The sequence below is a fragment of the Stenotrophomonas sp. GD03794 genome (assembly GCF_029842145.1).
Lineage (GTDB): Bacteria > Pseudomonadota > Gammaproteobacteria > Xanthomonadales > Xanthomonadaceae > Stenotrophomonas > Stenotrophomonas riyadhensis.
The window spans coordinates 1-48,488 of the sequence record NZ_JAOCFV010000034.1 but is presented as its reverse complement, the minus strand read 5'-3'; the positions used below and the strand labels follow the sequence as shown (position 1 = coordinate 48,488).

The following is a 48,488-nucleotide window of genomic DNA, read 5'->3' as shown; positions in this document are numbered from 1 at the left end:
TCACCCACCGCGCACCGTCCCGGTAGCGCCGGCCGCTGGCCGGCAACCCCGTTCACCTGCCGCGCACCCGCTCGGCCGCGGCCGCATCGATGGCTTCGGGCAGGTCGGTCTCGCGGTCGATCTGCGGGAAGTGACGGCGCTCCATGCGACGGATCGCAAAATGCATCCACGCCAGTGCAGCCGCCACCAGCACGAACAGCAGCATGAAGCAGCTGCTCCAGATGCCCACCGCATCGTTCAATGCCCCGAACACGATCGGCAGGATGAAGCCACCCAGGCCGCCGATCATGCCGACCACACCGCCCACCGCACCCACGTGCTGCGGGTAGTACACCGGAATGTGCTTGTAGACCGCGGCCTTGCCCAGCGACATGAAGAAGCCCAGCACGAACACCAGCACGGTAAACATCACCACACCGATGGCCAGATGGAAGTGGATCGGGCCATGGATGCCCTTCACCACGTACTCGGTATCCGGGTAGGCCAGCAGGAAGGTGCAGATGGCCGACACGCCGAAGGTCCAGTACATCACCCGGCGCGCCCCCATCCGGTCCGACATCCAGCCACCGACCACGCGGAACAGACTGGCCGGGATCGAGTAGCACGCCGCCAGCATGCCGGCGTGGCCCACATCCATGCCGTAGGCGCCCACCAGGTAGTGCGGCAGCCACAGCGCCAACGCCACGAAGCCACCGAACACGAAGAAGTAGTACAGCGAGAACCGCCACACCTGCAGGTTCTTCAGTGGCGCCATCTGCTCGGCGAACGGCACCGGCTTCACGCCCTCGCGACGACGCTGTTCCAGCGACGGGTCTTCCTTGCTGAAGAGGAAGAACAGCACCGCCGTGACCGCCAGCGCGACCGCCCAGACCTTGGCAACCATGGTCCAGCCCGCGGCCACCATCACCAGCGGCGCCAACAGCTTGGTCACCGCCGAGCCGATGTTGCCGGCACCGAAGATGCCCAGCGCAGTGCCCTGCTTGCTGGCCGGAAACCACTTCGACACGTAGGCCACGCCCACCGAGAAGTTGCCGCCGGCGATGCCCACGCACAGCGCGGCGATCAGGAACTGGGTGTAGGTCTGCGCGTAGGTCAGCATCCAGGTGGCCACGGCGCCACACAGCATCACCAGCACCATCACCTTGCGGCCACCGAACTGGTCGGACCAGATGCCGAGGAAGACGCGACTGACCGAGCCGGTCAGCACCGGCGTGGCGATCAACAGGCCGAACTGAGTGTCGTTCAAACCGAGCTGTTGGCTGATCTGGATGCCGATGATCGAAAAGATCATCCACACCGCGAAGCACACGGTGAAGGCGAACGTGCTCAGCCACAGCGCACGTTGCTGCTGCCCGGCACTGGCGGGGGCAAGGGCCTGGTTCATGGGGTCTCCTCGTTCAATGGGGGTCAGCCGATATCCGCTTCGGCTTCGATCTCGTCCAGCCCGCGCACGGGGTAGCGTTCCCGCAGCTGCAGCAGGTAGGCCTGCACCTCGCGCTGGCGTACCTGCAGCTCCAGGTAATCACGCAGCTGCGGCAGCACCGCCGCGAACGGCTGTGGCTGCCCTTCCTCGCGGGCATCGACGCAGACCACGTGGTAGCCCCAGCGCGATTCCACCGGGAAACCGGCCAGGCCCTCGCGCAGGCGGAACACCTGGCGGTCGAACTCCGGCGTGGTCTGCCCACGCTGCAACCAGCCCAGGTCGCCGCCCTCGCTGCTGGACGGGCAGCGCGAATGGCGCAGGGCGAAATCGGCGAACAGGTGCGGCGACTCCTTCAGCAGTCCGACCAGCCGCTCGCCTTCGCTGCGTGCGGCGAAGCGCCCGGCCACGTCGTCGGCCGGCGCAGCCAGCAGGATATGGCGCAGGCGCACGCGATCGGGCGAGCGGAAGCGCTCCGGGTTCTGCTCGAAGTAGCGGCGGCAGTCCTCGTCGGTCGGCACGCGGTCTTCGATCGCGTCTTCCAGCAGTTGCTGGATCAGCACTTCCTCGTCGCTGACCCGGTTGCCCTCCGGTGCCTGCAGACCCAGCCGCTGCGCTTCCAGCCGCAGCAGCTCGCGCACCACCAGGGCACGTGCCGCCTCGGCACGTGACTGTTCCGGGCGCATCGCACGATGGTGCTGCATCTCGCGGGCGATATCGGCCTCGCTGATCGCGGTCTCGTCCACGAACAGCCGGCACGGTGCCGGCTGCCCGAGCGAGCGCGGCCCCTGCTCTGCCGCGTCGTGGTGGTGCGAATGCGCCTCGGCAGGCACCGGTGCGGCGGAGTCGATCACGGTGATCGGCAGGAATTTCGGCAGGCTGCCCATGGCTTACTCCCGCGGACCGTAGCGCAGCGTGGCCTGGCGGCGGCGCACTACCTGGTAGGGCCGCCACAGATAGCTGATCGGAATGCTCCACACGTGCACCAGGCGGGTGAACGGCGCGATCAGGAACAGGGTCAGGCCCAGGAAGATGTGCATCTTGTAGACCCAGCTGACGCCCTCGATGTAGTCGGCGGCACCGGCACGGAAGGTCACGATGTGCTGCGCCCACTCGGCCAGCTGCACCATCACCCCGCCGTCGAGGTGGCCGGACGAGATGCGGATGCTGTACAGGCCCAGGCACAGCTGGGCGAACAGCAGCACCAGCACCAGGGTGTCACCGAAGCTGCCGGTGGCCCGTACCCGCGCATTGAACAAGCGGCGTACCAGCAGGATGCTGATGCCGATGAAGCACAGCGCGCCGAACACACCACCGACCACCATCGCCAGCATCTGCTTCTGCGACGAGGTGATGAAGTGCTCATACACCGCGTGCGGGGTCAGCAGGCCGACCAGGTGGCCGCCGAGGATGGCCAGGATGCCGATGTGGAAGCAGTTGCTGCCGATCCGCATGCCCTTGTCCGACAACATCTGGCTGGAGCCGGTGCGCCAGGTGTACATGGCCTTGTCATAGCGGGCCCAGCTGCCGATCAGCAGCACCGCCACGGCGATGTACGGGTAGTACTGGAAGGCGAATTGATGCAGGGAGTAACTCATGGCTGGACCTCTCGATGCGAAGGACGGGCCGGCGAACGCACGGGTGGCTTGCAGTCTTCGGAGGGTGCTTCGGCGCCGAAGCGCACCGCCTCCTCCTCCCACAAGCGGTCCATGGCCTCGGCGGTATCGTCGCGGACTTCTTCGCTGGCACGCTTGCGCAGCGCCTGCAGATCGGCCTTGCCGTCACCGGCTTCGACCAGGATCTCGAACAGCACCCGGTGCGGCAGCTCACGCTCGGCGGCACGCGCTGCCAGCATCCCGGCGATATGGCCGATGTGGTGCAGCCACTCGCGGGCCTCGCTGCCGGGGCGATGGGCCAGGAACTCCAGCAGCAGCGGCAGGTAGTCCGGCAGCTCGCGTGCATCCAGTTCAAAGCCGTTGCGGCGGTAGGTCTCGACCAGATCGACCATGGCCTGGCCACGGTCGCGCGACTCGCCATGAATGTGTTCGAACAGCAGCAGGCTCATCGAGCGGCCGCGGTCGAAACTGGCCAGCCACGCCGCCTGCGCATCCAGCGCATCGGTAGCCAGCAGCTGCTGCACGAAGCTGCGCAGCTGCTGGCGGCGGGCGGCGCCCAGCGCCGGGTCGTCGCAGGCGGCGAGGAGTTCCTCGCCGTGCTGCCATAGTTCTTCACGGGGGTAATCCAGCAACACCCCGACCAGCTTGAGCACGCTCATCACACCACCTCCTTGCGGCGGTGGTTCGGCCCCTTGTCCACCACGAAGGTGGTGCTCTTGCGCTGGCCGAACAGGTCGGCCGGGCTGTCACCGTTGCAGCCGTTGCCGAAGGTGAAGCCGCAGCCGCCGCGCTCGCCGAAGGCATCGTTGGCGTACTCGCGGTGGCCGGTCGGAATCACGAAACGGTCCTCGTAGTTGGCGATGGCCAGGTAGCGGTACATCTCTTCCACCTGGGCGATGCTCAACCCGGTCTGTTCCAGCACCGCGGTGTCTTCCACGCCGTCTACGTTCTTGGCCCGGCGCCAGGCACGCATCGCCATCAGCCGCTCCAGCGCGCGCACCACCGGCGCCTCGTCACCCGCCGTCAGCAGGTTGGCCAGGTAGCGCATCGGGATGCGCAGCGAGGCCACGTCCGGCAGCTCGCCGCTCATGCCCACCCGGCCACGTTCGGCAGCCGACTGGATCGGCGACAGCGGCGGTACGTACCAGACCATCGGCAACGTGCGGTATTCCGGGTGCAGCGGCAGCGCCAGCTTCCAGTCGATGGCCAGCTTGTACACCGGCGACTGCCTGGCCGCATCCAGCCAGCTGTCCGGGATGCCCTCCTTGCGCGCGGCGGCGATCACCGCCGGGTCGTTCGGGTCCAGGAAGATGTCCAGGTGGGCCTGGTAGAGGTCCTTCTCGGCGGCCACCGAAGCCGCCTCGGCGATGCGGTCGGCGTCGTACAGCATCACGCCCAGGTAGCGGATACGGCCCACGCAGGTTTCCGAGCACACGGTCGGCTCGCCCATCTCGATGCGCGGGTAGCAGAAGATGCACTTCTCTGACTTGCCGCTCTTCCAGTTGTAGTAGATCTTCTTGTACGGGCAGGCCGAGACGCACATGCGCCAACCGCGGCACTTGTCCTGATCAATCAGCACGATGCCATCTTCCTCGCGCTTGTAGATCGCGCCCGAGGGGCACGCCGACACGCACGCCGGGTTCAGGCAGTGCTCGCACAGGCGCGGCAGGTACATCATGAAGGTCTTCTCGAAGGCGCCGTAGATCTCCTTCTGCACCTGGTCGAAGTTGTAGTCGCGCGAGCGCTTGCTGAACTCCGAACCCAGGATTTCCTCCCAGTTCGGGCCCCACTCGATCTTCTGCATGCGCTCGCCACTGATCAGCGAGCGCGGCCGCGCGGTGGGCTGGTGCTGGCTGTCCTTGGCGGTGTGCAGGTTCTGGTAGTCGAAATCGAACGGCTCGTAGTAGTCGTCGATCTGCGGCAGGTCCGGGTTGGCGAAGATCTTGGCCAGCATGCGCCAGCGGCCACCGGCACGCGGCACCAGCTTGCCGGCGCGGGTACGCACCCAGCCGCCGTTCCACTTGTCCTGGTTCTCCCATTCCTTGGGGTAGCCGATGCCCGGCTTGGTTTCCACGTTGTTGAACCAGGCGTACTCGACGCCCTCGCGCGAGGTCCAGACGTTCTTGCAGGTGATCGAGCAGGTATGGCAGCCGATGCACTTGTCCAGGTTCAGCACCATCGCGATCTGTGCACGGACCTTCATCACACCACCTCCTTGCTGGCCGATGCCGAAGCACCAGCGGGCTGCTCATCGGTCGCTCCTGCGCGTCCTGCGCCCGCGACACTCGAACTTCCTTGTTCATCGTCCAGCCAATCGATCTTGTCCATCTTGCGCACGATCACGAACTCGTCGCGGTTGGTGCCGCAGGTGCCGTAGTAGTTGAAGCCGTACGCCAGCTGCGCGTAGCCGCCGATCATGTGGGTCGGCTTGAGCACGATGCGGGTCACCGAGTTGTGGATGCCGCCGCGGGTCCCGGAAATCTCAGAACCCGGCACGTTGATGATGCGTTCCTGGGCGTGGTACATCATCGCCATGCCCGGCATCACGCGCTGGCTGACCACCGCACGCGCGGCAATCGCACCGTTGACGTTGAACAGCTCGATCCAGTCGTTGTCGACGATGCCGGCACTGCGCGCGTCGTCCTCGCTGATCCACACGATCGGGCCACCGCGCGACAGCGTCTGCATGATCAGGTTGTCGCTGTAGGTGCTGTGGATGCCCCACTTCTGGTGTGGCGTGATCCAGTTCAGCACGATCTCCTTGTTACCGTTCGGGCGCTGGTTCAGCAGCGGCTCCACCGTGCGCGTGTTGACCGGCGGCCGGTAGCCCATGAAGGCCTCGCCGAAGTCGATCATCCACTCGTGGTCCTGGTAGAACTGCTGGCGACCGGTCACCGTGCGCCACGGAATCAGCTCGTGCACGTTGGTATAGCCGGCGTTGTAGCTGACGTTGTCGTCCTCCAGGCCCGACCAGATCGGCGAAGAGATGATCTTGCGCGGCTGTGCCTGGATGTCACGGAAGCGGATCGCCTCGTGCTCCTTGCCCACCGCCAGGTGGGTATGCTCGCGGCCGGTGAAGGTCCCCAGCGATTCCCACGCCTTCACTGCGACGTGGCCATTGGTTTCCGGCGCCAGGTGCAGGATCACCTCGGCCGCATCGATCGCGGTCGAAATGGCCGGGCGGCCCTGGCTCACGCCCGCGTCGTGCACGGTGTGGTTGAGCTTGCCGAGGAATTCGACCTCGTGCTTCGTGTCCCAGCTCATGCCCTTGCCGCCGTTGCCCAGCGTGTCCAGCAGCGGGCCCAGCGAGGTGAACTTGCGGTACAGGTTCGGGTAGTCGCGCTCCACTACCGTCATCGACGGCATGGTCTGGCCCGGGATGGCCTCGCACTCGCCCTTCTTCCAGTCGGCCACGCCGAACGGCATGCCCAGCTCGTTCGGGGTGTCGTGCAGGGTCGGCACCAGTACCAGGTCCTTCTCCACGCCCAGCACGCCCGGCGCCATCTCGCTCACGGTGCGGGCGACCTCCTTGAAGATCTCCCAGTCACTGCGCGATTCCCATGCCGGGTCCACCGCCTTCGACAGCGGGTGGATGAACGGGTGCATGTCCGAGGTGTTGAGGTCGTCCTTCTCGTACCAGGTCGCGGTCGGCAGCACGATGTCCGAGTACAGCGCGGTGGTGCACATGCGGAAGTCGAGCGTGACCAGCAGGTCCAGCTTGCCCTCCGGTGCCTCGTCACGCCACGTCACTTCCTCGGGCTTGATCGCCCCCATCTCGCCCAGGTCCTTGCCCTGCAGGCCATGGCGCGTGCCGAGCAGATGCCGCAGCATGTACTCGTGGCCCTTGCCCGACGAACCGAGCAGGTTCGAGCGCCAGATGAACATCATGCGCGGGTGGTTCTGCTGCGCATCCGGGTCAGCGAAGGCGAAGTCCAGCGAGCCGTCCTTGAACTTGCCCAGCGCGTAGTCGGCCGGGGCAACGCCCGCCGCGTCCGCCTCGCGTACCAGCTGCAGCGGGTTGCGGTCCAGCTGTGGCGCACATGGCAGCCAGCCCATGCGCACCGCGCGCAGGTTCAGGTCGGCCAGGCTGCCGCTGTACTTGCTCGCGTCCGCCAGCGGCGACAGCAGCTCGTCCACCTGCAGCTTCTCGTAGCGCCACTGCCCGGTGTTGAAGTAGAAGAACGATGTGCCGTTCATGTGGCGCGGCGGGCGGCTCCAGTCCAGGCCGAACGCCAGCGGCTGCCAGCCGGTCTGCGGGCGCAGCTTCTCCTGGCCCACGTAGTGCGCCCAACCACCACCGGTCTGGCCCACGCAACCGCACATGATCAGCATGTTGATCAGGCCACGGTAGTTCATGTCGTTGTGGAACCAGTGGTTCATGCCCGCGCCGACGATGATCATCGAACGGCCATGGGTCTTGTCAGCGGTACGCGCGAACTCGCGGGCGATCTCGATCACCTCGGCACGCGACACGCCAGTGATGCGTTCCTGCCAGGCAGGCGTGCCCGGCACCATGTCGTCGAAGCTCGATGCCACGTTGCCGCCGCCAAAGCCACGGTCCACGCCGTACTGGGCCAGCAGCAGGTCGTAGACCGTGGCCACCAGGGTCTCGCCGCCATCGGCCAGGGCCAGGCGACGCACCGGGATGTTGCGCTCAAGCACGTCGTCGGCCGGTGCGGCGGTCCAGCCGTCGGTCTCGATGCCACCGAAGTACGGGAAGCTCACCGCCTCGATGCCCTCATGGCCATCGGCCAGGCTCAGGCGCAGGCGCGTCTCGGCGCCGTTGCTTTCCTTTTCCTCGATGTTCCACTTGCCCTTCTCGCCCCAGCGGAAGCCGATCGAGCCGTTGGGCACCACGATCTGGCCGCTGGTCTCGTCATAGGCCAGCGTCTTCCAGTCCGGGTTGTTGGCTTCGCCCAGCCCGCCCAGTTCACTGGCGCGCAGGAAGCGGCCCGGCACCAGGCGGCCGTCGTCGCGGCGTTCCAGGCGCACCAGCATCGGCATGTCCGAGTACTGGCGGCAATAGTCCTGGAAGTACTGCGAGGGCGAATCGACGTGGAACTCGCGCAGGATCACATGGCCGAAGGCGAAGGCCAGCGCCGCATCGGTGCCCTGCTTGGGGTGCAGCCAATGGTCGGTCAGCTTGGCCAGCTCGGAATAGTCCGGGCAGATCGCCACCGTCTTGGTGCCGTTGTAGCGCGCCTCGGTGAAGAAGTGCGCATCGGGCGTGCGCGTCTGCGGCACGTTCGAGCCCCAGGCGATGATGTAGCGGCTGTTGTACCAGTCGGCCGATTCGGGCACGTCGGTCTGCTCGCCCCAGATCTGCGGCGAGGCCGGCGGCAGATCGCAGTACCAGTCATAGAACGACAGGCAGGCGCCGCCCAGCAACGACAGGTAACGCGCACCGGCGGCGTAGGACACCATCGACATCGCCGGGATCGGCGAGAAGCCGACCACGCGGTCCGGGCCGTACTGCTTCACCGTGTACAGATTGGAGGCGGCGATGATCTCGTTGGCCTCTTCCCACTGCAGGCGCACGAAGCCGCCCATGCCGCGGCGGGCCTTGTACGAACGCGCCTTCTCCTTGTCCTCCACGATGCTGGCCCAGGCATCGACCGGGGCCTTGCCCTTGCGCGCTTCGCGCCACAGGCGCAGCAGCGTGCCGCGGATCAGCGGGTACTTCAGCCGGTTGGCGCTGTACAGGTACCAGGAATAGCTGGCGCCACGCGGGCAGCCACGCGGTTCATGGTTGGGCAGGTCCGGGCGCGTACGCGGGTAATCGGTCTGCTGGGTTTCCCAGGTGACCAGGCCGTTCTTGACGTAGATCTTCCAGCTGCACGAACCCGTGCAGTTCACGCCGTGGGTGGAGCGCACGATCTTGTCGTACTGCCAGCGGGCGCGGTAGCTGTTTTCCCAGTCACGGCCTTCGCTCTTGGCGAATCCGTGGCCATCGGCAAAGGTCTGGGGGTCACGCTTGAAGAACTGCAAGCGATCGAGGAAATAACTCATCGGGGATCTCCCTTTGCGGACATCGGCATCGTGGCTGTGTGTGTCATCTGGCTGCGGTGCGTTTTCATGTCGTCAGCAGGGTGTCTCGGCACCGCGCCGGTAGTACCACCACCAGGTCACGGCCAGGCAGGTGACGTAGAAAACAACGAATCCGTACAGCGCCATGTCGGGGCTGCCGGTCAAGGTGATGGACGAGCCGTAGCTCTTGGGAATGAAGAAACCGCCATAGGCACCGATCGCACCGGAGAAACCGACCACCGCGGCCGACTCGATGCTGGCCTGGTGCGCGGCGGTAGCCTTGCCCTCGGCGTTGTCGTTGGCCGACCAGCGCTCATGCAGGGTGCGGAAGATCACCGGGATCATGCGGAAGGTGGTGCCGTTGCCGATGCCGCTGAGCACGAACAGCGCCATGAAGCTGAGCAGGAAGCCATGGAAGTTGCCGCCCTGGCCGTGACTGGGCAGGAAGTGCAGCACGCCGAACACGGCCGCGATCATCAGCGCGAACACCCAGAAGGTCAGGCGTGCGCCACCCCAGCGGTCGGCCATGCTGCCGCCCACCGAGCGCATCAGTGCGCCCAGCAGCGGGCCGATGAAGGCGTAGGCCAGCGGGTTCACATCCGGGAACTGGCTCTTCACCAGCATCGGGAAGCCGGCCGAGAAACCGATGTAGGAACCGAAGGTGCCGATGTACAACCAGCACATCAGCCAGTTGTGCTTGCGGCGGAAGATCACCGCCTGCTCGGAGAATGACGAGCGGGCGCTGGTCAGGTCGTTCATGCCGAACCAGGCCGCGATGGCGCACAGCGCGATGGCCGGCACCCAGATGAAGCCGGCGTTCTGCAGGAACAATGGCGCCCCACCCTCCACCGTGGGCTGCGGTGCACCACCCAGCGCACCGAACACGCCCACGGTGATGACCAGCGGGATCACCGCCTGCGCCACCGACACGCCCACGTTGCCCAGGCCGGCGTTCAGGCCCAGCGCCAGGCCCTGCTTCTGCTTGGGGTAGAAGAAGGAGATGTTGGACATCGACGACGAGAAGTTCGCGCCACCGAACCCGCACAGGATCGCGATGGCCACGAACACCCCGTACGGCGTGGCCGGGTCCTGTACCGCAAAGCCGAGCCAGAGCGTCGGCGCCAGCAGCGAGGCCGTGGACAGCGCGGTCCAGCGGCGGCCACCGAAGATCGGAATCACGAACGAATAGAAGATGCGCAGCGTGGCGCCGGACAGGCTGGGCAGCGCCACCAGCCAGAACAGCTGGTCGGTACTGAAGTTGAAGCCGATCTTCGGCAGGCTGATCGACACCGCCGAGAACAGCACCCAGACCGAGAAGGCCAGCAGCAGCGAGGGAATCGAGATGACCAGGTTGCGGGTAGCAACCCGCTTGCCGGTGCGCGCCCAGTAGCCGGGATCTTCCGGCGTCCAGTCGCTGATGACGCGACCCGGACGGGCAGTGCTGCGGACAACAGGATCGCTACCGACGGTCATACATGGCTCCAAGGCTGTGGAATGACGTGGGTACTGCGTTTCAAGTTGTGACCCGTCGTCATGCAGCCATTAGGCCGCGCAGCAACAACGACGGGGTTGATCTGGATCAATCAGGGGCCGGTTTCCACCGTGCCCCTGACAAATGTCAAACCGATGGTGCGATGGTGCGGCGGGTCACCCCGCGCTGGCGCACGCTGTCGCGCACGTCCACATCGAACTGCAGCTGAAGCTGGCTGCCGTCTTCCAGGGCAATGTCGAAGGGCAGCCCATCCCGGCACGGCAGCCGCGCCGCCAAGGCCTCGACTGCCGGGCGCGGCAGTACCAGGCGGCAGAAGGTGCCGCCATCGAGCAGCACCGGTTGATCACCGCCATGCAGCGACACCGCCATGCCCCAACCCTCGATGCCGCCAAAGCGGGTCATGTTTTCGACCGATTCACCGGCCAGCAGGCGCGCCAGTTCGGCCTCGTCCAGGCGAAGCCGTACTGATTGATCCTGCAACTGCACTTTCATGACGCAACATCCTCCCATTGTTCGGGGGTATTGCAGTTGACCAGGCAGGCTTCGTCAACGCTTTCCAGCAGCAGCGCGTGCAACTGCAGGCGGCGCTGGAAGGCCTGTACCGAGCGCGGCCCGTCCGCATCATCCAGCATCGCGGCCAGCACGCTACGAGTGGCATTGTCCACATTCAACCGCATGGGAAAGGGATGCCCGTCAAAGATCGTGCATGCGCCCTGCCCCTCGGCAGCCAGCCGTTGCAGCAGCCGTGGCGCCAGCAACGGCGTATCCACCGCTACCACCCAGGCCGGGCTGTCGGGCATCTGCTGCATCACGCTGTGCAGTCCACCCAGGGGGCCGCAGCGCGCTACCTGATCGGGGATGCCGCCGAAGGCCGGATAGTCACCGCTCACCCAGACCCGACCGGCGCCAGCCTGCAGCAGCAGGCCACGCATGTGTTCCAGCAGGGTGCGCCCCTTCCACGGCAGCAGCGCCTTGTCGCGCCCCATCCGGCTGGACAGGCCACCGGCCAGCACGATGCCGTTGATGGCTCCATTCATGGTAGAGCCACGCCATGCGTGGCTGCAGCGGACTCAATGGTGGTGGTCGTGCGCATGGTCATGGGCATGTGCGGGCTCGCTGTCCGCATGGCACAGGCTGCAACCCTCGCTCCACTCGCTGTCGCCGTCCTCGTAATGCTCCTGCTTCCAGATCGGGCACTGGTGCTTCACCACCTCGATCAACTGGCGGCAGGCACGGAACGCCTCGTCCCGGTGCGGGCTGCCCGCAGCCACCACCACCGCCACATCGCCAATGCCCAACCGGCCCTTGGCATGGGCCACATACAGCTTCAGCTTCGGACCGAACGTCGCCTCGACCTCCGCGGCCAAGCGCTTGAACTCGTTCAACACCAGCGGCTCGAACAGGTCGTAGGTGATCCCGGTCACCGGCCGGCCGATATTGACGTCGCGCACCTTGCCGATGAACACATCGATGCCACCGAAACCCGGATCGGACACCGCAGCGATGCCCTCGGCCGGATCGATCGCCGCCTGCGCGCGGTCCACCACCTTGGCGATGATCTTCTCGCTCATCGCTCAGCCCCCGCTTACCGGCGGCAGGATCGCCACCCGGCCATCGTCGGGCAGCGCTTCGTGGTCACGCAGCACGCGTTGCTGGTCGGCGAACGCCGAGTAGTCCAGCAGGCCAGCGCGGAAACCCGGCCAACGCGTCGGCAGCAGCTCGCGCAGCGCCTGGCGCAGATCGGCCACGGTGCCACCGGCCACCTCCACCGCGATCTCGCGGCTGGCATCCAGATCGGAAAACGCACCAAACAACTGCAGATTCACCTGTTTCATCATGACTCCTGGCCCGCCAGCTGCACCGGGTCATGGTGACCCCAGCCCTGCACGCGCACGTAGGTGCCAGCGTTGGCCAGGTCTCCCTCGGCCTCCAGCACCACCCAGGCGTTGGCCTGCAGCATGGACATCAAACGGAACGACTCCTGCCCGGACAGCACGCGCGCACTCAGGCGGCCCTGAGCGTCCACTTCCACCCGCGCACGCGCGTGGAAGCGCAGGCCCGGCGGCTTGCGCACGTCGGCCTGCAGCGGCAACTGCAACACGGTTTCCGGTGCCAGCCCCAGCAGGCGCCGCAGCACCGGCTCGACGAAGAAGCGCTGGCCCACGGCGGCCGACACAGGGTTGCCGGGCAGACCGAAATACAGCGCACCATTAGGCAGCACCGCGAACAACAGCGGCTTGCCGGGGCGGATCGCTACCTTGTGGAACACGATGCGCGCACCACGTCCACGCAGCGCATCGGGAACGAAATCGTAGCGGCCGGCCGACACCGCGCCCGTGCTGATCAGCAGCTGCGCGCCTGCAGCCAGCGCGTCATCCAGCACCGCATTGAACGCGGCCACGTCATCACCCACCGTGCCCTGCCACACCACTTCGGCACCGGCGGCCTGCAGGCGGCCAACCAGATACGGCCGGTTGCTGTCACGGATCTGGCCGGATTCCAGCGTCTGCGCCGCCTCGGTCACCAACTCCTTGCCGGTAGCGATCACTGCCGCCTTCGGCCGCGCCACCACCGCCACCTGGCCCACGCCGATGGCATGCAGCAGGGTGCGCGCATTGATGTCCAGCACCTGCCCGGCCTGCAGCACGCGCTCGCCTTCGCGTACATCCTGGCCGCGCAGGCGCACGTTCTGGCCCGGCTTCACCGTGCCCTTCAGGGCAATGCGGGTCGGGCGTCCTTCCTCGCTGGCGAGGATCTCCACGTTCTCGACCGGCACCACCGTATCCAGCCCAACCGGCATGCGCGCACCGGTCATGATTTCCCAGGCACCCTCGCCGCCTTCGGCACCGGCATCGCCGGCCGCCTGCCAGCCCTGCACCGCGAATTCGGTACCAGCCTCGAACGTCGTGCCCTTGGCGCGCAGCGCGAAACCGTCCATCGCAGAATTGTCGAACGGCGGCAGCGACTGCCCACTGATGATGTCACTGGCCAGAGTGCGGCCGCCGGCCTCATGCAACGGCAGGCGCTCGGCCGGCAGCGGCGTGGCCGCATCCAGCAGGTGCTGCAGGGCTTCGCTATAGGCAATCATCAGTGGCCACCACCATCGACCATCGCCAAAGCGTGGCCCAGCACCGGCGCCAGAATATCGAGGCACTGCGCCGCCGCCTTCGGGCTGCCCGGCAGTGCGAACACCAGCATGTTGCCCAGCTGCACCACCTCGGCGCGGCTCAGCCAGGCCATCGGCGTGTGCTGTGCGCTCAGTGCCCGCACCATCTGCGCCAGGCCATGCACCGGCCGTGCGTTCAAGGAACGCAGCGCCTCCGGGGTCAGGTCACGCGGGCCCAGCCCGGTACCGCCGGTGCACAGGCACAGGCGCACGCCCTCGGCGGCCAGTGCCTGCAGGCGGCCAGCCAACGGCTCGATGCCGTCGGGCAAGATCTCGGCGGCCACGACCTCACCGCCCAGCTTTTTCAGGCCGCTTACCAGGGTTGGGCCGGACACATCCTCATAGGTGCCTTCGCTGGCGCGATCGCTCAGCGTGATCACCGCGCAGGCCGCGCCCTCCAGCCCCTTCGGCGCGCGCGGCTTGAAACGCGCGCGCTCGGCATCGTCCATGCCATCCGGGTGCAGCCACACACCGCGCTTGCCGCCTTCCTTGAACAGCAGGCGGATGCCCTCGATGCGCAGGGCCGGCTCCACCGGCTTGCTCAGGTCGTACAGGGTCAGCAGCGCCGCGTTGACGCCAGCCAGTGCCTCCATCTCCACGCCAGTGCGCGCCTCGCTGGCGCACTCGCACCACACGCGGATCGCCTGCCGTTCCGGTACCGGCGCGCAGAACACCTGCACCAGTTCCAGCGGCAGCGGGTGGCACAGCGGCATCAGCATCGAGGCCATCTTGGCGCCCTGCAGGCCGGCAATCTCGGCCATCACCAGCGCATCGCCCTTGGGCAGGCGGCGCTCGACGATCAGCGGATAGGCCACCGGACCGGCATGCAGCTCGCCGACCGCCACCGCACGGCGGCGGGTGATGCGCTTGTCGCGGACATCGGCCATGTGGAAGGCCGCATTCAATTCCCCACTCATCGTGTTGCTCATCCTCCGATGGAGGCCAGGTGCGGGGTCAGCCCGGTCTGGCCCTGGTGCAGTCCATGCCCGGCCGCTTTCAGGCCAAGCTGTGTGGTGATGCGCGCCAGCAGCGCGTCGTGGTCATCGTCGCTCTGCAGCAGCGGGCGCAGCGGCACGCCGAACTCGCCGAACAGGCACAGCCGCAGGTCACCCTTGGCGGTCACCCGCAGGCGGTTGCATCCCTTGCAGAAGTCACGCGAATACGGGGCGATGATGCCGATGCTGCCGCGATGGTCGGGGTGGCCGAACTCACGCGCCGGGCCGGCATCGGCCGCACGCGGACGCTCGTGCCAGCCGGCCGCCAGCAGCTGTTCGATCACCACGTCGGCGCCCAGGTGGTGGCGCTGGAAATAGGCTTCGTTGTCGCCGGTGCGCATCAGTTCGATGAAGCGCACGCTGAAGGGGCGGTCACGTAGGTAGTCCATCCACTGCGGCAGCTCGTCGTCGTTCAGGCCGCGCAACAGCACCGCGTTGAGCTTGATCGCCGGCAGGCCGAGCGCCTGCGCCAGGGCCAGGCCCTGTTCGATCTCCGGCAGGCGGTCATGCCCGGTGATGGTCCTGAAGCGTTCACGCTGCAGGCTGTCCATGCTCACGTTCAGCGCAGTCAGGCCGGCGCGGTGCCAGCCCGGCAGTCGCCGCGGCAGCAGCGTGCCATTGGTGGTGATGGCCACCTTGCGGATGCCCGGCACCGCCGCCACGGTGGCGATGATCTCGTCCAGGTCCTTGCGCAGGCTGGGCTCGCCGCCGGTCAGGCGGATCTTGCTCATGCCCAGCGCCGCGAAGGCACGCACCAGGCGCGCGATTTCATCCACCTGCAGGAAGCGCGGGCGGCCATCGGCCTGGTAACCGTCGGGCAGGCAGTAGCTGCAACGGAAGTTGCAGGCTTCGGTCAGCGACAGGCGCAGGTACGGAAAGCTGCGTCCGAAACCGTCGGTGAGTTGGCTCATGGCTGGTCCACCTTGTTGCTCCACCGTCTTGCCTGTGCCCGGAACGGCCCGGAAACCCTCGTCTGCTGGAACGATTGCCAGAGTACGCGGCAGTCAGTTCCATGGGCATGACTTAAATCAATCGTCTTCGGCCCCGCGCGGCAGGCGTTATGGCAGCATGCGGCTTTCCGTGCAGCGGGCGTGTGACAACCCTCATGATGATGAACGATTTCCAGCAGCTGCTGCACGCCGCAGGCCAGCAGGCTGAACCGCAACGCTTGCTGTTCGTATTCGTGCGCGCCGAGCTGCCCGAATCGCCCACCAGCGACCAGCGCGACCGGCATGATCGCCGCGAGGGCGGCACCCTGTCGCCGGTGCTGTGCGTGGACAAGCTGCCGGCCGAGGTGCCCAGTTTCCTGGCGCTGGCGACCGAATCGACCACCACCGGCATCGAGTGGGACCTGGTGTTCGTGGCGGCGCTGGACGGCCGCGCCGGTTTCGCGCCCAACAGCGATGAAGCCGCTCGCCCGCTGCAGCTGATGGTCAACGCCATCCATGACGGTCAGATCGGCCGCTTCGCCGCCTTCGACCGGGGCGGCGAGCCTGTTCAGTTCTATTGAGCCACCAGCTGCAGGGTCAGGAAGAAGATCACCAGCACGGTGTTCAGCCCCCAGGCCACGGTCAGCCCGCGCGCGGCCACGCCCAGGTTGGGGTTGTGCGCGGTGGGCGCCGCGCGCCACACCGCCGGGATGATCCAGCCGGTATAGAGCAGCAACACGGCGAACACCCCCAGCAGCAGCGACGTGCGCTGGTTGGCCAACGCCCAGAGGGCCACGGCCCACAGAATGTTGCTGGGAATGACGCCCTGCAGCCAGAACACACTCCAGAGCCGTGAACGCCCCGGGGTATCGGGCGCCGGGTGCAGGGAAGCGGTGGCAGTCATAAGTCTCCTTCTGGTTAGGAAACGTGCCGGACCAGCCTGCGCTTGGTGGCTGGGAACGTCAACCCGAGTCGCACGTCACGCTTTGGCGCCGGTGGGGCCCAGCGACGCTCGACTCAGGCTCGCGCGGAGCCTGTCGCCATCGCCCCGCCCAACCCGCGCCCTTCCCTCCCCCAACCTCGACGTCTGTCGCAGATTGCACGGTGCGGGCGGATCACCGCGCCAGCCCGCGCTGGCGGTGCTTAACAGCGTGGGAGAATGCCGAAAGCGTCTCCAATCGAGTGATGTTTGCAACTCTTCTGATTGGCATTGCACAGCGCCAGGGGCTCAGATGGCGCGCCACCGGAAAAGGGTGGCCGGGCTTCGAATCCCGTGTTGGCTTTGAGTAAGTGCGCTTGCCAACCGGCGTCACCATGCGTGGCGCCGGTTGGCAATCCGTCTGCCGGCTATGGCGGGCGGTGCGTTGGGGGCGTTCGCGCCCGCCGGCTTGAGGCCAACCCGGATTCGAACCACGTACCGCCCGCCACCTTTCGGGTGGCGGCTACCGATTGCCCTGCACGGAGCCTTGCCATGAACAAATCCAACTTCCCGCACCTGCACGCCGACCACGGCACCACCCACGACGACGGTTCGCCACAGGCTGCGCCTGCAGTGGACAGGAACACCTTCATTGCCAATCTCAACCGTATCGGCTCCGGTGCGGCGGCCGATGGCCAACCCTGGCCGGAGCGGCATCAACTCCCCGGCCGCGGCCTGGCCCTGGCCGATGCCGATTGCGCGTTAAGTGGATTGCGGGTGGTGCTGGAAATGCTGCTGGCGGCGGAGCGCACCCGCCAGAATGGCGAACCCGAGCAATACGTGGGCGACCGGGTGATGGAGGGGTTGGTCATGGCCTGTCAGTCGTTGTGCGCGCAGGCGGTGGGGCGGTTGCAGCCTGAAGGCTGATCGGCACCCGCTATCCGGAAGCGGTGATGGGCGCCCATGCACTGCAGGAAACGGTGATGCTGATCGACCAACGCAGTCAACACGTGGCGACCTGAGCGGGCAGCCACCACCGCAACTGAGTCACTGGCGGTGTGCTGCCCGCCATGCCGGCCACGCTTCAGCGATCACGCTCACTGCCGACCTCAGGAACAACAAGGCGATCACTGCGCCGACGACAATATCCGGCCAACCGCGCCCGGTCATGGCCACGCCACCTGCGGCCACCAGCACCCCCAGGTTCGCGGCCACGTCATTGCGCGAGCACTCGAACGTGCTCTTCATGTTGATGTTCAACCTGCGGAAACGCCACAGCAGCGCCACGCAGGTGAGGTTCGCCACCAGGGCAATGCCACCGAACACCAGCATCAGCGTGCTGGACGGTGGCACCCCGTTGACCAGCTTTCCGGCCACTTCGAACACGATGAACACGAAGAAGGCCAGGATCAGCAGGCCCTTGGCCAGCGCCGCGCCCGCTTCCCAGCGCGCGCCCCGGTTTACCGCCCACAGGCTCAGGCCATAGACGATGGCATCTCCCAGCATGTCGACCGCATCGGCCTGCAGGGCACTGGATCGCGCGGCAAGGCCCGCGCCGAACTCGATGAAGAACATCGCCAGATTGATTGCCAGCACCGCTACCAGCACCCGCCGCTGGGCGCTGTGCAGCGCTATCGATGCCAGCTCCTGGCGCTTGTGGCCGCAGCACTGGTCCATGGGGGCGCTCCGCCGGGCGTGCCCGGGCTTGAAATGAAAGGGAGCTGCCTTTATCAACCTTGTAGCCCCTACAAGGTCAAGCCCATGACAGCCCCACTTACCATCGGCCAACTGGCCCGCCACACCGGCACCAAGGCAGAGACCATCCGCTATTACGAAAAGATCGGGCTGCTGCAGCCGCCGTTGCGTTCGCAGGGCAACTACCGCTGCTACGGCGCGCAGGATCAACGGCGGCTGGCATTCGTGCGCCGTGCGCGCGAGCTGGGGTTCGCCATCGAGCAGATCCGCGAACTGATCGCCTTCGGCGAACAACGCGAGCACCAGTGCAGTTCGGTGGATGACGTGGTGAAGGCACACATTGCCGACATCGCGCGCAGGATTGACGACCTGCAGGCGTTGCAGGGCGAACTGCAGCGGATGATCGGCAACTGCCCCGGCGGGCGCGTGGCCGACTGCCGGGTACTGGAAGCCCTGCAGCCTGCGCCGGCTAGCTGAGCAGGAACCGCACGCGATTCGGCACCCGCCTTAGACGCCGGTCGCTCCCGCCGCTTGCGCCAGCTCCGCCGCCAACGCATCGCCCTTGCGCTCGCTGTAACGGTCCACGAGGTAGTCGGCGCGGCCGCGGGTGAGCAGCGTGAACTTCACCAGTTCTTCGACCACATCCACCACGCGATCGTAGTAGGGCGAGGGCTTCATCCGTCCGTCTTCGTCGAACTCCTGCCAGGCCTTGGCCACCGACGACTGGTTGGGAATGGTCAGCATGCGCATCCAGCGGCCCAGTACCCGCAACGTATTGACCGTGTTGAACGACTGCGAACCGCCGCAGACCTGCATCACCGCCAGCGTCCTGCCCTGGGTCGGCCGCACGCTGCCGTCTTCCAGTGGCAGCCAGTCGATCTGGTTCTTGAACACGCCGGTCACCGTGCCGTGCCGCTCCGGGCTGACCCACACCTGTCCTTCCGACCAGTGCGACCACTCGCGCAACCGCTGCACTTCCGGATGCCCCTTGTCCACGCTGTCCAGCAGCGGCAAGGCATGTGGATCGAACACGCGCGTTTCGCAGCCCAGATGCTGCAGCAGGCGTTCGGCCTCCAGTGCCAGCTTGCGGCTGAACGATTGCGGCCGCAGTGAGCCGTACAGCAGCAGGATGCGTGGCGGCCCCTGGCGTTCGGCGGCCAACCGCTGGTGATCCGGCTGGGGAAGCGAGGCTTGCCTCAGATGGGGCAGCAAAGGACTTGTGATTGGCTTATTCATTCGACTATTCTAGAAATATGGAAACATCAAATGCAATCGCCGCGCTCACCGCACTCGGCCACGCCACCCGCCTGGCAGCCTTCCGCCTGCTGGTCGAAGCCGGCCCGGCCGGTCGCATGGCCGGCGACATCGCCGCAGCGCTCCAGGTTCCTCCCGCCACCCTCAGCTTCCACCTGAAGGAACTGGTACAGGCCGGCCTGGTCGAGAGCGAGAGCCAGGGCCGCCACGTCTGCTACCGCGCGAATTTCAGCGCAATGACCGGCCTGATCGAGTACCTCACGCACAACTGCTGCGCCGGTTCGCCCAGCGAACAATGCACCCCGTCAGGCAATCCCTGCAGCTGCTGATTCGGAAACGCCACCATGTCCCGCTCCATCCTGTTTCTCTGCACCGGCAACAGCGCCCGCAGCGTGCTGGCCGAAGCCACCCTGCGCGCATGGGGCGGCGACCGCTTCACGGCCTTCAGTGCCGGCAGCCACCCGACCGGCCAGGTCAATCCGTTCGCGCTTGCACAGCTGCGCGCCGAAGGCATCCCGATCGCGGGACTGCGCAGCAAATCCTGGGACGAGTTCACCGACGCGGCTCCGATGGATCTGGTGATCACCGTCTGCGATGCGGCGGCAGCGGAAGCCTGCCCCGTGGTGTTCGGTGATTTCATCCGCAGCCATTGGGGCCTGCCGGACCCGGCCGAGGTAGAGGGCAGCGATGCCGACAAGGCTGCCGCCTTCGCCCATGCGCATGCCATCGTGAAGGCACGCGTGCAGGCCCTGCTGGCGCTGCCCGGGCACGTGTGGCAAGACCGCGGAATGCTGCAGCGGGCACTGGACCAGATCGGCCACCTGCTGCCGGCAGCGCGCACGCCATGAGCACAGCGGCACCCATGGGCCTGTTCGAGCGCCACCTGACGCTCTGGGTCGCGCTGTGCATCATCACCGGCACGCTGCTCGGGCACTTCCTGCCAGGTGCTTTCGCCTCCCTGGCGGCGGCTGAAATGGCCAAGGTCAACCTTCCGGTGGCGGTGCTGATCTGGCTGATGATCATTCCGATGCTGCTGAGGGTGGATTTCGGTGCGATGCGCCAGCTGGGGCAGCACTGGAAAGGCATCGGGGTGACGCTGTTCATCAACTGGGCGGTGAAGCCGTTCTCGATGGCGCTGCTGGGCTGGCTCTTCCTGCGCCACGTCTTTGCGGACTGGCTGCCCGCCGGCCAGATCGACAGCTATATCGCCGGCCTGATCCTGCTGGCCGCCGCGCCTTGCACGGCCATGGTGTTCGTGTGGAGCAATCTGTGCCGCGGCAATGCCAACTTCACACTGAGCCAGGTGGCACTGAACGACGCGATCATGGTGGTGGCCTATGCGCCGGTGGTGGCGCTGCTGCTGGGGCTGTCGGCCATCACCGTACCGTGGGATACGTTGCTGCTGTCGGTCGGCCTGTACATCGTGGTGCCGGTGCTGGTGGCCGCGTTGCTGCGCCGCTGGATCCTGTCACGCCATGGCCAGCCCGGGCTGCAGGCGGCGCTGCGCCGGCTGGGGCCACTGTCACTGTCGGCACTGCTGCTGACGCTGGTGCTGCTGTTCGGGTTCCAGGGCCAGCAGATCGTGCAGCAGCCGCTGGTGATTGCGGTGATCGCGGTCCCGATCCTGATCCAGGTCTATTTCACCTCCGGCCTGGCCTACCTGCTCAACCGGCGCCTGGGTGTGGCGCACTGCGTGGCCGGGCCGTCGGCACTGATCGGCGCCAGCAACTTCTTCGAACTGGCGGTGGCGACGGCCGTGGGCCTGTTCGGTGTCCACTCCGGCGCGGCGCTGGCTACGGTGGTGGGGGTGCTGATTGAAGTGCCCGTGATGCTTTCGGTGGTGAAGATCGTGAACCGCTCACGCAACTGGTATGAGGCGCGCGAGCGCGCTTGAGGCGGCCATGCCGGAGGCGGCGGCGTCGCGCCCGAGCCGCCAGTTGCAGCGCAGTGGAAAGCGCCCTGCTGCGAAGGTGACAGTTCAGAAGTCCGTTCACGTTCCTTGATCCATACTCCACGGCACCACGCCGCATGCAGCGGCAAAGCCCGGAGGTTGCGATGAACACCGCACGCTTGTTCGCCATTGCGTTGACCACGGCTGCCGCGCTGGCCGTGGCACCCGCCTTCGCTGATCCGCCGCACCATGCGCGCGGCAACGGGCCACCGCCGCACGCCGGTGGCCCGCACAACCGTGATGCACCGCCGCCGGGCTGGCAGAAGAAGGCCTGGCGTCGCGGCGAGCGCCTGCCATGGGCGGAAGTGGACCGCCGCTACTGGGTGGACGACTACGCGCGCTATCACCTGCGCGAGCCGGGCCGCGACCGGCGCTGGGTGCGCCAGTCCGATAACGAGTACCTGTTGGTGGAGATCGCCACCGGCTTGATCATCGACGCGCTGCATCGCTGAAGCGACTTGCAGCTTCTCCACACGCGGCGAATTACCCCTGCGATGCGGCCCGGCGTTCATGCTGGGCCGCAATGAGATGTTCCCGCACATCAACACCGCGGCAAAGAGCCCGATCACCAAAGAGCAGGCGGATGGATATCTCCCGTGTGCTCAGCCTACGGTGATGTCCAGCGCGACGTTGCGAGCACGCGATCAGAAGCATCCAGCTCCACCGACCAGGCTTCGGTATCCAGGCCCAACCGGTTCTCATACCACCATCGCTGCGCACAGCGACCACTGCATCCACTGCTTGCATAACAGGTAAAGGGAATACCGGCGTGCTCCACCACGTCAGGTTGCCCCAGCGCCCGAATGACCTGTGCCCTGCCCCCCGACCGGGACCACGGCAAGCGCATGGCAATGCCTCGCCGAGATCGCCGAGCAACCGGCAATGTACGCCACGGACAGGCCGGCACCGGCCTGTTGCGCCGCCCAGCATCCGTGCTAGCGTGCGCCGTCAAACTCTCCATGAGGTGCAGGATGCGCAATGGAATGCGATGTGGCCTGGTCATGGCCTGCATGGCCCTCACGGCGGCCACGGCGGCCGCATCGCCGGCTGCAACGCCCGGTGATCGCAGCCAGGACTTCGTGCAGACACAGGCGATCGCCGCGCGCTGCCAGAAGACGCTGCCCGGCCTGGAACTGCAGTTGCAGGAGGGCCGCCAGCACTGGCTGTCGACGCTCGACGCTGCGCAGCGGCAGGCGGCCGAGGCTTATGCCGGCAGCAAGGAAGGCAAGGCGCTGGAAAAAGGCGTGGAGCGGGATGCCTCCCGCGCCTTCGGTCGCAATACCTTGTCCGCCGCGGCGACCTGCGTTGGCCTGCTCGCCGAATATGGCCCGGCTCATCCGCTGCCTGCCGGAACGGCAATGCCGGCCGACCGGGTGCAGCACTACATGCTGCACTTCGCGCCGATGGCGCTGGCCCGGCTGCAGTGCGCACGCCTGGAGGGCATCGACGTGACAGCCCAGCCCGATGGTTCGGAAACCTGGCAGTACCGGGCCTGCGGCCGGACCGAATCCGTTCGCATGGCCCCGCTCGGACAGAGCTGGTCGATGAGCGATGCGGACCGGAATCGCCTGTTCGACGCGCTGACCCGATAGGTCCGACGGCATTCCACGGGGACGCAAGGACGATGTTTGCACTCGCCAACTGGACCAGGATGCGATCCATCCTTCCATTGACGGTCTGCACGGCGCTCAGCGCCTGCGGACTGGTGATGGACAGTTCGTTCGACACCCTGCAGCAGGCCATCGACGCCGACAGGGTGAACAAGGGATGGATTCCCGATTGGGTGCCCCACGAAGCGACCAACCTGCGTGAAGTACACGATCTGGATTCAAACACCAGCGCGCTGGCGTTCACCAAGCCCCGTGTGGTGCTGCTGAAGTTGCCTGCCGATTGCCAAGCGACCACATCCGGCGACAGCGATCCTGTTGCGTTCGATCGATCCTGGTGGCCGGGTGAGGGGGCGCTCAACGGGTCGTACAGGATTTTTCGCTGCACGCCAGAGCTCGGGAAATCGGTTTTCGTGGCGGTGAGCAGAAACGAAGACCGCGTGCTTTTCTGGCGGGCGTACCCGCGCTGATGCGCTTGCGCAGCCATTCTTCCCATCAGGATTCACCGATGTCCATCACACATGCACGCTTCGCCGCCCTCGCCCTCCTCCTCCCGGCGTGCCTGCCGGCCTACGCCGCGAAGAACGCTCCCGCCGACGTCAAAGCGATCGAACAGGTGGTCGAATCCTTCCGCACCTCGCTGATCAACAAGGACAAGCCGACCTACATGGGCCTGTTTTTCTCCGACAAACCGGAAGACATCGGCTGGCAGTTTGTCTCCGAGGATGTGCGCCTGCAGGACATCCGCAAGGCCAAGCCCGATGCGATCAAGGCACGGCGGATTCCCACCAACAACTTCATCGCGCTGATCGACGGCGTCGTTGCGTCGCCGAAACCGAAGGAGGAGACATTCTCCAACACGAAGATCGAGACGGATGGCGATGTGGCCTCGGTGTCGTTTGACTACAGCTTCCAAGACGATGGAGTGAAGGCCAACTGGGGCAAGGAAATGTGGCAGCTGATCCGCACCGAACAGGGCTGGAAGATCTTCTCGGTGATCTATTCGATCCGCGATTCACGCAGCCCGGCCGAATGAGTGATCTGTCAGACTGGTGCCCACCGTTCGTCCCTGCCAGCCAGACCCGATGACCCGGATTGCCGACCTCAACGCCGACCAGCTCGCCCACCACGCGCTCAACATCTTCATCGCCCAGGGCCGCCATGTGGAAGGCGCCCGCGTGATCTACCGTGCGCTGCAACTGGACCCGCATCATCCCGGTGCGCTGCGCTGCCTGAGCGATTTCCTGGCCCACCAGGGCACCGAGCCCTTCGCGGCGGTGACGCTGGAACACGCTCTGTCCGGTGCCGTTCCACTGGATGACGATGCGCGCCGGATGCTGGATGACCTGCGTTTCCTCGACATCTGGTCCTGGGGATTTTCTCGGCACGTCTCCGGCGAAGCCAACCTCAGCGGCGAAGCGTTCAAGAACCGCGAGGATTTCGTGTTCGATGGCCCGGCCTATGCGGCCTTCCTCAACACGGTGACCGAGCCGGCCGGTTCGTTGCAGGGCGCCTTCCAGGCCGCAGTCCGTATCTGCGGGTTGATGTCGGGCCTGCTGCGCCATCCGCAGAAGGACAATCCAGCGTTCGATGATGTGCTGCGTTCCTCCGCCTTCATCGAGACCGAGGCATACCCGGCATGGCTGGCCTCGCCGACCGACCATCTGGATGCCCTCGACCAGGCCATCCAGGCGCAGCGCCAGGCCGGCTGAAGGAAAATCCAACGGGCGTCCGACGCTTTCCCGACGCCCGCCTGCACATCCTGTCGTGAGGTCAATTCATGGCAGAACCCGCATGCAGCCACCTCACCCCAGGGACAGCGGCAAGTACCCGCATGGCAAGACCGGCCTTCGCCGCATCTTCCACACGCTGATCCATTCGCGCGACGGCTTCATCGCCACCTTCCGTGGCGAAGCGGCCTTCCGGCAGCTGTTGCTGCTGCATGCGCTGCTGATGGTCGCGGCGTTCGTGCTGGACATCAGCACGATCGAGCGGGCCGTGGTGCTGGCCGTCTGCTTCATCAGCCTGCTGGTGGAGCTGCTCAACTCGGCCATCGAAGCGGTGGTCGACCGCATCTCGCTGGACCACCACCCGCTGTCCAAGAACGCCAAGGACATGGGCAGCGCCGCCCAGACCACCGCGCTGCTCATGGTCGGCACGGTGTGGGGCGTGATCCTGCTGGGCTAGGTCACACCCAAGCCGCCGGATGTGACCCAACGCTACCCTGCGCTGATGCGTTACTGGGCGGCCAGGGCGAAATCCAGACCCGCGCATACCGCTGCCACCTGGGCGTCGTTGCATTCCTGCGGGTTGGTGCGCGGGCTGTCCGGGTAGACCTCGGTGGTGGTGGCAAAGCGTGCGTCGGTGAAGCCGGCGCAGGCGCCGATCGAGCGCGACTCGCCCCAGACCACGCCCGGTGACTGCAGCGGCAGGCCGACCAGGTTGCCTTCGGCGTCGGCCGGGGCGATGTGGGTGACCGGGGCAACGGCGGTGATCAATGCCTTCTGGAATTCCGCCTGCGGATCTTCGCTGTTGCCGATCACGTAGAAGCCATCCGGAATGGTGTCGCGCTCGAACGGCTTGCCGTCGCGGGCGCAGCGCGCTGGATCGAACTCGTGCAGGTCGCTGTCGGTGGTCTCGTGCAGGTCCAGGTGCACCAGCAGGTTCGGCTTGCGCTCAGCCACCCAGCGCATCAGCGCGGCGGCCTCTTCGATCTGGCCACCGTCACGGAAGCTGCGGTTCGGGTCGATGGCATCCGGGTTCCAGCGCTGGATGCGCTCGTAGCCCCACGGGCTGACGCACGGCGCCACGATCAGGTTCAGCCGGCCCAGGTAACGCTCGGCCTGCTGCTCCAGGAACTGCAGGGCGCCATGCACGCCGCTGGTCTCGTAACCATGCACGCCGCCGGTGATCAGCGCGGTCGGCAACGCCGGGTTCCAGTCGTGGTTGACCACGGCGAACAGCGGGTAATGGTCCGGCGCATAGTCCAACTGGCCGTACTGGATCACGTCGAAGCTGTCGTCCAGGCGTTCAAGGGCGGCCACCACGTCGTCATGGTAGCTGCGCTGGCGCTGCTGGCGGGCCCGCCACTGTGCGCGTTCCGCGTCGCCCCAGGGCTGTCCGGGGGTGCCGATCGGGTAGAACTGCGCAACAGTCATTGGGGAACTCCAGGGGTCGAACGGATGGGTGCAGCCGGTCATTCTAAGCCTTGTCGCGCCTGCGGGTCCCCTCCCCCGGCCCCGCCTTCATCCAGCCAAGGTCATCTGGTTGTAAAATCAACGGTTTTTGGCCCCTCACCCCTTGATGGCGAAAGCAGCGCAGCCGGTCCTGGGTGGACCGGAATTCCTCCGCCTGCTCGCCCGTCTCAGCGACGGCGCGATGCCGGCCAGCAGTCCCGCCCTGACCGATCGCCTCGGCCAGTGGGTGGACTGGAGCCGTGCCGTGGCCCTGTCCGGGGCCTTGGGCGGGCGCCTGCCCGAGCCGGGTGAGGCCACCGAAGCGGCCGGGGATGTGCTGGACGACTGCGCCCAGGCCCATGCCAGCCTGCTGGCCTCGATCAGCGAGGATGCCGAGGCCGAGCGCCTGCTCGACCTGGCCGAAGCCGCCGCCGCACCGAACTTCGCCTCGCTGCGCCAGCGCTACCGGGTGCTGCAGCAGGCGATCCAGACCGCCACCGGACGCCTGCGCGGCCGCCTGCGCGACCAGCTGGTGCAGGTTTCACCCGAGCTGGCACGGCTGGCCGAGGTCGATGCGGTAATGGAGCAGACCCTCACCCCGCGCGAGCACAGCCTGCTGGCCACTGCGCCGGCAGTGCTCAGCGCCCGTTTTGAACGCGTGCACGGCCAGCCCGGCTGGCGCGCGGCCTTCCGCCATGACATGCGCACCCTGCTGCTTGCCGAGCTGCAGCTGCGCTTCCACCCGATCGAAGGGCTGCAAGACGCCCTGCGCTCCCACTGACCGGAACACCATGTCCAGAACTGCTTCCCATGTCGTTGTTTTCCTTGTCGGCCTGCTGGCCGTGTGCTGGATCGGCATTGGCTACGTTTCGGTGCATCCGCTGGGTGCAGCGGTGGCGGCGATCATCGCGGCCTGCTACATCGCCGGTGGCGTGGAGCTGTACCGTTACCGCCAGGCCAGCAACGGCCTGCGCAGCGCACTGAGTGACCTGTCCAGCGCGAAGGAAAGCCTGGCCCCCTGGCTGGAGCGCGTGCCGATGGGCCTGCGCAACGCCGTGCGCCTGCGCGTGGAAGGCGAGCGCACCGCCCTGCCCGCGCCGGTACTGACCCCGTACCTGGTTGGCCTGCTGGTGCTGCTGGGCATGCTCGGCACCCTGCTGGGCATGATGGACACCCTGCGCGGCACCGGCCTGGCCCTGCAGAGCGCGACCGACATGGCCGCCATCCGCGGCTCGCTGGCCTCGCCCGTGCAGGGCCTGGCCGTGGCATTCGGCACCTCGATCGCCGGTGTGGCCAGCTCGGCCATGCTCGGCCTGCTGGCAGCGCTGCTGCGCCGTGACCGCCTGCAGGCCGTGCAGCAGCTGGACCGTGCCATTGCCGGCGACCTGCACCCGTACTCGCAGGCCTGGCAGCGCGCCGAGTCGCTGCGACTGCTGCAGGCACAGTCCGCCGCGCTGCCGGCGCTGGTCGACCGCCTGCAGGCGATGACCAGCACCTTCGAACAGCACAGTGCGGCCGCCAATGAGCGCCTGCTGGCCGGCCAGGCCGAGTTCCTGACCCAGAGCCAGGCGCTGCAGGAACGCCTGGCGGTCTCGCTGCAGCAGTCGCTGCGCGAAGGCGCCGAGGCCAGCGCCGCCGCCATCGGTGGCGCGCTGCAGCCGATGGCCGAAACCACGCTGGCCGGCCTGGCCCACCATGGTGAGGCGCTGCATGCCCGTGTCGAGCAGGCGGTGCAGCAGCAGTTGTCTGGCCTGAGCGACGGTTTCGAGCGCAGCCGCGTCGCCACCGAAGCCAGCTGGGCCAAGGTGGTGAGCGAGCAGACCCAGGCACAACAGGCGCTGGTGAGTGATCTGCGCCAGCACCTGCAGGCCTTCAGCGACGGCCAGGGCACGCAGGCCGAAGCACTGGTCGCGCGCATCGGCGAGCGCCTGCAAGCCGATGCCAACGGCAATGCCGAGGCCTGGCGCGCCGCCGCCGAACAGCAGCAGGCGTTGAATACCGCGCTGGTCGAACGCCAGCAGCAGGCGTTGCTGGACGCCAGCGAGCATCTGGACGCGCGTGCGCAGGCGCTGCTGCAGGCACTGGAACAGCACCACAGCGCCAGCCAGGCGCTGCTGCAGGATCACGAACTGCAGCGTTCGCAGGATTGGCAGGCCGCGCAGGCCGCCGCCGCCACCGCGCACGCCGAACTGCAGGCCCGCCTGGACAGCCGCGAGCAGCAGCGCCAGGCGCGCTGGGATGCGGTCAGCGCCGAACTGCAGCAGGCCCACGCCGCGCTGCAGACCCAGCTGGAGGCCGGCGACGAACAGCGCCTGCAGCGCTGGAGCGATGCCCTGCAGCACGTTTCCACGGAGCTGGCCGAACGCCTGCAGGCCAACGGCGAACGCCTGGCCGCGCAGCAGCAGCAAATCTGCGACACGCTGGCGGCCACCGCACAGCAGATCGGCGAAAACGGTCGCGCCCAGGCCAGTGCCACGCTGGCGGAAGTGTCCACCCTGCTGCAGACCGCGGCCGCTGCACCGAAGGCCGCCGCCGACGTCATCAACGAGCTGCGCAGCACGCTCTCCGAGAGCCTGGTGCGCGACAACGCGATGCTGGAAGAACGCGGCCGGCTGCTGGCCACCGTGCAGACCCTGCTGGATGCGATCAACCATGCCTCGCACGAACAGCGCACCGCCGTGGACGCGCTGGTCGGTGGTTCGGCCGAGCTGCTGGAACGCGTCGGCAACCGCTTCACCGACCATATCGCCGCCGAGACCGGCAAGCTGGATGGCATTGCCGCAGCGCTCAGCGGCAGCGCCGGTGACGTCGGCCAACTGGCTGGCGCCTTCGGCGACGCGGTTGCGCAGTTCGGCAGCGCCTCCACCGAGTTGTCCGGCCGCCTGGAACAGATCGGCGGCGCACTGGATGCCTCGCTGGCCCGCAGCGACGAGCAACTGGCCTACTACGTGGCGCAGGCACGCGAGGTGGTCGACCTCAGTCTGCTGTCGCAGAAGCAGGTGATGGAAGAACTGCAGCAGCTGGCCGCGCGCCGCGGCAAGGCCGGCAGCGCATGAGCGACGAGCTGGAGGTCGATGGCGGTTCGCACGCCCCGATCTGGGCCGCCTTCGGCGACCTGATGTCGGTGCTGCTGGGCGCGTTCGTGCTGATACTGGTCGGTGTGGTTGCCGTGCAGCTGGAGCTGTCGCAGCGACTGGACCAGGAAGTGAAGCAGCGCCAGGCCGAAGCCAAGCGCCTGCAGACCCTGGAACAGGCGCTGGCGGGCCCGCTGGCCGCCGGTCGCGTGACCCTGGTCGATGGACGCATCGGCATCAGTGGCAGCGTGTTGTTTGCACTGAACTCGGACCAGCTGCAGCCGGAAGGCCAGGAGCTGCTGCGCAGCCTGGCTGCGCCGCTGGCCGCCTACCTGGGCACGCGCGAAGAGATCCTGATGGTCAGCGGCTTCACCGATGACGCGCCGGTGCGCGAAGGCAACCGGCGTTTCGCCGACAACTGGGAGCTGTCGGCACAGCGTTCGCTGACCGTGACCCGCACGTTGATTGCCGATGGCGTACCGGCTGACGCGGTATTCGCCGCCGCGTTCGGCAGCGAGCAGCCGGTCAGCTCCAATGCCAGCGAAGACGGCCGCGCGCGCAATCGTCGCGTGGAAATCGCGCCGATTCCCAAGCCCAGGGCCCCGGATGCCAAGTAAGCCGCCCGCACTGGAGGGCCTGCGCGCACTGGTGCGCGACCTCGATGCGGGGTCGCGCTCGCTGCCGCATTACCCGCAGGTGCCGATGCTGCAGCAGGTGCAGCGCGAGTGGTCGGAGCTGCGCAGCGAGCTGCAGGTACGCCGTTCGCTGCGCACCGAAGCCCCCGCCGACGGCGGCCCGCTGAACTCGGCGGTGCTGGTGCAGCGCATGCTGGACACGATGCAGTCGACGAGCCCCGGTTACCTGCGCCACTTCATCGACTACGTGGACACCCTGTCCTGGTTGCAGGCACTGCAGGATGGCGCCGCCAGCGGCGGTGATACCGCGAAGCCGAAGCGCACGCGCAAGCCGCGCTGAACACCGATTGGTAGTGCCGGCCGCTGGCCGGCAGCTGCACATTGCCAGATGGGTCCACGTGGCTGCCGGCCAGCGGCCGGCACTACCCGTCGTGGTAGGCGCCTCACAACAACTGAACATGTCACCAGACAGTCATCTGTCTAGCGCACCATTTTCACGTTGACCCACGGCGCCTGCAGCGCCCGCTGGTCGCATCGGTTGTCTCCCCTTTTGAACTCCATGAGCTCCGCGCCCGTGCGGTGGCTCGTACCTGCCTGAGTGTCCGTAACATGACGAAGACTTTGTTGGCCGCTGCGCTGTCGATCGCGCTCGCTCCCGCGGCCTGGGCGCAGGATGCTGCCTCGACCTCCAGCACGCCCTCCGCGACCAACCTCGATGCAGTCTCTGTGATCGGCAGCGGTGAAGCGCGCCAGGTGCAGCGCATCACCCGCGAGAACCTCGACATCCTGCCGCCAGGCACCAGCCTGCAGAAGACGCTGAACCTGCTTCCGGGTGTCAACGCGCAGTCGGCCGATGCGCTGGGCACCAACGAGCAGTCGATGACCCTCAGCCTGCGCGGCTTCAACTCCACCCGTCTCGGTTACACACTGGATGGCGTGCCGCTGGGCGATGGCGCGTACAACAACTACAACGGCCTGACCATCAACCGTGCGCTGATCAGCGAGAACATGGCCGGCGCCGAACTGGCGGTGGGCATCGGCAGCCTCGGCACGCCGTCCACCAGCAACCTCGGCGGCACCATTTCCTATACCTCCGACCGCCCGGCGCAGGAACTCGGCGGCCGCGTGGTGCAGACCTTCGGCAGCGATGCCAACCGCCGCACCTTCGTGCGCGTGGACAGCGGCGAGTACAACGGCTTCTCCGGCTACGTCTCCGGCATGAATGCCGTCTCCGATCTGTGGAACGACCAGACCGCCTACAACAAATCCATCACCAAGCAGTTCAACGCCAAGGGCGTGTGGAACTTCGGCCGCGGCCAGATCACCGGCTTCGTCGATACCTCGCGCACCACCCAGGCCGACTACTTCTACCTGTCCAAGGACGAGATGTCGCGCGGCCTCGGCTGGGACTGGGGCGGCTACGCGCCGGACTGGAACAAGGCGGTGGCCAAGGCCTACTGCAACACCGCCAGCTTCAATGCGAAGAAGTGCGACAACAGCGGCCCGGACAAGGATGCCGACGGTGCCTTCACCGCCGGCCAGATCCTGCGCGATGACAACCTGTACTACCTGGCCGGCGACTTCTTCCTGGCCGATGGCTTCAGCCTGCGGGCGCTGGCCTACCACCACGATGACCGTGGCGAAGGCCACAACTGGAACAGCGGCGCGTGGTCGAACAAGGGCACCGCGCAGGAGATCCCGATCATCTTCCGCAACACCATCTACACCATCGACCGCGATGGCGGCACGCTGTCGTTCGACTGGGAGCTGGGCGCACACCGCATCGAAGGCGGCGTCTGGTACGAGCGCAACACCAGCAGCGCCGAGCGCTACCAGACCGCCGTGGACGGCCCGCGTGACCTGAGTGGCATGAACACCCTGCCCTCCGATGTCGGCGTGTTCGCCCAGCGCACCCGCTGGAAGACCCACCAGTTCTTCCTGAAGGACACCTGGCGCCTGCTCGATGACCGCCTGACCCTGGAGTTCGGCGCCAAGAGCCTGCACGCCACCTCCGATGCACAAGCACTGCCGGGCGATGCGAAGACGCCGATCTCGCCGACCTCCAACAACCAGTTCGCCACCGGTTCGTTGAAGGCCAGCAAGAATTTCCTGCCCAGCATCGGCGCCAACTTCCGCCTGACCGAGCACCACGAGATCTTCGCCAGCTACGCCGAGAACATCGCCATGTTCCAGGGCGGCTTCAAGCTGGGCCCGCAGGCGGTCAGCCAGGCCACCTGGAATGCGCAGGGCAACCTGAAGCCGGAGGAGTCACGCTCGCTGGAAGCCGGCTACCGCTTCGTCACCGATACCCTGCAGGCCTCGATCGCGGCCTACAGCGTGCGCTTCGACAACCGCCTGCTGCAGTACAACCCCTGTGACTCGCGCCAGCCGGTCGGCCCGACCTGCGGCAACCGCTTCTACAACGTCGGCGGCGTCGACAGCCGTGGCGCCGAGCTGACCGTGCTGTGGACCCCGAACGAGCACTTCAGCTGGTACACCTCGGCCTCGCTGAACCGTTCGACCTACGCCTCCAACTACGTGCAGGCCGGTGTCGAGCAGCAGATCAAGGGCAGGATCCAGACCGACACGCCCAAGCAGCTGCTGGCCACCGAGATCACCTGGCGCGACAACGGCTGGTTCGCCAGCCTGCGTGGCAAATACACCGGCGAGCGCTTCTACACCTACACCAACGACCAGGGCTTCGGTGGCTTCACCGTGTTCGATCTGGCCGGTGGCTATGACTTCGGCCAGGTCGGCTTCGCCAAGGGCATGCGCCTGTCGTTCAACGTGACCAACCTGACCAACAAGCGCTACGCCAGCAACCTGGATTCGAGCGTGTTCGCGCCCAGCGACCCGGCCGGCAAGCTGTATGTGTTCCATGCCTCGGCACCGCGCCAGGTGTTCGGTACGATCGACCTTCGCTTCTGATTGACCGCCCGGAGTCCACCGATGCTCGCGACCGCCCTGCTGCTGGCCACCCTCTCCGCAAGCGGATACTCCGCCCCGCACGAGGCCGCTGGCACACCGCCACGCACCCTGCAGTTGGGCGGTCGTACTTACGTGGATAAAGGCCTGGTCGCCGCCGGGCGGCTGCCGGCGGGCACGGTGGACTTCCTCGGCGATACGCTGGGCTCGTTCTCGTCGCTGGCAGTACAGCCTGGCACCTGGAAGCGCACCGCCAGCGGCTACGAAGGCGTACTGTGGACCCTGCCCGACCGCGGCCGCAACGACCCCGAGGCTGGCCTGTTCTACGACTACGCCGGCCGCGTGGAGCGCATGCAGCTGCGCATCGACATTGCCCCAGGCAAGCCCGGTGCGCTCGGCGCGCTGACGATGGTGCCGGACAAGGGTGTGGTGCTGAAGGACTTCAACGGGCAGCCGTTCACCGGTGCCGACCCGGGTGAGCACACGATCACCCAGCGCGATGTGGTGCTGCCCTCGCCGGCCAGCGGCGCAGGCGCGGGCAAGGTCTCGCTGGATGCGGAATCGCTGCAGTTTACCGCCGATGGCCACTTCTACATCGGCGACGAGTACACCGCCAACGTCTACTACTTCGATGCGCAGGGTCAGCTGCAGGGTGTGATCGTGGCGCCGCCGGCGATCCGTCCGCAGCGAGATGGCAAGCCAGCGTTCGGTTCACTGGCGCCACCGCAGACCGGCCGCCGCAACAACCAGGGCGTGGAAGGCATGGGCCTGTCACCCGACGGCAGCCGCCTGTTCGTGGCCCTGCAAAGCGCGACGCTGCAGGACAGCGCGCAGGGCAATGCGGCCGGACGCATCAACACCCGCGTGCTGGTCTACGACGTGACGGCCTCGCCAACGCCACAGCAGCCGATCGGCCATTACGTGATGGCCCTGCCCGCCTACGCGCACGACGGCAAGGGCAAGCTGGACCGCACCGCCGCGCAGAGCGAGCTACGCGCGCTGGATGCCCACCGCTTCCTGCTGCTGGCCCGCGACGGCAACGGTCTGGGCAAGGATGGCGACGACCCGATCGTCTTCAAGTCGGTGCTGTTGGTGGATGTGGCCGAAGCCAGCAACCTGGCGGGAAGTAACTATGAGTCCGGTACGGCCTCGGTACTGGCCGACCCGACGGACACCGTTTTGAAGAGCGGCATCGTGCCCGCACGCAGCGACGAACTGCTGAACCTGCTCGACCGCCCGCAACTCGCGCGTGCCGGCCTTGACCTGGACACCAAGCGCGGCCCGCATGCCGGCCTGCTGTCGGAAAAGTGGGAGGCCATGGACGTGCTGCCAGCGCTGGACCCGCAACATCCGAACGACGTGCTGCTGCTGATCGGCAATGACAACGACTTCATCGCCCGCCGCTGCCGCATGCAGGGCCAATCCTGCGACAGCCCGTACGACAACGACAACCGTGTGCTGGTCTACCGCCTGACGCTGCCCTGACTGCAACGGGTAGGGCCGTCATGTTCGAAGGCCCGGTAGTGCCGGCCGCTGGCCGGCATCACGCCCAGACCGACCACGCATACGGATAATCGCCAATCTACCCAGCAACACCTGCGCGTACCGGACTCCCCACGATGTACAGCGCCTGCTCAGCCCTCACCGCAACGGGTAGTGCCGGCCGCTGGCCGGCATCACGCCCAGACCGACCACGCATGTGGGTACTCGCCAATCTGCCCGGCAAGATCAGCGCGCACCGGATTCCCCAGGATATACAGGGCTTGCCGCGCCAGCGACTCCTCAGCCCTCACTGCATGATCGAAGTAGCCAGGCTGCCATACCGTACATCGACGCCCCGCCAGGCGATTCAGGGCAAGCGCGCTTGACGACTTCATTCGGCGCGCAATGCCTGGAAGGTGAGCTGCACGCAGCTCGAACATCCAGTGGACGTGATCCGGCATGACGACCCATGCGAGTGACTGCACCAGCCCCCGACGTTCGATGTAATGGAACTGGTCGATTACACATGCCACTGCAGCTTCGATTTCAAAGAGCCGGCGGCGCTGATGTGTCGTCGTTGTCAGAACGTAGACCTGACCGACAATGGAACGCCGGCCCAGGCGGAGGCGGTGGCTGCTCATGCCCCATGGTGGAGCGATCATTGGGCGTTGAACGTCAGGCCATGCCTCGATGGATGTTCGGATATGTCTGAAGTTGAATGAGGTTGCCGGCCAGCGGCCGGCACTACCGGGAACTATGGGTTGCCGGCCAGCGGCCGGCACTACCGGGGCCAGGGTTGCCGGCCGGTATCGACAGGACTCACCCGCGCAGGGTGGCGCCGCCGTCCACGTACAGGTCACTCATCGCCACGTGTCCGGCCTGCTCGGAGAGCAGGAACATCACCGAATGGGCGATGTCTTCCGGGGTGGCCAGCTTGCGCAGCGGAATGCCGGCCTTGTACGTCTCCAGGCTGCCGGCGATCACCCGCTCTGCGCCATGCGCGTCCTGCCACATGCCGGTCTGCATCGGGGTCAGCGTTGAACCCGGGGCGACGATGTTGCAGCGGATGCCCAGCGGCGCCAGTTCCAGCCCGAGGCAGCGGGTGAACATCGTGGCAGCAGCCTTGGACGCGGCGTAGGCGGCCATGCCGTGCCGCGGCACGCCGGCGGCATTCGAACTGACGGTGACGATCGCACCCTGACCTCGCGGTGACATCACCCGCGCCAGCGCACGCCCGACATGGAACACACCATCGGCATTGACCGCGAATACCCGGCGCCAATCGGTATCGGTGGTCTCCGTAACAGCTCCCACATGCAGGACGCCCGCCACGCTGGCGGCGAGACCGATCGGCCCAATGCTGGCTTCCACACGATCCACCAGGGCGTCCACCGCTGCGCTGTCGGTCACGTCGAGCGCAAACGCCTGCACACGTGCATCCACTACCACAGGCGCCTCGCGGTCGGTTGCCACCACCGTGCAGCCGGCCTCGGCCAACAGCCCTACCAGTGCCTCGCCGATGCCGCCGGCGGCACCGGTCACCAGTGCCACGCGACCTTCAAAGCCGGTCAACTGCATGTTGCGATCTCCTGTTGCTCATCCCAGTGGCGCAGGCGCGCCGACAACCACGGTGCCAGCTGCGCCACTGCATCGCGGCCGGTCAGCTCGGCATGCAGGAACGGCAGTTCCAGCGCCTGCACCTTGCGCGCGTGCGTGCGCCACAGTGCCGACTGCAGCTGCGGCCGCGCCTGATGATCCCGGCCAGCGCGCACGTGCACCAGCGTGCCGTCGAACGGTTGGTGGATGTGCTCGCGGATCAACCGGTTGGTGCCGGTCACCGCACGCACCACGCCATCGAGCACTACATCCGGCAGGCTGCCGAGCGCACTACCACCGCGACGCAGGAAGCCGAGAATGCGTTCACGGCTGTCCAGCTCCGGATGTGCATCCGGGTCATGGCCAGCAATCGCCAGCAGCGCACGCAGTGCGGCGATGGCATCGGGTTCCGGCTCGGCCCGCCAGCATTCGCTGGGATAGGCGTCGAGCAGCACCAGTTCGCCGACTTCGCGCCCGATCTCATGCAGGCGCACCGCCATCGCCTGGGCGAGGATGCCGCCCACCGACCAGCCCAGCAGATGCACCGGTCCCTTCGGTTGCAGCGTGACCACCCGCTGCACGTAGTCATTGGCCATGGCTTCGATGCTGGATGGCAACGGCTGCTTCGGATCCAGCGCGGGCGACTGCAGGCCATACACCGGGCGTGCCGGCTGCAGGGCGCGCGCCAGCGTCCGGTAGTTCCAGGCGATGCCACCGGCCGGGTGCAGCACGAACAAGGGAGTGGGCCTGTCAGCATCAGTGGCAGCCAACGAGATCACCGGGCCCAACGCGTGGTCGGCCAGCGCCGGCGGCTCGGCAATGCGCGTCGCCAACGCGGCCACGGTCGGCTGCGCGAACAAGGCACCGAGGCCGAGGTCACAGCGCCAGCGTTGTTCGATGGCCAGCAGCAGGTGCACCGCGGACAGCGAGTCGCCGCCGAGACTGAAGAAGTCCGCATCCGCTGCCACCGGTGTCTCGCGGCCCAGCGCCTGTGCGAACAGCACTGCCAGTTCCTGTTCCAGCGGCGTGCGCGGCGCCAGTCCGGCAATCTCCTTCTGCGGCGGCTTCGGCAAGGCGTTGCGGTCGAGCTTGCCATTGACGGTCACCGGCCACTGATCCACGCCAACGAACGCGGACGGCACCATGTAGTCCGGCACGCGCGTGGCCAGGTGGCTGCGCAGCATCACGGCATCGGCAAGCGCCGCTGGCACATAGGCCACCAGCCGGGCATCGCCCGGCGTGTCCTGGCGCAGCAGCACTTCCACGCGCTCCATGCCCGGCAGCTCGCGCAGTGCCGCCTCGATCTCGCCCAGCTCGATGCGCAGGCCGCGCAGCTTCACCTGGTGGTCGCTGCGGCCCAGGTATTCGACTGCGCCGTCGCTCCGCCAACGCCCCACGTCGCCGGTGCGGTAGATGCGCTCCCCTGGCAGGAAGGGATCGGCCAGGAAGCGTTCGGCGGTCAGGTCATCGCGGCCGAGATAGCCACGCGCCAGCTGCACGCCGCCCAGATACAGATCGCCCGGCACACCCACCGGCAGCGGCTGCATCCGCGCGTCAAGCACGTACAGGCGTGTGTTCCAGACCGGGAAGCCGATCGGTACCGGCCGTGAGCGGTCCTGCGCAGAGGCCGGCCAGTAGCTCACGTCCACTGCCGCTTCGGTCGGGCCATACAGGTTGTGCAGTTCGGCCTGCACGCGCCCATGGAAACGATCGCGCAGCGATGCGTCCAGCGCTTCGCCACTGGTGAACACACGGCGCAGCTGCAGGCCCTCGGAGGCCGGTGCGGCGAGGAAGGCATCGAGCATCGACGGCACGAAATGCGCCGTGGTGATGCCATGCGCGCGGATCAGCCGCGCCAGCTCGGTCGGATCACGATGCGCGTCCGGACCCGCCACCACCAGCGTCGCGCCGCACAACAGCGGCAGGAAGAATTCCCAGACCGAAACATCGAACGTGGCCGGGGTCTTCTGCAGAACACGGTCATCGGCACGGATGCCGTAGTGCTCGCGCATCCACAGCAGGCGATTGACGATGGCACGGTGCTCGATGACAACGCCCTTCGGCTCGCCAGTCGAACCGGAGGTATAGATCACATAGGCTGCATCGCTGGGCGCCGGATCGGCCCACGGTGCTGCGAAGCTCAGCGCGGTCCATTGGTCGGGGGCAAGCACCGGCACGCCGTCCATGCGCGCCGATACCTCTGCCGCAGCCAGTACGCACGCCGGCTGCGCCGAGGAGAGAATGCGCGCGAGGCGCTCATCGGGATGGGCAAGGTCCAGCGGCAGGTAGGCGGCACCCGCGCGCAGCACCGCCACCAGCGCGATCACCAGCTCCAGCGAACGCGGCAGCGCCACCGCCACCACGCTGCCCGGACCGACCGCCATCGCCCGCAGCTGTGCCGCCAGCGCGAAACTGCGGGCCTCCAGCGTGGCGTGGTCCAGCGCGACGTCACCGAAAACCAGCGCGGGCGCGTGCGGATCACGGTCCATGCCCTGCTGCAGCAGTTCAACCAACGTGGTCGGTGGCAGCGCATGCGCGGTGGCATTGAAACCATGCACCACCTGCTGCGCTTCTACGGCGGAGGCCAGCGGTACCGCCGCGATGTCTCCGGCCTCCAGCGCCGCCGATACGAAATGCAGCAACCGGGTCGCGTGCGCCTCGACATCCTCGCGACTGTACAGCGCGGGATTGGCCTCGATCTCCAGATCCAGCAGGTGCTGGCCGTCACCACGGAAGCCAAGTGTCAGATCATCCACCGGCCCGGTGCACAGCACCTCCAGCGTCGCCTGCACGCCGGTCAGTGCCAGTGGCTTGTAGAACGGCTGGACATTCACCAGCGGACCGTGCAGGCGCTGCTGCGCGCCCACCAGGCCCAGGTCCCGGCGCAACTGCTCACCGCGGTAACGGCCGTGCTTGCGACCCTGGCTGAGCTGCCGGCCCAGGCCGCGGGTAAAGGCCTCGACGCTGCCCTCACCGGCCGCCACACGCAGCGGCAACACGTTCATCACCATCGCCGGCACCCGCGCCGATGCGTTGCCGAGCCGCCCCATGTAGGGCACCCCCAGCACCACTTCATCGGCAGCGCTCATCCGCCGCAGGTACTCGGCCGACAACGCGGCCAGCACATCCGGCCAGGGCTGCAGCCAACGCACCGATGCCTGCAGCAGCCGCTCACGGAATACAGCATCGAGCGGCTGCACCCAGCGCAGCGCGTCGTCACTGGCCGCGAGCGTACCAGCCAGGCCCACGCCCGCCGGTGCGCCCTGCAACTGCTCGCACCACCACTGCCCCGCCTGCGCACGGCGCGGGTCGGCGCGGTAGGCGGCATCATCGACCAGCACGCCCGCCAGCCCCGGCAGCGGCTCATCCGTACGACCGGCATACAAGGCGCACACGCGATCAGTAAACAGCGCCATGCCGTAACCATCCGCAGCCAGATGATGCACGCGCAGGTACCAGACCCATCGCTGCCCACCCAGATCGAACAGCACCTGCTGGCTTATGCGGTCGCGGGTCGGATCGACCGCGCTGAGCCGGTCGGCCTGCATCAGGGCACGTGCCGCCGATGCCGGATCGGTCTCGCCGGATAGATCGCGCACTGACAGCAGCGGCACGTGTGCTGGGTCATGCCACTGCAGCGGCTGGCCGTCGGCCCTCTCGGCAAAGCGCAGTGCGAAGGCCTGCGCCTCGCCCGCTGCCTGGTCTGCCGCGGCGACGAACGCGGCCACATCCAGCGGACCGTCGATCCACACCGCATGTGCGGTATTGAATGACGGATTGTCCGGTGCCAGCCGCTGCGCGAACCACAGTCCGGCCTGGGCCTCGGTCAGTGCCACCGGCGTGGCCAGCACAGCGACGTTCATGCGTTCTGCGCGGCCTGCAGCTTCTGCACCACACCCCACCACTGGCGCAACGTGGTGTGTTCGGCCAATTGCGAGAACTCCAGCGGCAACCCGGTGTTGCCCCAGGCCAGGACCAGGCCCAGCATGCGCATCGAGTCCAGGTCCAGGTCGATCAGGTTGTCGTCGTCACCGATCTCGGCCGGCGTACACTCCAGCACGCGCGCAACGTCGGCACGCATCCGCTCCAGATCCAGCGCATCACCCGTGGCAGCCATCACAGCACCTCCAGCAGCTGATCGGTGGTCATCGGCACGCCACAGGTGCGTGCGATCCAGTGCAGCGCCTGATCGTGATCGGCACGCGAGAAGTCCGCCACCGCATCGGCTGCGATGAACGCCTCGATATCACGCTGGAAGGCTTCGACCACGGTCGCAGTGCAGCCGATGTGCGCGTACACACCGGTGACCAGCAGCTGGTCGCGGCCACGTACCCGCATCAGCGTCTCCAGGTTGCTGCGCTGGAACGCGCTGTAGCGGTGCTTCACCAGCACATGCTCGCCCGGCCGCGGTGCCAGCGCCTCGATGATCGGCTCATGATCGGCACTGCGGCGCATACCCGGGCCCCACAGGTCGGCCTGCAGGCCACGGTCGCGGCGATCCTGGTCGCCATGCTGGGCGGTGTAGAACACCGGAATGCCGTGTGCGCGGCAATGCGCCAGCAGGCGCGCAATGTTGTCCACCGCCGGCCGCAGTGGCGCGTTTCCGGCATCGAACGCGGCCAGGAAGTAGCGCTGCATGTCGTGTACCAGCAGCGCGACACGATCGCGCTGCGGACGCCAGGGCCCACGCGCCTGCGGCAGTTCGGCAGCGGTCGGCAAGGAATAGTTGGTGATGCGGGGCAGCGCCATCAGCGCGTTCCTCCTGTCTGTTGCAGATGACGCGCACGCAGCTGCGCGCGCAGTTCGCGGCGGCTGATCTTGCCGACCGCGGTGGTATCGAAGCTTTCGACGAACACGACCTGGTCCGGCACCTTGAACGCCGCCAGGCCGCGCGTACGCATCCAGGCCTTCAGTGCCGGCGCCTTGATCGGCTCACCCTGCTGGATCACGAAGGCGCAGCTGCGCTCACCGAGATACTCGTCGGGAATGGAGACCACGGCCGCGTCGAACACACCCGGGTGGGCCAGCAGGTGGTCCTCGATCTCCTCGGCGGAGATCTTCTCGCCCGCCCGGTTGATGTGGTCACCGGCACGGCCCTGCACCACCAGATAGCCGCCGGCCAGCTGCTGCACGCGGTCACCGGTGCGGTAGAAACCGTCGTCGGTGAACGAGCGCGCGTTGGCCACCGCATCGTTGTGATAGCTACGGATGGTGTACGGGCCGCGGGTCAGCAGATGGCCCACTTCGCCTTCGGCCACCGGCTGGTCATGGTCATCGACCACGCGCACTTCGTCGTCCGGGCTGATCGGCCGGCCCTGGCAGGCCACGATCAGTTCCTCCGGATCGTCCAGGCGGGTGTAGTTGACCAGGCCCTCGGCCATGCCGAACACCTGCTGCAAGGTGCAGCCCAAGCCGTCGATCACGCGCCGCGCGGCTTCAGGCACCAGTTTGGCACCGCCCACCTGCAGCACCTGCAGGCTGGACAGATCGTGCGGAGTGGTTGCCGCTGCCTGCGCCCACAGCAGCGCCAGCGGCGGCACCAGGCCACAGCAGGTCACCTGTTCGCGGGCGATCAGCGGGAAGGCCGCATCCGGGCCGGGACCGGGGCTGAGCACCACGCGGGCGCCGGCATACAGCGCACCGAAGAAGCCGGGCGAACTCATCGGGAAGTTGTGCGCGGCCGGCAGCGCGACCAGGTAGACGCTGTCGCGGTCGATGCCGCAGAGGTCATTGCTGGCGCGGAACGAGTAGATGTAGTCGTCGTGCGTGCGCGGGATCAGCTTGGACAGGCCGGTGCTGCCACCGGAGATCTGCAGGAACGCCACCGACTGCGGGTCCGGGTCGGCCGGCAGCTCGCTGCGATCGCCCTGCAGCGCCTCCAGCGCGGTGAACTCCGCCGCATCGCCGTCGATGACCACGTGGCGCAGCGCCGGCACCTCGGCCTGCAGCGCCCGCGCCAGCCCGCGATGATCAAAGCCATCGTGCAGGTCGGCAGTGATGTAGGCACTGGCCTCGGCCTTGTTGGCGAAGTGCACCAGTTCGGTGATGCGATGCGCCGGCAACGCGTATACCGGCACCAGGCCCGCACGGAACAGTCCGCATACGGTGGTGATGAACCCGGCAGTGTTGCCCAGCTGCACCAGCACCCGCTCACCCGGCTGCAGGCCGAGTGCCAGCAGGCCCGCGCCGATGCGTCCGGCTTCGTGCCACAGCTGCGCGTAGCTCAGGCGGACATCACCAGCGACCACCGCGATGTCATCCGCATAGCATTCCGCGCGCTCGCGCAGGAACGCCGGGAAGGTCTCGCCACGCCAGTGGCCCGCCTCGCGATAGCGCGCCATCAGCGCATCGGGCCATACCTGCTGCAGTGGCAGGCGGGAGGAATCCGTGGAGGTGGTCATGCGGCAGGCTCGATGGCGGGCGCGGATTCATGGACACCCAGCGCGTTCAACAGGGCAGCGAACTTCGCTGCGGTTTCGGCGACCTCGGCCTCGGGCTGCGACTCGGCGACGATGCCGGCGCCAGCGTACAGGCGCAGCTGCGTGCCCTGCAGGCGTGCGCAGCGGATCGCCACGTACCAGTCGCCATCCCCTTGCGCATCCAGCCAGCCGACCGCGCCGGCATAGAAGCCACGCGGTACAGGTTCCAGCTCGCGGATGCGCTGCAGCGCCGCCAACCGCGGCGTACCGCAGACTGCTGGCGTGGGATGCAGCTGTGCCAACAGCTCGGCCGCCGATGTCTGCGGATCCTTCAGGGTGGCATGGATGCGGGTGCCCAGGTGCCACATGCTGGCGGTCGCGTGCAAGGCCGGGCGCGGCTGCGCATCGATGTGGCTGCAGTACGGCGCCAGGCCATCGACGATGGCGTCCACCACATGGCGGTGCTCGTCATGGTCCTTGGTTGAAGCCAGCAATGCCTGCGCGGCACGCTCGTCCTCGATGGCATCGGCGCTGCGGCGTGCGGACCCGGCCAGCGGATGCGACAGCAGCTGCACGCCGCGCTTGCGCAGCAGCAGCTCCGGTGTTGCGCCGACCAGCCAGGCCGGTGCCTGCCCCAGTTCCACCGGCAGCGGCACCGCATAGGTGGCCACCGAGGGATCCGCGCCCAACCGCGCCAGCAGCACCTCCGGAGACAACGCCGCGCGGGTGCGTGCCAACAGGCTGCGCGCGAGCACTACCTTATGCAGATCCTGATCGGGCGCGCGCAGCGCCGTCACTGCCGCGGCAACCGCGGCGGCATAGTCCTGCGCTGCGGGCTCCGCCTGCAGCGCGCCCTGCAGCGCCGGTGCCGCCTGCGGCTGCAACGGCAGCGCCGGCAGCAGGCGCTCGGGCTGGTACAACGCATCGTCGGCTCGCGGTTCGAACGGCACCGCACCCACCAGCAGGCCCGGACCGCCGCGCTGCTGGGCAAAGAATTCCGCAACACGCTCAGCCAGGGTCGCCAGCGCGCCACTCGGCAGCGTCGCCCGGCAACCACGTGCGTGCACGTGCTGGCCAGCATGCTGCAGCAGGAACAGCGACGCGTCATCGGTGTTTTCCGGCGCGGCCGACGCAGCCTCCGGCCACGCGCCCTGCATCAGGGAATCGTTCATGGGGTCTCCTTCATCCGATGCGCTGCAGCCAGCGCGCACAGCAACAGCAACAGCGCGCCGACCAGCAGGTAAGGCAGGCTTGGCCCGCCGCGATACAACAGCGTGCCGAGCATCGGCCCGGCCACCATGCCCAGCCCCTGCGCGGCCGCCACCGTGCCGGCCGCGGCGCCCTGCTCGTGCGCCTCCACCGCATCGGCGGCCAGCGCCTGGAACGAAGGGAATACGAAGCCCATGCCGAATGCGGCCAGCGCGTACGCCGCCGGCAACTGCCAGGCCTGCTGCACGCCCGCCACCGAAGCGAAGCCGATGCCGGAAATGAGCGCGCCGAGGACGATCCAGCGGCGTGGATGCACCTCCAGCTTCATCACCAGTGCCTGCGCCAGGATCAGGCCGACGCCAACCGCTGTGAGTGCAATGCCGGCCATGCGCGCGCCCGCAGCCGCATCCAGGCCCAGGCGATCAATCGCGAAGAAGCCGACCGTCACCTGCGCGATGGTCACCGAGACCATCGCGATGAACGCTGCCAGCTGTGGCAGGCGCAGGCGCGGGTCGAGACGGCTCATCGGCGCGCGGCGCTGCGCGGAAGCACCCACCACCGGTGGCGTCGCTGGCAGCCGCCACGCCAGCAATGCCAGTGCCAGCAACGGCAGCAACGCGGCCACGTAGAGCGCCAGCGAAAGATTGGTATAGGCCAGCCAGCCAGCAGCGGCCGGCCCCAGCACCATGCCCAGCGCGTTGGCACTGCCCAGCCGGGCGAGGAAACTGGCGCGCTGCCCGGTCGGTGCCTTGTCGGCAATCAGCGCAGCAGCCGTGGGCGGCACGGCCGCGTAGAACAGCCCGATCAGGCCACGCGCGCCCACCAGCACCAGCACCGACACCAGTACCGGCGGCACCGCCTGCAGGGCGACGTCGATGAACACCGCCAGTGCGATGTAGACCACCGTATAGGCACTCATCGCCAGCATCAGCACGCGCTTGCGGCCAATGCGGTCGCTGAGCTGGCCCCAGGGGCGCGCCGCCAGCATCCACAGCACGCCGGCGGCGGTGACCGACAGGCCGGCATGCCACTCGGACAGGCCGAGCATGCGGACCACCGGACCGATCACGGCGACGAAGGACATCATCGCCATGGTGCCGATCAGGGCTGCCAACACCAGCGCCGGCAAGCCGGGAACGACGGGACGTGCGTGCATGGAACACCAGCCGTAACAGAAAGGGATCGCCGGGTGCCCATGCACCCTGCCGGCGTCAGTTCCGGTCAGGACCTGACGTCACCCTCAAATGATAACGGCTCGTATTTGCATTTGATACCCATTCTCTTGAATGGGCATGCAACAGTGGGCTCAGCGCATTGCACGCAGGCCCAGCAGGCCACGGCGCTTGAACCACCACTCCAGCGGCAGCGTCACCAGCGGCGGGATCGCCGCCAGCAGCGCCAGGGCACTGGCCCACCACGGCCAGCGCAGGCGTATCGCCGCGAACAGCGTCACCGCCACATAGACCAGGAACGCCACGCCGTGCAGGGGCCCGAACAGCTTGACCAGCGCCACGTTGGCCATCGGGCCGTACTTCATCCACATGCCGATGAGCAGGCCGGCCCAGGTCAAAGCCTCGATGAAAGCGACCGCGGCGAACAGGCGTCCGGTCGGGTGCATGGGGGAACGTTGGGTCACGCGGGGCTCCGGCATCGGGATATCAAATGCGAATGATACGCAGATGCGAACCGCATGTAGAGTCGAGCCGTGCTCGACTGCTGGAACGTGTCCACCAAGGTGGACACCTACCGGAGCACATCCGGCAGAACCTGCTCGCCGATCTCGCGCAGCACCGCGTCCATCGGTCGTCCGTTGTCGACCAGATTGAACATCACATGCGCCACGCCCTGCGCATGCACGCGCCGCAGATAGTCGCGCAGCCCGTCGCGGCCGACCTTCAGGCCCAGCGGCAATGGCTCGGCGGGCGCCTGCGGATCCGCCTGCAGGTCCAGCTGCATCGACTGCACGAACGGCTTGCCTGCCCCGCCGCGCTGCACCAGCGCCTGCTGCCACAGGCCGATGCGTCCTTCCTGCGCAACCTCCTCGCGGTGATAGGTGGCCCAACCTTCGGCCTCACGCGCGATCCACTGCAGGCTCTGCCGCGCGGTACCCACCACCAGCATCGGAATGCGCGTCGCCGGTGCCGGCAGCACATCGAAGCCACCGGTCGCCTGCAGTACGGCGGTCCGCTCATCGGCCTCCGGTGACAGTGCTGCGCGCAACAACGTCCAGCGCTCACGGAACGTCGCCGCCCTGCCCTCCAGATCCTCGCCGAACGCAGCAAATTCTTCCGGGCGGTCACCCGAACCCAGCCCGAGCACGAAGCGCCCGCGACTGATCCGGTCCAGGCTCAGCGCCAACTTCGCCACCTGCAACGGCTGCCGCAGCGGCAGCACAATGGCTGCGCTGCCGACCACGATGCGCTCGGTCCCTGCAGCCAGCATGCCCAGCCACAGGAACGGGTCATCCAGCGCACTCGCTGTTGCATCCGGGCCCTGCGGCACCATCAATGGCACGTCGCGCGTCCATAGCGCGGCGAAGCCAAGATCATCGGCCAGCCGTGCGATGCGCCGCGCCTCGTCCGGATCGGCCAGTCCATGCGCCGCAACCGGCGTCATCAGGCCCAGGCTCAGTCCTTGTTGAGGAAACAACGAAGCATGGGCGGGATTGAATTCACTCATGCCGCCAGCTTAGCCTGCAGGTCTGCGGCAACGATGATGCGCCGCCCACCACAGGAAGAACACTGCATGCCAAGGATCCGCCCTGCCCACGCCGATGACCTGCCTGCGATCAGCGCGGTATGCCTGGCCGCGTTCAACGAGGCAGTGGCGCCGTCTCTCAGCGCGGCCGGCATCGCCGCCTTCGGCAGTGTCGCAGCAGCCGATGCGTTTGGTGCGCGCCTGCAGGGTGACAACCACATCCTGGTGGCCGAACAGGATGCGCGCGTGGTCGGCGTGGTCGAACTGAAGGAGGGCCGGCACCTGGCAATGCTGTTCGTCGATCCCGCCTGCCAGGGCCAGGGCATCGGCCATGCCTTGCTCGAAGCCGTGCTGCCGCAGGTACGCGAGCCGGTCCTGACCGTGCGCGCCTCGCTCAACGCAGTGCCTGCCTACCTGCGCTATGGCTTTGTGCTGGATGGCGAGGTCGGCGAGATCAACGGGCTGGTGTACCAGCAGATGGTGCGGGCAGCGGCCTGAAGGCAACCGCCCGGCAATGCCCGACGGGCGTCATGCCCTGCGGCACGCCTGTCATAAGCAAACTGAATCAGCAGGCTCCCCGGCGGTTCCTACAATGGCCTGTCACCCTGCCCTTCGAGATGCTGCCGATGCGCGTCGCGCTTTCCGTGTTGCTGCTGGCCTCGGCGCTGAGCGCCTGCACCCCGGCCCCGGTTCCAACCGCCAACTCCGCCGAGGCTCCCGCACCGGCCACGGCCATCGCCTGGCGCCAGGGCGACGTCGATGATGCCTTCGCCGAGGCCGCCGACAGCGGCAAGCCGGTGCTGCTGTACTGGGGTGCCGTCTGGTGCCCACCGTGCAACCAGCTCAAGGCCGGCCTGTTCAAGGACCCGGCCTTCATCGCACTGACCAGCAAGTTCGTGCCGGTCTACCTGGATGGCGACGAGGAAGGCGCGCAGGCCTGGGGCGAACGCTTCGGCGTGCGCGGCTATCCCACGCTGATCGTGCTGGACCCACAGCGCAACGAAATCACCCGCGTCGCCGGTGGCAATGACGCCGCCGAACTGACCCGGGCACTGACCGTGGCCGCGGGCCGCCGCAGCGCTGTTGCGGCCACCTTGGCCACCGCGCTGGCAACACCGGACCGACTGGCCGCCGAAGACTGGCAGGTGCTGGGCGACTACGGCTGGGAAGTGGACGCCAACCGCCTGGCCGGCGAGCGCAGGAGCCAGGACGTGCTGCGGCAACTGTCCAAGGCCGCACCGGACGCTGCCCTGCAGCGTCGTTTCGCCCTGCTGGCTCTGGCTACAGCCGAAAAGCCCGATGCCTCGCCCACCGAAGTGCGCGAACTGCTGCAGGCGGCGCTGGCGCAGCCCGCCGAAGTACGCCGCAACCGCGAGCTGCTGGGTTATGCCGGCGCCAAGCTGGTGAAGCAGGCCAGCACAGGCCCGGCCACGTCCAACACCCTGGGCCAGCAACTGCTGGTCGCACTGGAGCGCGCCGATGCCGAGCGCGGTGACCGCGCCGACGATGCGTTGTCGCGCGCATTGACCGAAGTGTCGCTGGCCCGCCAGCAGCAACCCAAGGGCGCGTTGCCGGCGGCGCTGGTGGAACGGGTCAAGCAGCGCGTGGCCGCGGCCGATGCCGCCGCCACCGATGCGCATGCACGCCAGGCCACGATCAGCAGCGCGGTATATGCCCTGCGCGAAGCGGGCGATGACGCCGGTGCCGAGGCGCTGTTGCTGGCCGAGCTGAAGCGCAGCGAGCAGCCGTACTACTACATGCCCGAACTGGCCGAACTGGCCGAGCAGCGCGGCGACACCGCCGGTGCGCTGGAGTGGCTGAAGCGTGCCTACGACGGTGCACAGGGCCCGGCCACCCGCGTGCAGTGGGGCGTGCTGTACGTGGAAGGGTTGCTGCGGCTGGCCCCGGACGATGCGCCGCGCGTCGAGCAGGCCACTGCCTCGCTGATTGCCGAACTGGAAGCACAGCCGTCGGGCTACCACCAGCGCACCCGCCAGCGCTTCGAGCGCCTGGCCGGGGAGTTGAAGGCGTGGAGCGGCAAGCACCAGGGTGCGGAGACGCTGGCGCGATTGCAGCAGCGGATGCAGCAGGCATGCGGCGAACAGGCGGATGGTGCATGCAAGGACTGGTTGAGTTGATGAAAGCGCTGGCGGCTAGTTCGCCTGCCGGCGCTTTTGTTGATATCGGTTGTGGCGGGGGGAGGG

The 48,488-nt window shown here is 67.3% G+C and carries 48 protein-coding genes; 20 read left to right on the top strand and 28 right to left on the bottom strand.

Going from position 1 to position 48,488, the window contains the following annotated elements:
- Positions 1-52: 52 nt before the first annotated feature.
- The 14 genes from N5D91_RS16660 to moaA all read right to left on the bottom strand — a co-directional run bounded on the left by N5D91_RS16660 (position 53) and on the right by moaA (position 15,627).
- The gene (locus tag N5D91_RS16660) at positions 53-1,384 is read right to left on the bottom strand and encodes a nitrate/nitrite transporter (protein WP_014037437.1); all 1,332 of its coding nucleotides are present in this window, start codon (positions 1,382-1,384) and stop codon (positions 53-55) included.
- 23 nt (positions 1,385-1,407) lie between these two features.
- On the bottom strand, positions 1,408-2,307 hold the full coding sequence (locus N5D91_RS16655; RefSeq protein WP_180855507.1) for a peptidylprolyl isomerase: 900 nt from the start codon (positions 2,305-2,307) through the stop codon (positions 1,408-1,410).
- Between the two features lie 3 nt (positions 2,308-2,310).
- Positions 2,311-3,018 (bottom strand): respiratory nitrate reductase subunit gamma, encoded by a 708-nt coding sequence (gene narI / locus N5D91_RS16650; protein WP_010485313.1) that lies wholly within the window; start codon positions 3,016-3,018, stop codon positions 2,311-2,313.
- Entirely contained in the window at positions 3,015-3,695 is a 681-nt protein-coding gene (gene narJ, locus N5D91_RS16645; protein WP_180855508.1) for a nitrate reductase molybdenum cofactor assembly chaperone, read from the bottom strand. The genes narI and narJ overlap by 4 nt, the downstream gene beginning before the upstream one ends.
- Complete coding sequence (gene narH, locus N5D91_RS16640; protein ID WP_110712538.1) at positions 3,695-5,239, bottom strand: nitrate reductase subunit beta; 1,545 nt, start codon at positions 5,237-5,239, stop codon at positions 3,695-3,697. Before narH ends, narJ begins: the two co-directional genes overlap by 1 nt.
- Positions 5,239-9,045 carry a nitrate reductase subunit alpha gene (locus N5D91_RS16635; protein WP_180855509.1) on the bottom strand — a complete coding sequence of 1,269 codons (3,807 nt, stop codon included), beginning with the start codon at positions 9,043-9,045 and terminating at the stop codon, positions 5,239-5,241. Before N5D91_RS16635 ends, narH begins: the two co-directional genes overlap by 1 nt.
- Positions 9,046-9,117: 72 nt before the next feature.
- Entirely contained in the window at positions 9,118-10,536 is a 1,419-nt protein-coding gene (locus N5D91_RS16630; protein WP_180855510.1) for a NarK family nitrate/nitrite MFS transporter, read from the bottom strand.
- A 145-nt stretch (positions 10,537-10,681) separates the two neighbouring features.
- A complete protein-coding gene (locus N5D91_RS16625) occupies positions 10,682-11,047 on the bottom strand; it encodes a hypothetical protein (protein ID WP_071227930.1) in 366 nt (121 codons plus the stop codon).
- Positions 11,044-11,592 carry a molybdenum cofactor guanylyltransferase gene (locus tag N5D91_RS16620; RefSeq protein WP_180855511.1) on the bottom strand — a complete coding sequence of 183 codons (549 nt, stop codon included), beginning with the start codon at positions 11,590-11,592 and terminating at the stop codon, positions 11,044-11,046. Before N5D91_RS16620 ends, N5D91_RS16625 begins: the two co-directional genes overlap by 4 nt.
- A 33-nt stretch (positions 11,593-11,625) precedes the next feature.
- Positions 11,626-12,126 (bottom strand): molybdenum cofactor biosynthesis protein MoaE, encoded by a 501-nt coding sequence (locus N5D91_RS16615; RefSeq protein ID WP_110712542.1) that lies wholly within the window; start codon positions 12,124-12,126, stop codon positions 11,626-11,628.
- Between the two features lie 3 nt (positions 12,127-12,129).
- A complete protein-coding gene (locus tag N5D91_RS16610) occupies positions 12,130-12,390 on the bottom strand; it encodes a MoaD/ThiS family protein (RefSeq protein ID WP_049462752.1) in 261 nt (86 codons plus the stop codon).
- Entirely contained in the window at positions 12,390-13,643 is a 1,254-nt protein-coding gene (gene glp / locus N5D91_RS16605; RefSeq protein ID WP_180855512.1) for a gephyrin-like molybdotransferase Glp, read from the bottom strand. The genes N5D91_RS16610 and glp overlap by 1 nt, the downstream gene beginning before the upstream one ends.
- Positions 13,643-14,638, bottom strand: coding sequence for a bifunctional molybdenum cofactor biosynthesis protein MoaC/MoaB (gene moaCB / locus N5D91_RS16600; protein ID WP_110712544.1), 996 nt, complete (start codon positions 14,636-14,638; stop codon positions 13,643-13,645). Before moaCB ends, glp begins: the two co-directional genes overlap by 1 nt.
- Before the next feature lie 8 nt (positions 14,639-14,646).
- Positions 14,647-15,627 carry a GTP 3',8-cyclase MoaA gene (moaA, locus tag N5D91_RS16595; RefSeq protein WP_180855513.1) on the bottom strand — a complete coding sequence of 327 codons (981 nt, stop codon included), beginning with the start codon at positions 15,625-15,627 and terminating at the stop codon, positions 14,647-14,649.
- Positions 15,628-15,821: 194 nt separating this feature from the next.
- On the opposite strand from moaA, the gene N5D91_RS16590 reads away from it, so the two are divergent.
- Positions 15,822-16,226 (top strand): ribonucleotide reductase subunit alpha, encoded by a 405-nt coding sequence (locus N5D91_RS16590; protein ID WP_094000758.1) that lies wholly within the window; start codon positions 15,822-15,824, stop codon positions 16,224-16,226.
- Here N5D91_RS16590 and N5D91_RS16585 read toward each other — a convergent pair.
- The gene (locus tag N5D91_RS16585; RefSeq protein ID WP_094000759.1) at positions 16,220-16,549 is read right to left on the bottom strand and encodes a hypothetical protein; all 330 of its coding nucleotides are present in this window, start codon (positions 16,547-16,549) and stop codon (positions 16,220-16,222) included. The two genes, N5D91_RS16590 and N5D91_RS16585, sit on opposite strands and share 7 nt — an antisense overlap.
- A 567-nt stretch (positions 16,550-17,116) precedes the next feature.
- Between N5D91_RS16585 and N5D91_RS16580 the strand changes: the two genes are divergently transcribed.
- Positions 17,117-17,491 carry a hypothetical protein gene (locus N5D91_RS16580; protein WP_180855514.1) on the top strand — a complete coding sequence of 125 codons (375 nt, stop codon included), beginning with the start codon at positions 17,117-17,119 and terminating at the stop codon, positions 17,489-17,491.
- A gap of 120 nt (positions 17,492-17,611) precedes the next feature.
- On the opposite strand, the gene N5D91_RS16575 is transcribed toward N5D91_RS16580, so the two are convergent.
- Positions 17,612-18,241: a cation transporter gene (locus N5D91_RS16575; protein ID WP_180855515.1), complete on the bottom strand. Its 630-nt coding sequence runs from the start codon at positions 18,239-18,241 to the stop codon at positions 17,612-17,614.
- A gap of 84 nt (positions 18,242-18,325) precedes the next feature.
- Between N5D91_RS16575 and N5D91_RS16570 the strand changes: the two genes are divergently transcribed.
- Entirely contained in the window at positions 18,326-18,736 is a 411-nt protein-coding gene (locus N5D91_RS16570) for a helix-turn-helix domain-containing protein (RefSeq protein ID WP_110712548.1), read from the top strand.
- 30 nt (positions 18,737-18,766) lie between these two features.
- Here N5D91_RS16570 and arsH read toward each other — a convergent pair whose 3' ends face one another.
- Positions 18,767-19,495, bottom strand: coding sequence for an arsenical resistance protein ArsH (arsH, locus tag N5D91_RS16565; RefSeq protein WP_110712549.1), 729 nt, complete (start codon positions 19,493-19,495; stop codon positions 18,767-18,769).
- A 17-nt stretch (positions 19,496-19,512) separates the two neighbouring features.
- On the opposite strand from arsH, the gene N5D91_RS16560 reads away from it, so the two are divergent.
- From N5D91_RS16560 to N5D91_RS16520, 9 genes are all read left to right on the top strand, one after another.
- Entirely contained in the window at positions 19,513-19,842 is a 330-nt protein-coding gene (locus N5D91_RS16560) for a winged helix-turn-helix domain-containing protein (protein ID WP_065723473.1), read from the top strand.
- A gap of 15 nt (positions 19,843-19,857) precedes the next feature.
- Positions 19,858-20,361, top strand: coding sequence for an arsenate reductase ArsC (locus N5D91_RS16555; protein ID WP_180855516.1), 504 nt, complete (start codon positions 19,858-19,860; stop codon positions 20,359-20,361).
- Between the two features lie 14 nt (positions 20,362-20,375).
- Positions 20,376-21,407, top strand: coding sequence for an ACR3 family arsenite efflux transporter (gene arsB, locus N5D91_RS16550; RefSeq protein ID WP_180855522.1), 1,032 nt, complete (start codon positions 20,376-20,378; stop codon positions 21,405-21,407).
- 161 nt (positions 21,408-21,568) lie between these two features.
- Complete coding sequence (locus N5D91_RS16545) at positions 21,569-21,916, top strand: RcnB family protein (RefSeq protein ID WP_153855518.1); 348 nt, start codon at positions 21,569-21,571, stop codon at positions 21,914-21,916.
- 549 nt (positions 21,917-22,465) lie between these two features.
- Positions 22,466-23,056, top strand: coding sequence for a hypothetical protein (locus N5D91_RS16540; RefSeq protein WP_279908789.1), 591 nt, complete (start codon positions 22,466-22,468; stop codon positions 23,054-23,056).
- Between the two features lie 32 nt (positions 23,057-23,088).
- Positions 23,089-23,541 carry a hypothetical protein gene (locus N5D91_RS16535; protein WP_180855517.1) on the top strand — a complete coding sequence of 151 codons (453 nt, stop codon included), beginning with the start codon at positions 23,089-23,091 and terminating at the stop codon, positions 23,539-23,541.
- A 38-nt stretch (positions 23,542-23,579) separates the two neighbouring features.
- Positions 23,580-24,107, top strand: a complete 528-nt coding sequence (locus tag N5D91_RS16530; protein WP_180855518.1) for a nuclear transport factor 2 family protein — start codon at positions 23,580-23,582, stop codon at positions 24,105-24,107.
- A gap of 49 nt (positions 24,108-24,156) precedes the next feature.
- Positions 24,157-24,783, top strand: coding sequence for a hypothetical protein (locus N5D91_RS16525; protein ID WP_180855519.1), 627 nt, complete (start codon positions 24,157-24,159; stop codon positions 24,781-24,783).
- 82 nt (positions 24,784-24,865) lie between these two features.
- On the top strand, positions 24,866-25,258 hold the full coding sequence (locus N5D91_RS16520) for a diacylglycerol kinase (RefSeq protein ID WP_008265627.1): 393 nt from the start codon (positions 24,866-24,868) through the stop codon (positions 25,256-25,258).
- Between the two features lie 50 nt (positions 25,259-25,308).
- On the opposite strand, the gene N5D91_RS16515 is transcribed toward N5D91_RS16520, so the two are convergent.
- Positions 25,309-26,229 (bottom strand): M14 family metallocarboxypeptidase, encoded by a 921-nt coding sequence (locus N5D91_RS16515; RefSeq protein ID WP_014037468.1) that lies wholly within the window; start codon positions 26,227-26,229, stop codon positions 25,309-25,311.
- A 145-nt stretch (positions 26,230-26,374) separates the two neighbouring features.
- Between N5D91_RS16515 and N5D91_RS16510 the strand changes: the two genes are divergently transcribed.
- The 6 genes from N5D91_RS16510 (at position 26,375) to N5D91_RS16485 (ending at position 34,366) form a co-directional block, all read left to right on the top strand.
- Positions 26,375-27,028 carry a DUF3348 family protein gene (locus N5D91_RS16510; RefSeq protein WP_180855520.1) on the top strand — a complete coding sequence of 218 codons (654 nt, stop codon included), beginning with the start codon at positions 26,375-26,377 and terminating at the stop codon, positions 27,026-27,028.
- Between the two features lie 10 nt (positions 27,029-27,038).
- Entirely contained in the window at positions 27,039-29,303 is a 2,265-nt protein-coding gene (locus tag N5D91_RS16505; protein ID WP_180855521.1) for a DUF802 domain-containing protein, read from the top strand.
- A complete protein-coding gene (locus N5D91_RS16500) occupies positions 29,300-29,938 on the top strand; it encodes an OmpA family protein (protein ID WP_097047766.1) in 639 nt (212 codons plus the stop codon). Before N5D91_RS16505 ends, N5D91_RS16500 begins: the two co-directional genes overlap by 4 nt.
- Complete coding sequence (locus N5D91_RS16495; protein WP_343203054.1) at positions 29,856-30,296, top strand: DUF2894 domain-containing protein; 441 nt, start codon at positions 29,856-29,858, stop codon at positions 30,294-30,296. The genes N5D91_RS16500 and N5D91_RS16495 overlap by 83 nt, the downstream gene beginning before the upstream one ends.
- 269 nt (positions 30,297-30,565) lie before the next feature.
- Entirely contained in the window at positions 30,566-32,884 is a 2,319-nt protein-coding gene (locus N5D91_RS16490; RefSeq protein ID WP_180855580.1) for a TonB-dependent receptor, read from the top strand.
- Positions 32,885-32,905: 21 nt separating this feature from the next.
- On the top strand, positions 32,906-34,366 hold the full coding sequence (locus tag N5D91_RS16485) for an esterase-like activity of phytase family protein (protein WP_180855581.1): 1,461 nt from the start codon (positions 32,906-32,908) through the stop codon (positions 34,364-34,366).
- A gap of 191 nt (positions 34,367-34,557) precedes the next feature.
- Here the strand turns inward: N5D91_RS16485 and N5D91_RS16480 are convergent, their stop codons facing one another.
- The 10 genes from N5D91_RS16480 to N5D91_RS16435 all read right to left on the bottom strand — a co-directional run bounded on the left by N5D91_RS16480 (position 34,558) and on the right by N5D91_RS16435 (position 46,266).
- Positions 34,558-35,004 (bottom strand): transposase, encoded by a 447-nt coding sequence (locus N5D91_RS16480; RefSeq protein ID WP_180855582.1) that lies wholly within the window; start codon positions 35,002-35,004, stop codon positions 34,558-34,560.
- A 178-nt stretch (positions 35,005-35,182) separates the two neighbouring features.
- Positions 35,183-35,941: a 2,3-dihydro-2,3-dihydroxybenzoate dehydrogenase gene (locus N5D91_RS16475; protein ID WP_180848117.1), complete on the bottom strand. Its 759-nt coding sequence runs from the start codon at positions 35,939-35,941 to the stop codon at positions 35,183-35,185.
- Entirely contained in the window at positions 35,932-39,822 is a 3,891-nt protein-coding gene (locus tag N5D91_RS16470) for an enterobactin synthase subunit F (protein ID WP_180855583.1), read from the bottom strand. The genes N5D91_RS16475 and N5D91_RS16470 overlap by 10 nt, the downstream gene beginning before the upstream one ends.
- Entirely contained in the window at positions 39,819-40,076 is a 258-nt protein-coding gene (locus tag N5D91_RS16465; RefSeq protein WP_049462779.1) for a phosphopantetheine-binding protein, read from the bottom strand. The genes N5D91_RS16470 and N5D91_RS16465 overlap by 4 nt, the downstream gene beginning before the upstream one ends.
- Positions 40,076-40,708, bottom strand: coding sequence for an isochorismatase family protein (locus tag N5D91_RS16460; protein WP_180855584.1), 633 nt, complete (start codon positions 40,706-40,708; stop codon positions 40,076-40,078). Before N5D91_RS16460 ends, N5D91_RS16465 begins: the two co-directional genes overlap by 1 nt.
- On the bottom strand, positions 40,708-42,360 hold the full coding sequence (locus tag N5D91_RS16455) for an AMP-binding protein (protein WP_180855585.1): 1,653 nt from the start codon (positions 42,358-42,360) through the stop codon (positions 40,708-40,710). Before N5D91_RS16455 ends, N5D91_RS16460 begins: the two co-directional genes overlap by 1 nt.
- Positions 42,357-43,550 (bottom strand): isochorismate synthase, encoded by a 1,194-nt coding sequence (locus N5D91_RS16450; RefSeq protein ID WP_180855586.1) that lies wholly within the window; start codon positions 43,548-43,550, stop codon positions 42,357-42,359. Before N5D91_RS16450 ends, N5D91_RS16455 begins: the two co-directional genes overlap by 4 nt.
- The gene (locus N5D91_RS16445) at positions 43,547-44,743 is read right to left on the bottom strand and encodes an MFS transporter (protein ID WP_180855587.1); all 1,197 of its coding nucleotides are present in this window, start codon (positions 44,741-44,743) and stop codon (positions 43,547-43,549) included. Before N5D91_RS16445 ends, N5D91_RS16450 begins: the two co-directional genes overlap by 4 nt.
- Before the next feature lie 150 nt (positions 44,744-44,893).
- Complete coding sequence (locus tag N5D91_RS16440; RefSeq protein WP_110712565.1) at positions 44,894-45,205, bottom strand: DUF3817 domain-containing protein; 312 nt, start codon at positions 45,203-45,205, stop codon at positions 44,894-44,896.
- 125 nt (positions 45,206-45,330) lie between these two features.
- Positions 45,331-46,266, bottom strand: a complete 936-nt coding sequence (locus tag N5D91_RS16435) for a TIGR03571 family LLM class oxidoreductase (protein ID WP_279909054.1) — start codon at positions 46,264-46,266, stop codon at positions 45,331-45,333.
- A gap of 66 nt (positions 46,267-46,332) precedes the next feature.
- On the opposite strand from N5D91_RS16435, the gene N5D91_RS16430 reads away from it, so the two are divergent.
- Together N5D91_RS16430 and N5D91_RS16425 are read left to right on the top strand one after the other, a co-directional pair.
- Positions 46,333-46,782 carry a GNAT family N-acetyltransferase gene (locus tag N5D91_RS16430; RefSeq protein WP_153855534.1) on the top strand — a complete coding sequence of 150 codons (450 nt, stop codon included), beginning with the start codon at positions 46,333-46,335 and terminating at the stop codon, positions 46,780-46,782.
- 119 nt (positions 46,783-46,901) lie between these two features.
- Positions 46,902-48,422: a thioredoxin family protein gene (locus N5D91_RS16425; protein WP_153855535.1), complete on the top strand. Its 1,521-nt coding sequence runs from the start codon at positions 46,902-46,904 to the stop codon at positions 48,420-48,422.
- Positions 48,423-48,488 lie beyond the last annotated feature (66 nt).

Bases quoted from the DNA above. Each gene is read 5' to 3' on its own strand.
- narI (WP_010485313.1), bottom strand. From the start codon at position 3,018: ATGAGTTACTCCCTGCATCAATTCGCCTTCCAGTACTACCCGTACATC.
- N5D91_RS16555 (WP_180855516.1), top strand. From the start codon at position 19,858: ATGTCCCGCTCCATCCTGTTTCTCTGCACCGGCAACAGCGCCCGCAGC.
- N5D91_RS16495 (WP_343203054.1), top strand. From the start codon at position 29,856: ATGCCAGCGAAGACGGCCGCGCGCGCAATCGTCGCGTGGAAATCGCGC.
- N5D91_RS16460 (WP_180855584.1), bottom strand. From the start codon at position 40,708: ATGGCGCTGCCCCGCATCACCAACTATTCCTTGCCGACCGCTGCCGAA.
- N5D91_RS16630 (WP_180855510.1), bottom strand. From the start codon at position 10,536: ATGACCGTCGGTAGCGATCCTGTTGTCCGCAGCACTGCCCGTCCGGGT.
- N5D91_RS16660 (WP_014037437.1), bottom strand. From the start codon at position 1,384: ATGAACCAGGCCCTTGCCCCCGCCAGTGCCGGGCAGCAGCAACGTGCG.
- moaA (WP_180855513.1), bottom strand. From the start codon at position 15,627: ATGAGCCAACTCACCGACGGTTTCGGACGCAGCTTTCCGTACCTGCGC.
- N5D91_RS16425 (WP_153855535.1), top strand. From the start codon at position 46,902: ATGCTGCCGATGCGCGTCGCGCTTTCCGTGTTGCTGCTGGCCTCGGCG.
- N5D91_RS16510 (WP_180855520.1), top strand. From the start codon at position 26,375: ATGGCGAAAGCAGCGCAGCCGGTCCTGGGTGGACCGGAATTCCTCCGC.
- N5D91_RS16440 (WP_110712565.1), bottom strand. From the start codon at position 45,205: ATGCACCCGACCGGACGCCTGTTCGCCGCGGTCGCTTTCATCGAGGCT.
- arsB (WP_180855522.1), top strand. From the start codon at position 20,376: ATGGGCCTGTTCGAGCGCCACCTGACGCTCTGGGTCGCGCTGTGCATC.
- N5D91_RS16480 (WP_180855582.1), bottom strand. From the start codon at position 35,004: ATGAGCAGCCACCGCCTCCGCCTGGGCCGGCGTTCCATTGTCGGTCAG.
- N5D91_RS16540 (WP_279908789.1), top strand. From the start codon at position 22,466: ATGGCCTGCATGGCCCTCACGGCGGCCACGGCGGCCGCATCGCCGGCT.
- N5D91_RS16465 (WP_049462779.1), bottom strand. From the start codon at position 40,076: ATGGCTGCCACGGGTGATGCGCTGGATCTGGAGCGGATGCGTGCCGAC.
- narJ (WP_180855508.1), bottom strand. From the start codon at position 3,695: ATGAGCGTGCTCAAGCTGGTCGGGGTGTTGCTGGATTACCCCCGTGAA.
- N5D91_RS16580 (WP_180855514.1), top strand. From the start codon at position 17,117: ATGAACAAATCCAACTTCCCGCACCTGCACGCCGACCACGGCACCACC.
- N5D91_RS16490 (WP_180855580.1), top strand. From the start codon at position 30,566: ATGACGAAGACTTTGTTGGCCGCTGCGCTGTCGATCGCGCTCGCTCCC.
- N5D91_RS16475 (WP_180848117.1), bottom strand. From the start codon at position 35,941: ATGCAGTTGACCGGCTTTGAAGGTCGCGTGGCACTGGTGACCGGTGCC.
- N5D91_RS16655 (WP_180855507.1), bottom strand. From the start codon at position 2,307: ATGGGCAGCCTGCCGAAATTCCTGCCGATCACCGTGATCGACTCCGCC.
- N5D91_RS16535 (WP_180855517.1), top strand. From the start codon at position 23,089: ATGTTTGCACTCGCCAACTGGACCAGGATGCGATCCATCCTTCCATTG.
- N5D91_RS16635 (WP_180855509.1), bottom strand. From the start codon at position 9,045: ATGAGTTATTTCCTCGATCGCTTGCAGTTCTTCAAGCGTGACCCCCAG.
- N5D91_RS16570 (WP_110712548.1), top strand. From the start codon at position 18,326: ATGACAGCCCCACTTACCATCGGCCAACTGGCCCGCCACACCGGCACC.
- N5D91_RS16610 (WP_049462752.1), bottom strand. From the start codon at position 12,390: ATGAAACAGGTGAATCTGCAGTTGTTTGGTGCGTTTTCCGATCTGGAT.
- N5D91_RS16430 (WP_153855534.1), top strand. From the start codon at position 46,333: ATGCCAAGGATCCGCCCTGCCCACGCCGATGACCTGCCTGCGATCAGC.
- glp (WP_180855512.1), bottom strand. From the start codon at position 13,643: ATGATTGCCTATAGCGAAGCCCTGCAGCACCTGCTGGATGCGGCCACG.
- narH (WP_110712538.1), bottom strand. From the start codon at position 5,239: ATGAAGGTCCGTGCACAGATCGCGATGGTGCTGAACCTGGACAAGTGC.
- N5D91_RS16445 (WP_180855587.1), bottom strand. From the start codon at position 44,743: ATGCACGCACGTCCCGTCGTTCCCGGCTTGCCGGCGCTGGTGTTGGCA.
- N5D91_RS16625 (WP_071227930.1), bottom strand. From the start codon at position 11,047: ATGAAAGTGCAGTTGCAGGATCAATCAGTACGGCTTCGCCTGGACGAG.
- N5D91_RS16505 (WP_180855521.1), top strand. From the start codon at position 27,039: ATGTCCAGAACTGCTTCCCATGTCGTTGTTTTCCTTGTCGGCCTGCTG.
- N5D91_RS16450 (WP_180855586.1), bottom strand. From the start codon at position 43,550: ATGAACGATTCCCTGATGCAGGGCGCGTGGCCGGAGGCTGCGTCGGCC.
- N5D91_RS16615 (WP_110712542.1), bottom strand. From the start codon at position 12,126: ATGAGCGAGAAGATCATCGCCAAGGTGGTGGACCGCGCGCAGGCGGCG.
- N5D91_RS16575 (WP_180855515.1), bottom strand. From the start codon at position 18,241: ATGGACCAGTGCTGCGGCCACAAGCGCCAGGAGCTGGCATCGATAGCG.
- N5D91_RS16485 (WP_180855581.1), top strand. From the start codon at position 32,906: ATGCTCGCGACCGCCCTGCTGCTGGCCACCCTCTCCGCAAGCGGATAC.
- N5D91_RS16515 (WP_014037468.1), bottom strand. From the start codon at position 26,229: ATGACTGTTGCGCAGTTCTACCCGATCGGCACCCCCGGACAGCCCTGG.
- N5D91_RS16585 (WP_094000759.1), bottom strand. From the start codon at position 16,549: ATGACTGCCACCGCTTCCCTGCACCCGGCGCCCGATACCCCGGGGCGT.
- moaCB (WP_110712544.1), bottom strand. From the start codon at position 14,638: ATGAGTGGGGAATTGAATGCGGCCTTCCACATGGCCGATGTCCGCGAC.
- N5D91_RS16470 (WP_180855583.1), bottom strand. From the start codon at position 39,822: ATGAACGTCGCTGTGCTGGCCACGCCGGTGGCACTGACCGAGGCCCAG.
- N5D91_RS16590 (WP_094000758.1), top strand. From the start codon at position 15,822: ATGATGATGAACGATTTCCAGCAGCTGCTGCACGCCGCAGGCCAGCAG.
- N5D91_RS16525 (WP_180855519.1), top strand. From the start codon at position 24,157: ATGACCCGGATTGCCGACCTCAACGCCGACCAGCTCGCCCACCACGCG.
- N5D91_RS16530 (WP_180855518.1), top strand. From the start codon at position 23,580: ATGTCCATCACACATGCACGCTTCGCCGCCCTCGCCCTCCTCCTCCCG.
- arsH (WP_110712549.1), bottom strand. From the start codon at position 19,495: ATGAATAAGCCAATCACAAGTCCTTTGCTGCCCCATCTGAGGCAAGCC.
- N5D91_RS16545 (WP_153855518.1), top strand. From the start codon at position 21,569: ATGAACACCGCACGCTTGTTCGCCATTGCGTTGACCACGGCTGCCGCG.
- N5D91_RS16560 (WP_065723473.1), top strand. From the start codon at position 19,513: ATGGAAACATCAAATGCAATCGCCGCGCTCACCGCACTCGGCCACGCC.
- N5D91_RS16620 (WP_180855511.1), bottom strand. From the start codon at position 11,592: ATGAATGGAGCCATCAACGGCATCGTGCTGGCCGGTGGCCTGTCCAGC.
- N5D91_RS16435 (WP_279909054.1), bottom strand. From the start codon at position 46,266: ATGAGTGAATTCAATCCCGCCCATGCTTCGTTGTTTCCTCAACAAGGA.
- N5D91_RS16455 (WP_180855585.1), bottom strand. From the start codon at position 42,360: ATGACCACCTCCACGGATTCCTCCCGCCTGCCACTGCAGCAGGTATGG.
- N5D91_RS16500 (WP_097047766.1), top strand. From the start codon at position 29,300: ATGAGCGACGAGCTGGAGGTCGATGGCGGTTCGCACGCCCCGATCTGG.
- N5D91_RS16520 (WP_008265627.1), top strand. From the start codon at position 24,866: ATGCAGCCACCTCACCCCAGGGACAGCGGCAAGTACCCGCATGGCAAG.